49 protein-coding genes, 1 tRNA gene and 1 pseudogene are annotated in these 57,530 nt (G+C 69.8%); 10 read left to right on the plus strand and 41 right to left on the minus strand.

The window, feature by feature from the left end:
• Window positions 1–129: 129 nt before the first annotated feature.
• The 5 genes from FE633_RS28140 to FE633_RS28160 all read right to left on the minus strand — a co-directional run bounded on the left by FE633_RS28140 (window position 130) and on the right by FE633_RS28160 (window position 3,631).
• Window positions 130–1,080, minus strand: coding sequence for a PLP-dependent cysteine synthase family protein (locus FE633_RS28140; protein WP_138047991.1), 951 nt, complete (start codon window positions 1,078–1,080; stop codon window positions 130–132).
• 17 nt (window positions 1,081–1,097) lie between these two features.
• On the minus strand, window positions 1,098–1,385 hold the full coding sequence (locus FE633_RS28145) for a MoaD/ThiS family protein (protein ID WP_119102154.1): 288 nt from the start codon (window positions 1,383–1,385) through the stop codon (window positions 1,098–1,100).
• A 112-nt stretch (window positions 1,386–1,497) separates the two neighbouring features.
• The gene (locus tag FE633_RS49555) at window positions 1,498–1,599 is read right to left on the minus strand and encodes a putative leader peptide (protein WP_338120073.1); all 102 of its coding nucleotides are present in this window, start codon (window positions 1,597–1,599) and stop codon (window positions 1,498–1,500) included.
• Between the two features lie 80 nt (window positions 1,600–1,679).
• The gene (locus FE633_RS28155) at window positions 1,680–2,105 is read right to left on the minus strand and encodes a M67 family metallopeptidase (protein ID WP_138047992.1); all 426 of its coding nucleotides are present in this window, start codon (window positions 2,103–2,105) and stop codon (window positions 1,680–1,682) included.
• An 86-nt stretch (window positions 2,106–2,191) separates the two neighbouring features.
• Complete coding sequence (locus tag FE633_RS28160; protein ID WP_138047993.1) at window positions 2,192–3,631, minus strand: amino acid permease; 1,440 nt, start codon at window positions 3,629–3,631, stop codon at window positions 2,192–2,194.
• 489 nt (window positions 3,632–4,120) lie between these two features.
• Here FE633_RS28160 and FE633_RS28165 point away from each other — a divergent pair, with 489 nt between their 5' ends.
• Window positions 4,121–4,486 (plus strand): hypothetical protein, encoded by a 366-nt coding sequence (locus FE633_RS28165; RefSeq protein ID WP_138047994.1) that lies wholly within the window; start codon window positions 4,121–4,123, stop codon window positions 4,484–4,486.
• Between the two features lie 121 nt (window positions 4,487–4,607).
• Here the strand turns inward: FE633_RS28165 and FE633_RS28170 are convergent, their stop codons facing one another.
• Window positions 4,608–5,231 (minus strand): DUF2017 domain-containing protein, encoded by a 624-nt coding sequence (locus FE633_RS28170; RefSeq protein WP_138047995.1) that lies wholly within the window; start codon window positions 5,229–5,231, stop codon window positions 4,608–4,610.
• Between the two features lie 70 nt (window positions 5,232–5,301).
• Window positions 5,302–5,619, minus strand: coding sequence for an ATP-dependent Clp protease adapter ClpS (gene clpS / locus FE633_RS28175; RefSeq protein ID WP_119102148.1), 318 nt, complete (start codon window positions 5,617–5,619; stop codon window positions 5,302–5,304).
• A gap of 160 nt (window positions 5,620–5,779) precedes the next feature.
• Here clpS and FE633_RS28180 point away from each other — a divergent pair, with 160 nt between their 5' ends.
• Both FE633_RS28180 and FE633_RS28185 read left to right on the plus strand, forming a co-directional pair.
• Complete coding sequence (locus tag FE633_RS28180) at window positions 5,780–7,108, plus strand: nicotinate phosphoribosyltransferase (protein ID WP_138047996.1); 1,329 nt, start codon at window positions 5,780–5,782, stop codon at window positions 7,106–7,108.
• A 301-nt stretch (window positions 7,109–7,409) separates the two neighbouring features.
• The gene (locus FE633_RS28185; protein ID WP_138047997.1) at window positions 7,410–7,994 is read left to right on the plus strand and encodes a nicotinamidase; all 585 of its coding nucleotides are present in this window, start codon (window positions 7,410–7,412) and stop codon (window positions 7,992–7,994) included.
• Window positions 7,995–8,029: 35 nt separating this feature from the next.
• Here FE633_RS28185 and FE633_RS28190 read toward each other — a convergent pair whose 3' ends face one another.
• Together FE633_RS28190 and FE633_RS28195 are read right to left on the minus strand one after the other, a co-directional pair.
• Window positions 8,030–8,362, minus strand: a complete 333-nt coding sequence (locus FE633_RS28190; RefSeq protein ID WP_138047998.1) for a hypothetical protein — start codon at window positions 8,360–8,362, stop codon at window positions 8,030–8,032.
• Between the two features lie 121 nt (window positions 8,363–8,483).
• Complete coding sequence (locus FE633_RS28195; protein ID WP_138047999.1) at window positions 8,484–10,832, minus strand: immune inhibitor A domain-containing protein; 2,349 nt, start codon at window positions 10,830–10,832, stop codon at window positions 8,484–8,486.
• A gap of 466 nt (window positions 10,833–11,298) precedes the next feature.
• On the opposite strand from FE633_RS28195, the gene FE633_RS28200 reads away from it, so the two are divergent.
• A complete protein-coding gene (locus tag FE633_RS28200; protein ID WP_138048000.1) occupies window positions 11,299–11,616 on the plus strand; it encodes a hypothetical protein in 318 nt (105 codons plus the stop codon).
• Between the two features lie 98 nt (window positions 11,617–11,714).
• Here FE633_RS28200 and FE633_RS28205 read toward each other — a convergent pair whose 3' ends face one another.
• Together FE633_RS28205 and FE633_RS28210 are read right to left on the minus strand one after the other, a co-directional pair.
• On the minus strand, window positions 11,715–12,341 hold the full coding sequence (locus FE633_RS28205) for an RDD family protein (RefSeq protein ID WP_138048001.1): 627 nt from the start codon (window positions 12,339–12,341) through the stop codon (window positions 11,715–11,717).
• 74 nt (window positions 12,342–12,415) lie between these two features.
• Window positions 12,416–14,116, minus strand: a complete 1,701-nt coding sequence (locus FE633_RS28210; RefSeq protein WP_138048002.1) for an RDD family protein — start codon at window positions 14,114–14,116, stop codon at window positions 12,416–12,418.
• A 210-nt stretch (window positions 14,117–14,326) separates the two neighbouring features.
• Between FE633_RS28210 and FE633_RS28215 the strand changes: the two genes are divergently transcribed.
• Window positions 14,327–14,758: an SsgA family sporulation/cell division regulator gene (locus FE633_RS28215; RefSeq protein ID WP_138048003.1), complete on the plus strand. Its 432-nt coding sequence runs from the start codon at window positions 14,327–14,329 to the stop codon at window positions 14,756–14,758.
• A 25-nt stretch (window positions 14,759–14,783) separates the two neighbouring features.
• Here FE633_RS28215 and FE633_RS28220 read toward each other — a convergent pair whose 3' ends face one another.
• Window positions 14,784–16,199 carry an FAD-binding oxidoreductase gene (locus FE633_RS28220; protein WP_138048059.1) on the minus strand — a complete coding sequence of 472 codons (1,416 nt, stop codon included), beginning with the start codon at window positions 16,197–16,199 and terminating at the stop codon, window positions 14,784–14,786.
• Window positions 16,200–16,469: 270 nt separating this feature from the next.
• On the opposite strand from FE633_RS28220, the gene FE633_RS28225 reads away from it, so the two are divergent.
• Window positions 16,470–18,161, plus strand: a complete 1,692-nt coding sequence (locus FE633_RS28225) for a tetratricopeptide repeat protein (protein ID WP_246113862.1) — start codon at window positions 16,470–16,472, stop codon at window positions 18,159–18,161.
• An 83-nt stretch (window positions 18,162–18,244) separates the two neighbouring features.
• Here FE633_RS28225 and hppD read toward each other — a convergent pair whose 3' ends face one another.
• The gene (gene hppD, locus FE633_RS28230) at window positions 18,245–19,390 is read right to left on the minus strand and encodes a 4-hydroxyphenylpyruvate dioxygenase (RefSeq protein ID WP_138048005.1); all 1,146 of its coding nucleotides are present in this window, start codon (window positions 19,388–19,390) and stop codon (window positions 18,245–18,247) included.
• A gap of 122 nt (window positions 19,391–19,512) precedes the next feature.
• Here hppD and FE633_RS28235 point away from each other — a divergent pair, with 122 nt between their 5' ends.
• A complete protein-coding gene (locus tag FE633_RS28235; RefSeq protein ID WP_171060158.1) occupies window positions 19,513–19,986 on the plus strand; it encodes an Lrp/AsnC family transcriptional regulator in 474 nt (157 codons plus the stop codon).
• Window positions 19,987–20,053: 67 nt separating this feature from the next.
• On the opposite strand, the gene FE633_RS28240 is transcribed toward FE633_RS28235, so the two are convergent.
• The 6 genes from FE633_RS28240 to FE633_RS28265 form a co-directional block, all read right to left on the minus strand.
• On the minus strand, window positions 20,054–20,845 hold the full coding sequence (locus FE633_RS28240) for a S16 family serine protease (protein ID WP_138048006.1): 792 nt from the start codon (window positions 20,843–20,845) through the stop codon (window positions 20,054–20,056).
• Between the two features lie 261 nt (window positions 20,846–21,106).
• A complete protein-coding gene (locus tag FE633_RS28245; protein WP_138048007.1) occupies window positions 21,107–21,754 on the minus strand; it encodes an IclR family transcriptional regulator in 648 nt (215 codons plus the stop codon).
• A gap of 387 nt (window positions 21,755–22,141) precedes the next feature.
• Window positions 22,142–23,941: a DEAD/DEAH box helicase gene (locus FE633_RS28250; RefSeq protein WP_138048008.1), complete on the minus strand. Its 1,800-nt coding sequence runs from the start codon at window positions 23,939–23,941 to the stop codon at window positions 22,142–22,144.
• A gap of 134 nt (window positions 23,942–24,075) precedes the next feature.
• Complete coding sequence (locus FE633_RS28255; protein ID WP_138048009.1) at window positions 24,076–24,444, minus strand: type II toxin-antitoxin system death-on-curing family toxin; 369 nt, start codon at window positions 24,442–24,444, stop codon at window positions 24,076–24,078.
• Entirely contained in the window at window positions 24,444–24,641 is a 198-nt protein-coding gene (locus FE633_RS28260; RefSeq protein ID WP_138048010.1) for a hypothetical protein, read from the minus strand. Before FE633_RS28260 ends, FE633_RS28255 begins: the two co-directional genes overlap by 1 nt.
• Window positions 24,642–24,673: 32 nt before the next feature.
• Window positions 24,674–26,173 (minus strand): MFS transporter, encoded by a 1,500-nt coding sequence (locus tag FE633_RS28265; protein WP_138048011.1) that lies wholly within the window; start codon window positions 26,171–26,173, stop codon window positions 24,674–24,676.
• 225 nt (window positions 26,174–26,398) lie between these two features.
• Between FE633_RS28265 and FE633_RS28270 the strand changes: the two genes are divergently transcribed.
• Window positions 26,399–26,470, plus strand: a tRNA-Cys gene (locus tag FE633_RS28270).
• On the opposite strand, the pseudogene FE633_RS28275 reads toward FE633_RS28270, so the two are convergent.
• The 11 genes and pseudogenes from FE633_RS28275 to FE633_RS28325 all read right to left on the minus strand — a co-directional run.
• Window positions 26,463–26,924 (minus strand): annotated as a pseudogene (locus tag FE633_RS28275) (SUKH-4 family immunity protein); the annotation flags it as partial. The gene FE633_RS28270 and the pseudogene FE633_RS28275 sit on opposite strands and share 8 nt — an antisense overlap.
• A gap of 296 nt (window positions 26,925–27,220) precedes the next feature.
• Window positions 27,221–28,138, minus strand: coding sequence for a D-alanyl-D-alanine carboxypeptidase family protein (locus FE633_RS28280; protein WP_138048013.1), 918 nt, complete (start codon window positions 28,136–28,138; stop codon window positions 27,221–27,223).
• A 226-nt stretch (window positions 28,139–28,364) separates the two neighbouring features.
• Window positions 28,365–30,674: a xanthine dehydrogenase family protein molybdopterin-binding subunit gene (locus tag FE633_RS28285; protein WP_138048014.1), complete on the minus strand. Its 2,310-nt coding sequence runs from the start codon at window positions 30,672–30,674 to the stop codon at window positions 28,365–28,367.
• Window positions 30,671–32,338, minus strand: a complete 1,668-nt coding sequence (locus tag FE633_RS28290) for a 2Fe-2S iron-sulfur cluster-binding protein (RefSeq protein WP_138048015.1) — start codon at window positions 32,336–32,338, stop codon at window positions 30,671–30,673. Before FE633_RS28290 ends, FE633_RS28285 begins: the two co-directional genes overlap by 4 nt.
• Window positions 32,335–33,228, minus strand: a complete 894-nt coding sequence (locus tag FE633_RS28295) for an FAD binding domain-containing protein (RefSeq protein WP_138048016.1) — start codon at window positions 33,226–33,228, stop codon at window positions 32,335–32,337. Before FE633_RS28295 ends, FE633_RS28290 begins: the two co-directional genes overlap by 4 nt.
• A 280-nt stretch (window positions 33,229–33,508) precedes the next feature.
• The gene (locus FE633_RS28300) at window positions 33,509–35,134 is read right to left on the minus strand and encodes a beta-N-acetylhexosaminidase (RefSeq protein ID WP_138048017.1); all 1,626 of its coding nucleotides are present in this window, start codon (window positions 35,132–35,134) and stop codon (window positions 33,509–33,511) included.
• A 1-nt stretch (window position 35,135) separates the two neighbouring features.
• Window positions 35,136–36,002, minus strand: a complete 867-nt coding sequence (locus FE633_RS28305; RefSeq protein WP_171060154.1) for a carbohydrate ABC transporter permease — start codon at window positions 36,000–36,002, stop codon at window positions 35,136–35,138.
• Entirely contained in the window at window positions 35,999–36,961 is a 963-nt protein-coding gene (locus tag FE633_RS28310; protein ID WP_425473237.1) for a carbohydrate ABC transporter permease, read from the minus strand. The genes FE633_RS28305 and FE633_RS28310 overlap by 4 nt, the downstream gene beginning before the upstream one ends.
• A gap of 128 nt (window positions 36,962–37,089) precedes the next feature.
• Window positions 37,090–38,418, minus strand: a complete 1,329-nt coding sequence (locus tag FE633_RS28315; RefSeq protein ID WP_138048018.1) for an extracellular solute-binding protein — start codon at window positions 38,416–38,418, stop codon at window positions 37,090–37,092.
• A 365-nt stretch (window positions 38,419–38,783) separates the two neighbouring features.
• A complete protein-coding gene (locus FE633_RS28320) occupies window positions 38,784–39,068 on the minus strand; it encodes a DUF3039 domain-containing protein (RefSeq protein ID WP_162931190.1) in 285 nt (94 codons plus the stop codon).
• Between the two features lie 175 nt (window positions 39,069–39,243).
• Window positions 39,244–39,816: a YqgE/AlgH family protein gene (locus FE633_RS28325; protein ID WP_171060155.1), complete on the minus strand. Its 573-nt coding sequence runs from the start codon at window positions 39,814–39,816 to the stop codon at window positions 39,244–39,246.
• Between the two features lie 250 nt (window positions 39,817–40,066).
• On the opposite strand from FE633_RS28325, the gene murA reads away from it, so the two are divergent.
• Window positions 40,067–41,413: a UDP-N-acetylglucosamine 1-carboxyvinyltransferase gene (gene murA, locus FE633_RS28330; RefSeq protein WP_138048020.1), complete on the plus strand. Its 1,347-nt coding sequence runs from the start codon at window positions 40,067–40,069 to the stop codon at window positions 41,411–41,413.
• A 161-nt stretch (window positions 41,414–41,574) separates the two neighbouring features.
• On the opposite strand, the gene FE633_RS28335 is transcribed toward murA, so the two are convergent.
• The 10 genes from FE633_RS28335 to FE633_RS28380 all read right to left on the minus strand — a co-directional run bounded on the left by FE633_RS28335 (window position 41,575) and on the right by FE633_RS28380 (window position 54,360).
• On the minus strand, window positions 41,575–41,856 hold the full coding sequence (locus FE633_RS28335; protein ID WP_007382399.1) for an HU family DNA-binding protein: 282 nt from the start codon (window positions 41,854–41,856) through the stop codon (window positions 41,575–41,577).
• A 556-nt stretch (window positions 41,857–42,412) separates the two neighbouring features.
• On the minus strand, window positions 42,413–43,846 hold the full coding sequence (locus FE633_RS28340) for an NAD-dependent malic enzyme (RefSeq protein WP_138048021.1): 1,434 nt from the start codon (window positions 43,844–43,846) through the stop codon (window positions 42,413–42,415).
• A gap of 425 nt (window positions 43,847–44,271) precedes the next feature.
• Window positions 44,272–46,689: a HelD family protein gene (locus FE633_RS28345; RefSeq protein WP_138048022.1), complete on the minus strand. Its 2,418-nt coding sequence runs from the start codon at window positions 46,687–46,689 to the stop codon at window positions 44,272–44,274.
• An 83-nt stretch (window positions 46,690–46,772) separates the two neighbouring features.
• Window positions 46,773–47,546, minus strand: coding sequence for an anti-sigma factor family protein (locus FE633_RS28350; RefSeq protein ID WP_138048023.1), 774 nt, complete (start codon window positions 47,544–47,546; stop codon window positions 46,773–46,775).
• 38 nt (window positions 47,547–47,584) lie between these two features.
• Complete coding sequence (locus FE633_RS28355) at window positions 47,585–48,106, minus strand: sigma-70 family RNA polymerase sigma factor (RefSeq protein WP_010039908.1); 522 nt, start codon at window positions 48,104–48,106, stop codon at window positions 47,585–47,587.
• A 348-nt stretch (window positions 48,107–48,454) separates the two neighbouring features.
• Window positions 48,455–49,054 (minus strand): CGNR zinc finger domain-containing protein, encoded by a 600-nt coding sequence (locus FE633_RS28360; protein ID WP_138048024.1) that lies wholly within the window; start codon window positions 49,052–49,054, stop codon window positions 48,455–48,457.
• 193 nt (window positions 49,055–49,247) lie between these two features.
• Window positions 49,248–50,408, minus strand: a complete 1,161-nt coding sequence (locus tag FE633_RS28365) for a uroporphyrinogen-III synthase (RefSeq protein WP_138048025.1) — start codon at window positions 50,406–50,408, stop codon at window positions 49,248–49,250.
• Window positions 50,409–50,509: 101 nt separating this feature from the next.
• Window positions 50,510–51,892 carry a nitrate/nitrite transporter gene (locus tag FE633_RS28370; RefSeq protein ID WP_138048026.1) on the minus strand — a complete coding sequence of 461 codons (1,383 nt, stop codon included), beginning with the start codon at window positions 51,890–51,892 and terminating at the stop codon, window positions 50,510–50,512.
• Between the two features lie 333 nt (window positions 51,893–52,225).
• Window positions 52,226–53,227, minus strand: a complete 1,002-nt coding sequence (locus FE633_RS28375) for a hypothetical protein (RefSeq protein ID WP_138048027.1) — start codon at window positions 53,225–53,227, stop codon at window positions 52,226–52,228.
• 146 nt (window positions 53,228–53,373) lie between these two features.
• Window positions 53,374–54,360, minus strand: a complete 987-nt coding sequence (locus tag FE633_RS28380) for a LysR family transcriptional regulator (RefSeq protein ID WP_138048028.1) — start codon at window positions 54,358–54,360, stop codon at window positions 53,374–53,376.
• A gap of 102 nt (window positions 54,361–54,462) precedes the next feature.
• Between FE633_RS28380 and FE633_RS28385 the strand changes: the two genes are divergently transcribed.
• On the plus strand, window positions 54,463–55,506 hold the full coding sequence (locus FE633_RS28385) for an NADP-dependent oxidoreductase (protein WP_138048029.1): 1,044 nt from the start codon (window positions 54,463–54,465) through the stop codon (window positions 55,504–55,506).
• A 732-nt stretch (window positions 55,507–56,238) separates the two neighbouring features.
• Here the strand turns inward: FE633_RS28385 and FE633_RS28400 are convergent.
• The gene (locus FE633_RS28400) at window positions 56,239–57,393 is read right to left on the minus strand and encodes a hypothetical protein (protein WP_138048031.1); all 1,155 of its coding nucleotides are present in this window, start codon (window positions 57,391–57,393) and stop codon (window positions 56,239–56,241) included.
• Between the last annotated feature and the right edge of the window lie 137 nt (window positions 57,394–57,530).

Here is a 57,530-nt window from a genome sequence, read left to right on the forward strand (position 1 = left end):
GGGCCAGCCCCCGGACCCCCGCTCCTCAAACGCCGGAGGGGCTGAATTACCGCGGCTCGGGGGTCTGGGGGCGGAGCCCCCAGGAACGGGATGGGACGGGTAGGGGCGGCGGGGGCGAAGAAAGCTCTCCTACGCCCAGAGTTGGCCCTGCAGCGCCTCGATGGCCGCCTCCGTCGTCGGGGCCGTGTAGACGCCCGTCGACAGGTACTTCCAGCCGCCGTCGGCGACGACGAAGACGATGTCGGCCGGCTCGCCGGCCGTGACCGCCTTCCTGCCCACCCCGATCGCGGCGTGCAGCGCCGCCCCCGTGGAAACGCCCGCGAAGATCCCCTCCTGCTGCAGCAGCTCACGCGTGCGCGTCACCGCGTCGGCGGAGCCGACGGAGAAGCGGGTGGTCAGGACGGAGGCGTCGTACAGCTCGGGAACGAAGCCCTCGTCCAGGTTGCGCAGGCCGTACACCAGATCGTCGTACCGCGGTTCGGCCGCGACGATCTTCACGTCCGGCTTGTGCTCGCGCAGGTAACGGCCGACGCCCATCAGCGTGCCCGTCGTGCCCAGACCCGCCACGAAGTGGGTGACCGAGGGGAGGTCGGCGAGGATCTCGGGACCCGTCGTGGCGTAGTGGGCGCCCGCGTTGTCCGGGTTGCCGTACTGGTAGAGCATCACCCAGTCCGGGTGCTCGGCGGAGAGCTCCTTGGCGACCCGTACGGCCGTGTTGGAGCCGCCCGCCGCCGGGGACGAGATGATCTCGGCGCCCCACATGGCGAGCAGGTCCCGGCGCTCCTGCGAGGTGTTCTCGGGCATGACGCAGACGATGCGGTAGCCCTTGAGCTTGGCCGCCATCGCCAGGGAGATGCCCGTGTTGCCGCTCGTCGGCTCCAGGATCGTGCAGCCCGGCGTCAGACGGCCGTCCTTCTCCGCCTGCTCGATCATGTACAGCGCGGGGCGGTCCTTGACCGAGCCGGTCGGGTTGCGGTCCTCGAGCTTCGCCCAGATCCGCACGTCGGCGGACGGCGAGAGCCGCGGCAGGCGCACCAGAGGCGTGTTGCCGACCGCTGCGAGCGGGGAGTCATAGCGCATCAGAGATCAGCGGCCCATCAGGCCATGCCGCCGGCCACGGCCGGCAGGATCGTCACGTTGTCACCGTCGGTGAGCTTGGTGTTGATGCCGTCGAGGAAGCGGACGTCCTCGTCGTTGAGGTACACGTTCACGAAGCGGCGCAGCTCGCCCCCGGCGGCTTCGTCCACGATGCGGGACTGGATGCCCGTGTGGCGGGTGTCGAGGTCGGCGAAGAGCTCGGCGAGGGTCTTCCCGCCACCCTCGACGGCCTTCTGGCCGCCGGTGTAGGTGCGGAGGATGGTGGGGATGCGGACCTCGATGGCCATGGTTGCGGGCTCCTGTCGGGAGAAGTCAGTCAGTGGGCGCGCGGCAGCGCGGAATTGCGTGGTGGTGTTACGCGGGTCTGCGCCGCGGCTCACGGCCGTACGGCGGCAGGGGTCAGCACGGACAGAGGGCGCTGTTCAGCCTGCACAGGTCGACGTGCAGCCGCGCCACGAGCAGCATGCCCGGCGTCTTCTCGCTCACGTCATGGGAAACCATGGGGTCATCGTATCGATTCCCCCGGGGCCCTCCGGAGTGTGATTCCACATGGTGGACGCGTTTCGACCGACAGGTGAGATTCAGTAGGCCTCCACGACCTTGACCTCCTCCTCCGTCACCTCTCCCTCCACGATCCGGTACGAGCGGAACTGGAAGTCGCCGAGCCCGTCCGTGTCCGCCGTCGACACCAGTACGTAGTGGGCGCCCGGCTCGTTCGCGTACGAGATGTCCGTGCGGGACGGGTACGCCTCGGTGGCCGTGTGGGAGTGGTAGATGACGACCGGCTCCTCGTCGCGGTCGTCCATCTCCCGGTAGAGCTTGAGGAGATCGCCCGAGTCGAACTCGTAGAACGTGGGCGAGCGGGCGGCGTTCAGCATCGGAATGAAGCGCTCTGGACGGCCGGAGCCGGCCGGGCCCGCGATGACACCGCACGCTTCGTCGGGGTGGTCCTGGCGGGCGTGGGCAACGATCTGGTCGTGCAGGGCCCGGGTGATGGTGAGCGACATGCGGCAAGGATACGAAAGGCCATACGAAGGGCCCGCCCGGCGGTCTCCCGTTCCGGTGCGGGCCCTTCGCAGGGGCCGGTGCGGGCTTACTTGGGGTCGAGCGCCAGGTCCCTGTCCGACGAAGCCTTGCGGTGGGACAGTCGGTAGCCGATGGCGAGGACCACGAGCCAGACGGCGAACACATACAGGCCGAGCCGGGTGTCGCCGTCGGACGCCATCAGGCCGACGACGGAGGCGAGCGCGGCGAGGGCGATCCAGTTCGTGACCGGGGCGCCGGGCATCCGGAAGTCCGCGGCCGGGAGGAGTCCGGCGCGGACCTTGGTGCGGTAGCGCAGGTGGGCGGAGAGGATCATGGCCCAGGTCCACAGTCCGGCGCAGGTGGCGACCGAGGTGATGTACAGGAACGCCTTGTCCGGCGAGACGATGTTGACGATCACGCCGATGCCCATGACGAGCGCGGAGGCGACCAGCGCGGGCAGGGGAAGCCGGCGGCCGCTGAGCCTCGCGGCCGCCTTGGGGGCCTCGCCGTTGACGGCCAGGCCGCGCAGCATGCGGCCGGTGGAGTAGATGCCCGAGTTGCAGGAGGACAGCGCGGCGGTGAGGATCACGAAGTTCATGATCCCCGCGGCGCCGGGGATGCCTACCGCCGCGAAGACCTGCACGAAGGGGCTGACACCCGGGGAGTACTTCGTCCAGCTGTAGACGGACAGGATGACGATCAGCGAGCCGACGTAGAAGATGCCGATGCGGACCGGGAGCGTGTTGATCGCCTTGCGGAGGGTCTGCTTGGGGTTCTCGGCCTCCCCCGCGGTGATACCGACCAGCTCGACGCCGAGGTAGGCGAAGATGACGCCCTGCATGGCGAGCATGGCCTGCCAGGCTCCGTTGGGCGCGAAGCCGCCGTCCGCCCACAGGTGGCTGACGGAGGCGGTGTCACCGACGGAGGAGAAGCCGAAGGTGAGGATGCCGACCCCGATGACGATCATCGCGACGATCGCGGTGACCTTGATCGTCGAGAACCAGAACTCCAGCTCGCCGAAGATCTTGACCGAGACCAGGTTCGCGGCGAAGAGCACGACCAGCGCGACGGCGGCGGTCGTCCAGACGGGCACGGAGGGCCACCAGTAGTTGATGTAATGGCCGGCCGCGGTCACCTCGGACATGCACGCGGTGACCCACAGCGCCCAGTACGACCAGCCCGTGACGAAGCCCGCGAAGGGGCCGAAGAACTCACGGGCGTAGTCGGCGAAGCTGCCCGAGGTCGGACGGTAGGTGAGCAGTTCGCCCAGGGCCCGCATGATGAAGAAGATCACGACGCCGGCGATCGCGTAGCAGGCGATCAGACTGGGGCCGATGTTCGCGATGCTGGTGCTGGATCCGTAGAACAGACCGGTACCGATGGCGCCGCCGATGGCGATCATCTGGACCTGACGACCGTTGAGCCCGCGCTGGTACCCCTCTGCGGGGGCGTCGCCACCCAGGGCCTCACTGCCGTCGTGCTGCTCGTCGACCTGCGACGAGGTCATGTTGGTACGCCTTTCTCCATGCCGATCCGAGCCGTCCGTGCGACTTCGGATCGGGTCGCGATCCCCCCGGATTGATGGAGCGTGTGCCTGACCGGCGATCCGCCGGCTCCGGTGGCGCACCCGACCGGACATGGGTGGTGTCCCGTCGGGCGGTCGTGAAGATCTATCACGGCAGCATCGGCGGTCGGACACGGGACACGTGACGCACGACACGAGGAGGAGAGGACAAAGTTCCCCTCGGCCCGCAAAGCCGACCGCGGCGGTGACATGATCGTTATTCGGATTTGAGCACCTCCTGAGCGAACGCGCCCGACATGAGCGAACACATCGGATTCGTTCGCGAGCGCGAACGAAAAGCTCAGATCTTGATCAATTCGATGGCCTCCGTCCCTCCAAGATCTATAGCGTCTTGCCCCGTGAGAGCCCGCGATGCGGTGGCCGACCAACCACCGGGGTTCTCGCGCAGAGCAAGCAACTCAAGGGGATTCAATGAGGCTCAAGCTCGTTTCCGTCGCCGTTCTCGGCTCGCTCGCACTGGGCGCCACACCGGCAATCGCGCAGACGCAGGCACAGGAGACCGGTCCGGCGTCCTCGAAGGCGATAAACACTCCGAAGATCGACACCTGGCAGGACATCGCCGCCGGCAAGTGCTACTACGGCGACCAGGAATCCTGCGAACTGCTCATCAAGGGCCTCAAGATGAGCAAGAAGACCAAGAAGTGCCTCGTCAACGCTTCCGTTGCGGCCGCAATCCAGCTCGTCGTCGGCCGCTTCAACAAGGAGCTGGCGAGCAAGGTCTCCAAGCAGGCTGTCGGCGCGGGGGCGACTGGCTGCATCACCGCTCTGGTCAACTGAGCGGACCGTACGCACCGAGCGGGCCCCGTCGCACTCCGCGACGGGGCCCGCTCCGCGTGTCTCGTGATGAACGCGTCCGCCGTCGGACGCCATGACCGCGTTCGGTGGCGGACGCCGGTCCTCACTGCATGAGTGTCTCGACGAGCGTCTCCTGGAGTCCGCCCAGCCACAGGTACGCCATCACCATCGGCTTGCGCGGATCCTCGTCCGGCAGCCGGTAGAGGAGATCGGTGTCCTCCTCGTCGACGACGTCGAGCCGGGAGCCGATCGCCAGGCGCAGGTCGTTGAGGGCGCCGAGCCACTGCTTCGCGTCCTCCTCGGACAGCTTGAGGACCGCGCCGCCCCCGCCTTCGCCCCCTCCCCCGCCCTCGACGGTCAGCGCGTCCAGGGAGCGGATCACGGCGAGGGCGTTCTCGCGCTTGCCCGCGCGCAGATCGTTCTCGGTGAAGCGGCGGAACTCCGCGGAGTGGACACGCTGCTCCTCCACCTGCTCGGGCGAGGTGGCCTCGACCTCGGGGCCGCTGTAGGCGTCCGGGAAGAGACGCTGCAGTACGGGGTCGGAGGGCGGCTCGCTCGGCCCGTCCGCGAACAGTTCGGCGAGCGGGTCGTCGGTAGCGTTCTCCGCGGGCCCCGGGCCGATGAGCTCCAGGAGCTGGACGGCGAGCGAGCGGATGATCGAGATCTCGACCTCGTCGAGAGCGACGGCCGCGCCGCCGCCGGGGAGCGGTTCGAATTGTCCTGGCATGGAGTGAGTTCGCTACTTCCGGTACTGCTCGCGGTTGCCGGTTGTTTCCGGTCCTGCGGGCCCTCGCCCGCTATTTCCGGTCCTGCTGGAGGGTGGCCCACAGACCGTAGCCGTGCATGGCCTGCACGTCTCGCTCCATCTCCTCGCGGGTCCCACTGGAGACCACCGCACGGCCCTTGTGGTGGACGTCGAGCATGAGCTTGGTGGCCTTGTCCTTGGAGTAGCCGAAGTACGTCTGGAAGACGTACGTCACATAGCTCATGAGGTTGACCGGGTCGTTGTGGACGATGGTCACCCAAGGGACATCCGGCTCAGGTACGGCGGAGACCTCCTCGGCCGACTCGGTCTTTTCGATCTCTAGGGGTGCGGGAGCCGTCACAAGGCCCATGCTGCCACCTGTGAGGGGTACCCGGCCAAACGGACCCACAAATCGTCAGAGTGACGAGATGGGGGGTAGCATTCTTGCCATGCCGCCATCCGGGGGACAACCTCCCGGACCCCCGCCGACAGCGGGGGCGCCCCCACGCGTGATCGCTAGGAGACCTTGAGTGAACGCAACGGACTTGGGACTGCCCGTGGACGTCCCGTCGACAGCGCTCTTCACGGACCACTACGAGCTGACCATGCTGCAGGCCGCCCTGAAGGGCGGGACCGCCGACCGACGCTCGGTCTTCGAGGTCTTCACTCGCCGGCTGCCGGAGGGACGCCGCTACGGCGTGGTCGCGGGGACCGGACGCGTGCTGGACGCCGTCGAGAACTTCCGGTTCGACTCGGGCGTGCTCGGCTTCCTGCGTCAGCGCCACGTGGTGGACGAGCCGACCCTCGATTGGCTGGCCTCGTACCGCTTCAGCGGCGACGTCTGGGGCTACCCGGAGGGCGAGGTCTACTTCCCGGGGTCGCCGATTCTGCGGGTGGAGGGCTCGTTCGCGGAGTGCGTGCTCCTGGAGACCGTGATCCTCTCGATCCTCAACCACGACTCGGCGATCGCGGCCGCCGCCTCCCGGATGGCCTCGGCCGCCGGCACCCGGCCGCTGATCGAGATGGGCGCCCGCCGCACGCACGAGCTGGCCGCCGTGGCAGCCTCGCGCGCGGCGTACGTCGGCGGCTTCACGACCACCTCGGACCTGGCCGCGGGCTTCCGCTACGGCATCCCGACCGTCGGTACCAGCGCCCACGCCTTCACGCTGCTGCACGACAGCGAGCGGGACGCCTTCCAGGCCCAGGTGAACACGCTCGGCCGCGGCACGACGCTCCTCGTCGACACGTACGACGTCGCCGAGGCGGTCCGGAGCGCCGTCGACATCGCCGGGCCCGAACTCGGAGCGGTGCGCATCGACTCCGGCGACCTGCTGCTCGTGGCGCACCGGGTGCGGCAGCAGCTGGACGAGCTGGGCGCCACCGACACGAAGATCATCGTGACCTCGGACCTGGACGAGTACGCGATCGCCTCGCTGGCCGCGGCGCCCGTGGACGCGTACGGCGTGGGCACCCAGCTGGTGACGGGATCCGGCCATCCGACGTGCTCGATGGTCTACAAGCTCGTGGCCCGTGCCGAGTCGGCGGACCCGAAGGCTCCGCTCGTGCCGGTGGCGAAGAAGTCGACGGGCGGCAAGACGTCCATCGGCGGCCGCAAGTGGGCCGCCCGGCGGCTCGACGAGGACGGGACCGCGGAGGCCGAGGTGATCGGCACGGGAGCCGTCCCCGCGGAGCTCGCCGACCGTCAGCTGCTGGTCGAGCTCATAAAAGGCGGCCAGGTCATCGCCCGCGAACCCCTCGACGCCGTACGCGACCGGCACGCCGCGGTCCGCGCGAACCTGCCGATGTCGGCGATCCAGCTGTCCCGCGGGGAAGCGGTGATTCCGACGGAATACGTCTGAGTACGCCCCGCGTACGCCCGACGCGTACGCCCGGGTGCGCCCGCGGAATAAGCCCGAGTACGACCGTTCGGGCCCGAGGGGGCGAAGCTCCGGACATGGGGGTACCCGGGACACAGCTCCGGCCATTCTCTACTCGAACGGGAATGAACAGGAGGTGAGTGGGAATGCAACGGCAGCGTCCGCCCCTCGCCTTCGGAAGCCGAATGCACCCTCCCGCTGTGCCCGCGCACTCTCTAGGCTCGGTCCTACCGGCCGGGCCCGCACCTCTCGCCGACCGCCTGCCGAACCGAAGGACACCGACATGCGCCGCGCACTGATCGTCGTAGACGTGCAGAACGACTTCTGCGAGGGGGGCAGTCTCGCGGTGACCGGGGGTGCCGACGTGGCCGCCGCGATCACGGAGCTGGTCGGTCAGTCGACCGCCGGCTACCGCCATGTCGTGGCCACCCGCGACCACCACATCGCCCCCGGCGACCACTTCGCCGACCACCCCGACTACGTCCACTCCTGGCCCGCGCACTGCGTGGCGGGCACGGAGGGAGTGGGCTTCCACCCGAACTTCGCGCCGGCGGTCGCCTCCGGCGCGGTCGACGCCGTCTTCGACAAGGGCGCGTACACGGCGGCGTACAGCGGCTTCGAGGGCTCCGACGAGAACGGCGTGCCGCTGGCGGACTGGCTGCGCGCCCGCGGGATCACCGAGGTCGACGTGGTGGGCATCGCCACCGACTACTGCGTCCGCGCCACCGCCCTGGACGCGGCCCGTGAGGGCTTCCGTACGCACGTTCTGCTCGACCTCACGGCCGGAGTGTCCGAGGACACCACCGAGCGGACCCTGGAGGAGCTGCGCGAGGCAGGCGTGGAGCTGTCCGGGAAACCAGTGGTCTAGGGGTCCAGGACCTGTCCGGCGGATCAGGTCAGGCCCTAGAAGCCCTGAGGCGTCGCGCTGCGGCGCATCAGGGTGCGGATCGGGTGCCACAGCTCGGCGGTGACACCGCTGTCGGGCGCCGTGCGCCATACGAGACCGTCAGGGTGATGCAGGACCGCGGTGATCTCGTCCGGTGTGGGCGGCTGGCCGTTGCCCCGCAGGTACACCGCGCGCATCCCGAGGTTGCGCAGCCGCGTCAGGGCCCGGGCCCGGTTCTGGGCGTGCACGAGCACCCGCACCGCACCGGCGCCGCCGACGGTCGGGCTGGGCAGGTTCAGCGCCACCACCACCGTCCCGTTCGGCAGCTTGCAGAAACCTCCTGCGGCCATGCGGTCACACCCCCGTGAGAACTGGTGTCAATAAGAGAGCCACAGGACGCACCTAAACACGATCGGCCGCAACCCGCCAGGGGGTCACGGCCGATCATGCTCTGACCTGCGTAAACGCGCCTTACTTCGTCGCTGCGGAGACCTTCACCGTGATCGTCGAGCCCCAGCGGGACTCCTTCACGATCGCGATCTTGGTGTTGGTGTCAGTGATCTTGACACCACCGGTCGGGTTGCTCACGTCGTAGTACGTGTTCTTGCGGTCGTTGAAGATCCGGTTGCCGGGGAGCGACTTGATCTTCGTGGCGACGTCCGCCTTGTGCAGCGTGATGCCGTCCGTCCGGAACGAGCTGAACGGCGAGTCGTAGGACTGGACGCGGTTGCGCATCAGCGTGCCGTCGGACCACTTCAGCGGCGCCGGGTGGGCGTCCACCGGCAGCACCAGACCCGTGCCGGGGTGGACGCTGGTGTTGTTGTCCGCCTGGGAGGTGTCCCACTTCCAGATCAACAGGCCGTTCTGGTACGGGAAGTGCTCGACCCAGGACGGACGCGTCGTCGAGAAGCCGAAGTTGTACGGGCCGACCTCGAGGGTCTTGTCGTACGACACGTACTGGCGGTTCTCGGCGATGTAGTACTGCGCGTAGTCCTTGGTGAACGAGGCGCCGATGCGCGAGAAGCCGTTCGCCGTCCAGGCATTGTCCGCGCTCTCCGCGTCGTCGGAGAAGACCGGGGCGCCGTCCGCGGTGACCGCGATCGAGTCGGCCGCGAAGCCCTTCTGGGCCACACCGCCGTCCGTGGCGTAGCGGAAGCGGATGTCGACCTTCTTGCCCGCGTAGGCGTTCAGCGGGTACGAGAGCTTCTGGTACGCCTCCACCGTGCCGGTCAGCGCGGGCTTGTCGCCGGCGTCACGCGGGATGGCGGTGCCGTTCGCGGTGCCGTCGATCGGCGTCCAGTTGGCGCCGCCGTCGGTGGAGACCTCGGTGTAGAGGTAGTCGAAGTCCTTCTCGATGTCCCACCAGCCGTCGAGGGTGAGGGTGGCGGAGGACTTGCCGGTCAGGTCGACGGAGCGGGAGAGGGTGTTGCGCAGGTCGTCGCCCATGCCGCTCCACCACTGCGTGGCGCCCTGAGCCGGGGTGACGACCTCGGTGGTGACGGGCTTCTGGGGCAGCTCGACCACGAGGGCCTGCGCGTTCTTGGTGTTGTACTCGGCCACGCCCAGCGTGTGGGTGGACCGCGTCGCGGCCTTGGCCGTGTCGTACTTCAGCCAGCCGAGCTGCAGCTTGTCCCAGGCGGTCATGTCGCCGGGCAGGTCGCCGATGCTGTCCTCGCCGGTACCGAGCCAGGAGCCGGCGGACATCAACGTCCAGAAGGCGGTGGAGTTCTCGCCCTTGTTGGTGGTGTCGTAGTGGTCCGGCAGACCGAGATCGTGGCCGTACTCGTGGGCGAAGACGCCGAGTCCGCCGTTCTCCGGCTGGATGGTGTAGTCGCCGACCCAGATGCCGGTGTCGCCGATCTGGGCGCCGCCCAGCTTGTTGTTGCCCGGACCCGTGGAACCCGCGTCGGTGCCGAACGCGTACCAGCGGTGGGCCCAGATGGCGTCCTCGCCCTGGGCGCCGCCGCCTGCGGACTCGTCCTCACCGGCGTGCACGACCTGGAAGTGGTCGATGTAGCCGTCAGGCTCGTTGAAGTCGCCGTCGCCGTCGAAATCGTAGCGGTCCCACTTGTCGTAGCCGGCCAGCTGGGCCTTGATCTCGGCGTCCGACTTGCCCGCGGCCTTCTGCGCGTCGACCCAGGCCGAGACGCCGTCGCTGACGACGTTCCACACGCTGGAGCAGTTGGTCTGGCCGCACGCGTTGTTGCCGTAGCGGGCCTCGTTGTAGGGCACCTTGACCCAGTCGGAGACCGTGCCGTCGACCGAGTAGCGGCCCGAGGACTGCTTCTCGTAGTACTTCTTCATCGACTCGACACCCTTGCCGGTGCCGAAGTAGAGCTCCTGGAAATGCTTCTGGTTGTAGTCCGCCTGCCAGGCCGTGCTGTTGTCCTTGGTGCGGTCCGGCTCGGCGATCTGGTTGTGGGCCGGACCCGCCGTGCCCCCGTAACGGCTGTCGACCTTGTCGCCGAACTCCACCAGGATCGTGAAGATCTGGTCGGTCTTCTCCCGGCCGAGCTCCACGTACTTGTCGTTGCCGAGCTTCACGACCTGCGAACCGCTCCGGCTCTTGACCGTGGCGTCGCCGGATATGACTCGCTGCAGCGCCTCTTCGCGCTGGGCTTCCTGGCGCTCTGTCAGGGGGCCCTTGAGGTCGTGCTCGGCGTGGTCCTCGGCCTGCGCCGGGTCCTGCCGGTTCGCGGCGGCCGTCGGCCTGTCGCCGGAATCGGCCTGCGCCACCGCGAAGGTCGAGAACGTGGCCGCGGCCGCCGCGACCGCGACTCCCACCGCGGTCGCTCTGAACGTCCATGGTCTGCTGGTCACTTGAGGCAGTCCTTCCCTGCGCCTGGGCGCGCGGAAGCGAGGGGGGTCCTGGTCATGGATTCCGCGCGCGCTCTATGCGCGTCACAAGTGACGACATTTGACCGGAGTCTCGGCTGAAAAGACAGATCTTGACTTGAGCAGGTCAAGTGCGGTACGGCGATTTGACGGAACGTGACATGAGGCGCTCGCCCGCGACCGGATGGACGGTGTCCCGCTCAGCGGGCGCGCTCGACTGTCCAGGTAGTGGACGCCATGACTCCGTGCGCCCCCTGTGCACCGGCGCCGTGGGTTAGGTCACGCTTACCGCTCGTTCCGCTCGGGCAGACAGGCGAATAGGGTCGTTTGGCGGAGCGCCGAAAATCAGTGAATCGCCAAGTCGACACCGTTGTCGCACCCCTGTTTCTTATCCACAACCTCCCCCCAAGGCGAGAGGCGCGGGGGGAGACCCCCGACCCGAGGAATGGTCATGCCTCGTCCGACCGCCGCACAGATCGCCTACGGCTCCTGCACCGTGATCTTCTGCACACTCGCCATGTTGCTGCTGTCACAGACGAGTTCGGGCCCGGGGATCGTGGTGATCGTATTCGCCGCCCTCGCTCTCGGCCTCCTCGTGGCCATGACGGTCCCGGTCCAGAAGCCCACCCCGGCAGCCGCGCCCGTCGCCAAGGAGCGTGGCGCCGAAGCGCGTTTCGCCCAACGGATTCCCGCGCGCCGCGAGACCGTCGCCGCGTCGGCCGCCGCGTCCAGCGCGCCCGAGCCGGTGCGCGAAACGGCGGGTCCGTGAGGCGCGGAGCCGCTTCCCGCCACTGACGGCCTTGCTCGACTCGCCCAACCCGCTCGATTCGCCCAACCCGCTTTACTCGCCCAACCCGCTTATCCCGCTCAACTCGTACTGACCACAACCGTTTTGGCCGCCTTGTCGTGAATGCCCTGCTTATAGGGCTTGTCGAAGAAGCTCCAACCACCCGCGATCGCGGTCCAGATACAGGCGCAGCAGAAAGCGAACGGCACCCACAGGACCAGCGCGCGGACCAGCGAGGTCTGCGCGGAGGGCGTGGCACCGTTGTCGAGGTTCGCCACACGCAGGTTGAGCAGCCTCTTGCCGAGGGTCTGCCCGGTCTGGGTGGTCAGGAAGGTGTCGTACGCGACGTAGAGGACCGCGGCGATCACGGACTGGCCGAAGGACTTGCCGTACTCGATGTTCTCCCCGTCCACGTTGTACTCGTTGACGTTGAAGCCCCACGCCACCAGCCACACCACGGCACCCACGAGGACCATGTCGATGAGTCGCGCGAGGATGCGCTTGCCGCTGTCGGCGAGGGGCGGCATCCCGGCCAGCGGGTCATTGCCGTAGGGACCGCCGCCGTAGGGGTCACCGGCGTAGGGCGGAGGCGTGGTGTCGCCCGGGGGCGGGGTGTCGTACGGAGAGCCGCCCCCCTCGTCGGGTGGCGGCTGCGGCTTCTTCTTGAACGGGTCGTCTTCCGAAGGAGGCGGCGGCTCGGTCGTCATACACCGAGTCGACCGCGAAGGCTCCGTCAGCGCAATGGGCGGGCGGCCGTCCGGGGCATCGGCCGGCCAACCCCTCAGCCGGCGACGAAGGTGTGGGCCGCCTTGTCGTGCCAGCACTGGTGCCACGGGCGGTCGAACAGGCACCACAGGACGCCCAGGACGCCGATGGCGAGCACCCCGGGGACGCTGTAGACGAGCCAGCGGCGCAGGGCCGCGCCGAACGACGGGGGTTCACCGCCCTCGATGTCCCGCACCTGCAGACCGCACAGCTTCTTGCCCAGGGTGCGGCCCCATTTGGCCGTGGGCAGCGCCTCGTAGAGGACGCCGAAGACGAGCAGGACGGCGAGGACGATGCCGAGGTAGCCGGCCGTGGTGCCGTCCAGCAGCCAGACCGTGACGGTCTCGCCGGACTGCTTGGCCGCGTCGATCTTGTCGTTGATGTGGTCGATCGCCTTGGTGCCCAGCGGCACGGCGGCCGCGCCGGTGACGGCGCCCAGCACGAGCGTGTCCACCAACCGCGCGGCCAGCCGCTTTCCCAGTCCTGCGGGACGCGCGGACGCCTGCGCTCGCGCGGCGGCCTGGAAGGGGTCTTCCGACACCGGCTTCCACGGGACGACGGGCTGCTCGCTCTCGGGCCCGGCAAGGCGGTGCACCTGCTGGGCCCAGGAGGGCTGTCCGCCTCCGTCGCCCGGAGACATGGGGGTGGACTGCTGGGGGTTGGAGGAGGAGGCGGACGCGGGGGCCGGGGAGGACGGGGAGGCAGGCGAGTTCGGGGAGGACGGGAAAGCCGGTGAGTTCGTGGACTGGGCGGGTACGGAGGGGGTTTGCGGGCCGGATGCCGCCGCGGCGGCTCCCTGGGACAGGCCCGCGCGACCGACGGCTCCGCCGGCGGACGAGCCCCCCTTGGCCGAACCGCCGGTCGTCGAGTCGCCCGTGGTGGAACCGCCCGTGCCCGGTTCCCCGCGCTGCCGTCCCGGGCGCGGGACGGCCCGGAAGGCCATGGTGCCCTCGGAGGCGTGGGGGTTACGGCTGCCGGGGACACCCGGCGCTCCCCCGGACCGGGCCGAGCCGGACGTCGTACCGGAGGCGCCCGCACCGCCCGCACCGGAAGCGCCCGCGCCCCCCGTACCCGCACCGCCGGCATTCCCGGGTGCCCTCTCCTCCGACCCCGTGGTGGGCCGCACCGGCCCCGACGGCCTGCGGAAGACCACCGTGCCGCCGGAGGCCGGGGGTTGGTCGTCCCCGGTGCCCCCGGTGTTCCCGGGGTTCCCGGGGTTCCCGGCATTCCCCGTGTTCCCGGAGTTCCCCGCGTCCTCGCCGGACTTGGGGGACTTGGGGGCGCGGAACGTGACCGTGCCGTCGGTGTGGTCCGACCTGCCCTCCGGCTGGGACGGAGCGGACGGCACGCGGGGGTCGGGGGAACCCCAGGAGACCCGGCGGTCCTGGTCACCGCCGAAGCCGGACTGCCGGGAGCGGTCGGCGCCCCACGCGGTCGCGGGCTCGGGCCGGCTGCCGTGCTGTGCCTCGGCGGGCGACGGCGTACTCGCCGGCGGATCCTCGTCGAAGAAGTGCGGCCCCGTCTCCTCGGTGGCGGCGGGCGCGGGCCGCGCGCCCGAAGGTGCCGGGAGCGGTTCGCCGTCGGACGGCGCCGGGCGGCTGGTGCCCGGCACCCAGGCGGCGCCGTTCCAGTACCGGACATATCCAGGAATGGACGGGTCCGGGTAATACCCTTCGCGGGGCCTGTCGTCGCCGGGGGCCGGGGTTGGGGCGCTCATGTCCGTCGTCCCGTATCTGCTCGGGGGTCGTGTTGGGCATACACATCTATCAGACCCGCGCGCGGGTCATGACGTCTCCCGCCGTACCTACCCCCTTCGAGCAAGGTTCCGTCAGAAATTCCACGAACCCGCGTAATGCTTCGAGCCCCGCGCCCTCTCCCCTCGTACAGGACTGCCCCATAGGCCCCCGAACGAGCGGAAAGGCACACCATGCCGACCCCCACCGTGGTGGAACGCGAGATCGAGATCGGACTCGTCCTCTCGCCCGAGCGCAGCGTCCCCGTCCCGGCGCGGCTCAGCTATCGCACCGACGATCCGTACGCCGTCCACATCACCTTCCACATCGGCTCCGACCACCCCGTGCGGTGGACGTTCGCGCGCGAACTCCTCGTCGAGGGGGTGTTCCGGCCGTGCGGGCACGGTGACGTGCGGGTGTGGCCGACGAAGGCGTGCGGCCGGGCCGTCGTCCTGATGGCGCTGCGTTCACCGGACGGGGACGCCCTGGTCGCGGCACCGGCCGCGCAGGTCTCCCTCTGGCTGGAGCGCACCGTGCGGGCGGTCCCGCCGGGCTCGGAGACCGAACAGCTGTGCGTCGAGGACGGCCTCACCGCGCTGCTGCCCTCGTCGAAGGATGGTGAGTGAGCGCGGGCGTTTTTCGGGGGCCGTCTCAGAACAGCTTGCCGGGGTTGAGGATGCCCAGCGGGTCGAAGGCCGCCTTGATGGCGAGCTGCATCTCCACGCCCACCGGGCCGATCTCGCGCGCCAGCCACTCCTTCTTCAGGATGCCCACACCGTGTTCGCCGGTGATCGTCCCGCCGAGCTCCAGGCCGAGGGCCATGATCTCGTCGAAGGACTCGCGGGCCCGCCGGGACTCGTCGGCGTCGCTCGCGTCGAAGCAGACGGTCGGGTGGGTGTTGCCGTCGCCCGCGTGCGCGCAGACGCCGATGGTCAGGCCGTACTTCTGCGCGATGCGCTCGACACCTTCGAGCAGGTCGCCGAGTTTGGAGCGCGGTACGCACACGTCGTCGATCATCGTCGTGCCCTTGACCGCTTCGAGCGCGCTGAGTGACAACCGCCGTGCCTGGAGGAGGAGTTCGGACTCGGCCACGTCCTCGGCCGGGACGACCTGCGTGGCGCCCGCGGCCTCGCACAGCGCGCCGAGCGCGGCGAGGTCGGCGGCGGGGTCCGCGGTGTCGAAGGCGGCGAGCAGCAGAGCCTCCGTGGTCTCGGGCAGGCCCATGTGCGCCAGGTCGTTGACGGCCTTCACCGTCGTTCGGTCCATCAGTTCGAGGAGGGACGGCACGTGGCCGCCCTCCATGATCCGGCATACGGCGTCACAGGCGGCGGACGCGGAAGCGAACTCGGCGGCCAGCACCAGTTGCTGGGGCGGCTGGGGTTTGAGCGCCAGGACGGCCCGTACGACAATGCCCAGCGAGCCCTCGGAGCCGACGAAGAGGCGCGTCAGGTCGTACCCGGCGACTCCCTTGGCCGTGCGACGGCCGGTGTGCATGAGGCGGCCGTCGGCGAGGACGACGTCCAGGCCGAGGACATACTCGGCCGTGACCCCGTACTTCACGCAGCACAGGCCGCCGGAGGCCGTGCCGATGTTGCCGCCGATCGTGCACATCTCCCAGCTGGAGGGGTCCGGCGGGTAGGCGAGGCCGTGTTCGCCCACGGCGCGGGAGAGCGTGGCGTTGATGACGCCGGGCTCGACGACGGCGATCCGGTCGACGGGGCTGATCTCGAGGATCCGGTCCATCTTGACCAGGGACAGCACGATGCAGCCGTCGGAGGCGTTGGCGCCGCCGGACAGGCCGGTGCGGGCGCCCTGCGGGACGACGGGGACGCGCAGCTCGGTGGCGGTGCGCATGATGTGCTGGACCTCTTCGACGGTCCGCGGCAGCACGACCACGGCGGGGACACCGGCCTCGCAGAAGCTGGCCATGTCGTTGGCGTAGGAGGCCGTGATGTCCGGGTCGGTGAGGACCGCCTCGGCCGGCAGGCCCGCGCGGAGCCGGTCCAGGAGGCTGCCCGGGACTGCCGTGTCTTCATCGGGTCGGGCTTCGATACGGCTCATGATCACAGCGTCGCACCCGGGGCCATCGGTGTGAACCCCGCCCACGACTCCTTCGTGTGTCGAGGTGGTGACCCGATCAGCTTTTCATATTGACGCACAGTAAGCACCATGGAGATCGAACAGCTGCCCCTTCCCGGCGCGCCTGGCCCGCGGCCAGAGCCTCACATCGTGCCTCAGTCGGCGACTCAGCCCGCATCTCAGCCCGAGTCCGAGCAGCCCGAGTCCAAGCAGCCCGAGTCCAAGCAGCCAGAGTCCAGGCAGCCAGAGTGCAAGCACGTGCCTCAGCCGGAGTCCGAGGGCGTGCCTCAGCCCGAGTCCGAGTCCGAGCCCGAGCCCGAAGCGCGGCCGGTGTCCAAGCCCGAAGCGCGGCCCGAGCCCAAGGCCGAAGCGCAGCCCGAGCCCGAGCCCGAAGCGCAGCCCGAGCCCGAGCCCGAAGCGCAGCCCGAGCCCAAGGCCGAAGCGCAGCCCGAGCCCGAGCCCGAAGCGCAGCCCGAGCCCAAGGCCGAAGTGCAGCCCGAGCCCAAGCCCGCCTCTCAGTCCCAGCCTTGGCCTCGGCCTGCGTCGACACGCCGCGGGGGCGCCAAGCGCGCGCTGATCGCCTCCGTCGTGGTCTGTGCCGTGGTCGGTGGTGTGTGTATGGCGATCCTGCCGGAGCCGGACGAGCCGCCGACCGCGCGCGACACGAAAGCGGCGCGGGTGACGGCGGCGGTGAATGCGGCGGTGAAGGCCGCCGGGGCGCCCACCACCGTGCGTCTGCGCGATCTGGCGGCGATGATCAACGACCGCGAGGCACATCTGCGGGCTCATCCGGACGATGTGCGGGCGTGGGCGGTACTCGGGTCGGCGTACGTCGAGCGAGGTGAGCGGGCCGACGAGGCGAAGTACTACCCGATGGCCGAGAAGGCGTTGCGTACGTCGTTGAAGGCGAAGCCGAAGGGGAACGTCGAGGCGTTCCACGGGCTGGCCGCGCTCGCCGAAGCGCGGCACGACTTCCGGGCGGCGCGGAAGTGGGGCGAGGCGGCGGTGGCGGCCTCACCGAAGCGGTGGACGACGTATCCGCTGCTCATCGACGCGTACCGAGGTCTCGGTGACCACTGGGCCGCACAGCGGGCGCTGCGCAAGCTGGCCGGACTGCGGTCCGGGGCGGAGGCGTTGGCGCAGACCGGGCTGGTGTACCGGGACAGCGGCCGGCCCGAGGACGCCGCCGCCGCGCTCTCCGACGCGGTGGCCCTCGCCGCCACGCCCGCGGAGGAGGCGGCCGTTCTCCTACGGGGCGGGGAGCTCGCCTGGGAGCGCGGCGAGCCGGCGACGTCGCTCCGCTACTACGAGGCGGCACTGCGGGCCGCCCCCGGCGAGCACGCCGCACTCGCCGGGCGGGGCCGGGCGCTGGCCGCCCTGGGCCGGACCTCGGAGGCCCTGCGCGCCTACCGGACCGTGCTCACGAAACGGCCGCTTCCCCAATACGCGCTGGAACTGGGCGAGTTGTACGAGTCCCTGGGGCTGGACAGAGCCGCCCGCACCCAGTACAACGCGCTCCGTGCCCAGGTACGCGAGGCAGCCGCGGGCGGCATCAACCACGACCTGGTCCTCGGCCGCCTGGAGGCGGACCACGGCTCCCCCGCCTCCGCCGTCCGTCTCCTGCGCGCCGAGTGGGAACGCCACCCCTCCGCCCAGGTGGCCGACGCCCTGGGCTGGGCGCTGCACCGTTCCGGCAGGAACGACGAGGCGATCAGCTTCGCGTCGAGGGCGACGGACGAAAACGACGGCGGCATGCGCCTCGCCCTTCACACGTACCACCTGGGCGTCATCGAACGCGCCCTGCGCCAGGACTACGCGGCCCGCAGCCACCTCGCGGAGTCCCTCCGCATCAACCCGCACTTCTCGCCGCTTCTGGCCCCGGCGGCGAAGAAGGCTCTTCAGGCGATGGGAGAGCCGCCCGCGGAGGGTCCGGAGGACGTCTACGGGTAACCCTCGTCATCCCGCGGTCCTACGGTCCTACGGTCCTGGTCGATGCTGCGGTCGGGTGGTCCTGGGCGGTCCCGGGGTCGGTCCTACAGATTCCCCCGCTTCTCCTGCTCCCGCTCGATCGCCTCGAACAGCGCCTTGAAGTTGCCCTTGCCGAAGCCCATCGAGCCATGGCGTTCGATGATCTCGAAGAACACCGTCGGACGGTCCTGGACCGGCTTGGTGAAGATCTGCAGCAGATAGCCGTCCTCGTCGCGGTCGGCGAGGATCTTCAGCTCGCGCAGCGTCTCGAGGGGCACGCGGGTGTCGCCGACCCACTCCCCCAGCGTGTCGTAGTAAGAGTCGGGGGTGTCCAGGAACCGGACTCCGGCCGCGCGCATGGTGCGTACGGTCTCGACGATGTCGTTCGTGTTGAGGGCGATGTGCTGGACGCCGGCGCCGCCGTAGAACTCCAGGTACTCGTCGATCTGGGACTTCTTCTTGGCGATGGCGGGCTCGTTGATCGGGAACTTGACCTTCAGGGTCCCGTCCGCGACGACCTTCGACATCAGCGCGCTGTACTCCGTCGCGATGTCGTCGCCCACGAACTCCTTCATGTTCGTGAAGCCCATGACCTTGTTGTAGAAGCCGACCCACTCGTTCATCCGGCCGAGCTCGACGTTGCCGACGCAGTGGTCGATGGCCTGGAAGGTGCGGTGGGCGGGCGGCTCGACGATCGGGTCGGCGGCCACGTAGCCGGGCAGGTACGGGCCGTCGTAACCCGTCCGCTCGACGAGGGTGTGCCGGGTCTGGCCGTACGTGGCGATCGCGGCGAGGACCACCGTGCCGTGCTCGTCCTTCATCTCGTACGGCTCGGCGACCGAGCGGGCGCCGTGCTCGATCGCGTACGCGTACGCGGCGCGCGCGTCGGGGACCTCGATGGCGAGGTCGACGACGCCGTCGCCGTGCTCGGCCACATGCTCGGCGAGGAAGTGGCCCCAGGTGGTGGCGGCCTTGATGACGGAGGTGAGGACGAACCGCGCCGAGCCGTTCTCGAGGACGTACGAGGCCGTCTCGCGGCTGCCGGTCTCCGGTCCGGAGTAGGCGACGAGGCGCATGCCGAAGGCGGTGGAGTAGTAGTGCGCCGCCTGCTTGGCGTTGCCCACGGCGAAGACGACCGCGTCCATTCCCTTGACCGGGAAGGGGTCTGCCTCGCGCACGGTTTCGGGGGTGTGATGGATGGTCTCAGTCATGGCGGCAGGCTCCCTCCGTTCCGCAAGATGCGCAACAGTTCGCGTGTTCACTGAACAATGTGCTCAGCGGATTGCGCGTACGATCGGGCTTTCTGTACAGGATGACCATCTCGGAGGTCCGCATGGCGATCGATCATCTGGATGGCCGACTCATCGTGCTGCTCGCCGAGGAGCCTCGGATCGGCGTGCTGGAGGCGTCCCGGCGGCTCGGCGTCGCGCGCGGGACGGTCCAGGCCCGGCTCGACCGCCTTCAGTCGAACGGCGTCGTCCGCGGATTCGGTCCCCAGGTGGACCCCGCGGCGCTCGGGTACCCCGTCACGGCGTTCGCGACCCTCCAGATCCGGCAGGGGCAGGGCTCGGACGTCCGCACGCACCTGGCGACCGTCCCCGAGGTGCTCGAACTGCACACCACGACCGGCAGCGGCGACATGCTGTGCCGTCTCGTCGCCCGCTCCAACGCCGATCTCCAGCGGGTGATCGACCTGGTCGTCGGATTCGACGGCATTGTCCGGGCGTCCACGGCGATCGTCATGGAGAACCCCGTGCCGCTGCGGGTCATCCCGCTGGTGCGGCAGGCGGCGCAGGACGACGACTGACGGGAGTGCCCGTCGGGCCGCCGTGCGGTGGGTCAGCGGCCTGGGGTGGGTCAGCGGCTGGGGTGGCTCAGCAGCTGGGGACGGAGCCGGTGCCCTTCTCCAGCGCCCGGAGGGAGTCGACCGTCCCCTTCAACGTCGTCACCGGAATCAGCCGCAGCCCCTTCGGCAACTCCGACTTCGCGTCCGAACACTCGGCCTTCGGTACGAGGAAGACGGTGGCGCCGTCACGCTTGGCGGCCTGGGTCTTGAGGGCGACACCACCGACCGGGCCCACCGTGCCGTCGGCGTCGATGGTGCCGGTGCCCGCGATGGCGCGGCCACCGGTCAGGTCGCCGCCGCTGCCGTCACCGTTCAGTTTGTCGACGATGCCGAGCGAGAAGAGAAGTCCGGCGCTGGGGCCGCCGACATCGGCGAGCTTCAAGGTCACCTTGATGTCGCCCGAGTCCTTGCCGAGGTAGTCCAGGGCGGCCTCCGTAGCCGTGTTCTGGGACTTCCGCATCTCCTCGGCGTTGTGCTCCTCGATCTCCTTGACGTTGTCGCCGGTCGGGTAGACCGAGTCGCGCGGCATCACGGCCCGGTCGGTGTCGAACCAGCCGTCGATCACGTCGCTCAGCCTCACGTCCGCGTCCGGGCCGGTCGCCTCGATGGTGGTCATCCGCAACTGCCCCGTCGTCTCCCGGGTGGCCGCGCCGGAGATCGTGATGATCGGATCCCCCTTGTTCTCCCCCAGGACGTTCGCCGTCATCCCGGGCTGCGCCACCGAGAACGGCAACGGCGCGAACACCGCCGTGGCCAGCAGAGCCACGACAGGCAGAGCACGCACGGCAAGGGCCTGGGGACGCGAGAAACGAAAGAGCACGAAATCAATCTAACGCGACGACGACTTCCGGCCGCGCCCCCGGTCACCGGGCCCCTTCAGGGCCACGGGGACCTGCGCCCCATAAGGGCCACGGGGACCTGCGCCCCGTAAGGGGCGCGAGGAACTGCGCGACCAGCCACACACGGCCGGCAGTTTTCAGCACCACACCACCCAACCGCCCACACCAGCACCGAGCACCCGTGCAGCCAACGTCAGCGCAAGCAAAGCTCAACTGCTCAGACCAAGCGTCAGCGCAACGCGTCAGCGCAGCGCCTCCGCAACCTCCTTCGCCGCGTCCACCACCCGCGGCCCCACCCGCTCCGGGACGGAATCCGCGAGCATGACCACGCCCACGCTCCCCTCCACCCCGGTCACCCCGACGAGCGGCGCGGCCGCCCCGCTGGCGCCGGCCTCCAGCTCCCCGTGCGTGAGCGTGTATCCGGGATCCTCCACGGACCCGGTCGCGGCCCGCGCGGCAAGGATCGCCCTGCCCGCGGCACCCCGGTCCAGCGGATGCCGGAACCCGGTGCGGTACGCCACGTGGTAATCGGTCCACGTGGGCTCGACCACGGCGACGGCCAGCGCTTCCGTCCCGTCGACGAGGGTGAGATGGGCCGTCGCCCCGATGTCCTCGGCCAGCGACCGCAACGCGGGCAACGCGGCCTCACGCACCAGCGGATGCACCTGCCGGCCAAGCCGCAGCACCCCGAGCCCGACCCGGGCACGGCCGCCCACGTCACGGCGGACGAGCGCGTGCTGCTCCAACGTGGCGAGCAGGCGGTACACGACGGTCCGGTTCACCCCGAGCTTGTTGGACAGCTCGGTGACGGTCAGTCCGTGGTCGGTGTCGGCGAGCAGCTTGAGGACGCGCAGTCCCCGGTCGAGCGTCTGAGAGGTTTCCGCGGTCACGACGCCCACTCCTTAGTGGTGAGAGTCGACGGCCCCCTCTGCGGCGGATGCGTCACCTGTCCCACCGGCGACGCGCGTCAGAAGCCGCCGGTCGGCAAGCGTCCCGGGTCACTCCCGGGCGGGCACCGGCTGCGCTCCGCGGCGGCGCTGCCACGGGGCGTGTGCGTAGCGGGACAGTAGCGACCAGGTTCGCTGAGCGGAAGACTCCGTCCAGAATCCGGGCAGTGGCCGACGTGAGGTGCTTCGTTTGTCCGGATACGCCCCGCACACACCCCACACCGCACGCCGTTCACGCACTACGCGAGCGCCGGTGCCGCAACCCTCGTTGCGACACCGGCGCCCTCGATCCCGTACGAACATCACCGCACGGCCGTCACCGCACGGCCGTCACCGCATGCGGGTGGCCCACTCCTGCACCTTGGCGATCCGCTGGCGCAGTTGGCCCGCCGTCGCCTCCGCGCTCGGCGGCCCGCCGCACACGCGCCGCAGCTCGGTGTGGATCACACCGTGGGGCTTGCCGCTCTGGTGGACGTACGCGCCGACCATGGTGTTGAGCTGCTTGCGCAGTTCCAGCAGCTCCTTGTGCGTGACGACCGGACGCCGCTCGGCGGGCAGTTCGAGCAGATCCGCCTCGTCGTCGGGCTTCTTGCGGCTGTGGGATATCTGACGCGCCTGCCGCTTCTGGAGCAGGAGTTGGACCTGGTCGGGTTCGAGGAGGCCCGGGATGCCGAGGTAGTCCTGCTCCTCCTCGCTCCCCGGATGCGCCTGCATCCCGAACTCGGCGCCGTCATACAGCACCCGGTCGAAGACGGCGTCGGACTCCAGCGCCTCGAACGGCAGCGTGTCCTGCTCACCGGTGTCCTCGTCCTGCTCCCGGTTCGCCTCCTCCATCTCCTTCTCGGACTCGGCGTACGGGTCCTCCTCGCTCTCCTTCTTGGGCTTGTCGAGGGCGTGGTCGCGCTCGACCTCCATCTCGTTGGCGAAGGTGAGGAGGTCGGGGACGGTCGGGAGGAAGACGGAGGCGGTCTCACCGCGCCGCCGGGACCGTACGAAGCGTCCGACGGCCTGCGCGAAGAAGAGCGGCGTGGAGATGGTGGTCGCGTACACGCCCACGGCCAGCCGGGGCACGTCCACGCCTTCGGACACCATGCGGACGGCGACCATCCAGCGGTCGGTGTTGTGGCTGAACTCGTCGATCCTCTCGGAGGCTCCGGAGTCGTCGGAGAGGACGAGGGTCGCCTTCGAACCGGTGATCTCGCGGATCAGCTTGGCGTACGAGCGTGCCGAGTCCTGGTCGGAGGCGATGACGAGGGCACCCGCGTCCGGGATGGCCTTCCTGACCTCGGTCAGCCGCTGGTCGGCGGCGCGCAGCACGCTCGGCATCCACTCGCCGCGCGGATCGAGGGCGGTGCGCCAGGCCTGGCTGACGGCGTCCTTGGTCATCGGCTCACCGAGGCGCGCGGCGATCTCGTCGCCCGCCTTCGTACGCCACCGCATATTGCCGCTGTAGGAAAGGAAGATGACGGGGCGGACGACGCCGTCCCCGAGCGCGCTGCCGTATCCGTACGTGTAGTCGGCGGCGGACCGCCGGATCCCGTCGTTGCCTTCCTCGTACGCGACGAAGGGGATGGGGTTGGTGTCCGAGCGGAACGGCGTACCGGTGAGCGCGAGGCGGCGGGTGGCCGGCTCGAAGGCTTCGAGGCATGCCTCGCCCCAGGACTTCGAGTCGCCGGCGTGGTGGATCTCGTCGAGGATGACCAGGGTCTTGCGCTGCTCGACGCGGTTGCGGTGCAGCATGGGCCGTACGCCCACGCCCGCGTAGGTGACCGCGACCCCGTGGTACTCCTTGCCGAGCGGCCCCGCGCTGTACTCCGGGTCCAGTTTGATCCCGATCCGCGCCGCGGCCTCGGCCCACTGCTTCTTCAGATGCTCGGTCGGCGCGACCACTGTCACCTGCTGCACGACATGGTGGTGCAGCAGCCACGACGCGAGCGTCAGCGCGAAGGTGGTCTTCCCGGCGCCGGGCGTGGCGACGGCGAGAAAGTCACGCGGCTGCTCCTGGATGTACTTCTCCATCGCCCCCTGCTGCCAGGCACGCAGCTTGCCGGCCGTACCCCAGGGGGCACGGCCGGGGAAGGCGGGAGAGAGATGATGCGAGGAGTGGGTGTTGGCGGCGGTGGTAGTCACGATCTCCGGGTGGGGTTGAGCGGCTCGTCTCCGTATGACAACCGGGCCACCCTACCGGCGGCCCGATCCCCTCAACGCGCGGACTCCGCCGGGTCACCCGCGGATGGGATCGAGCTCACAGAGAGCGCCAGGGATCAGCGCGCGAATCGCGGCAGCTGGGCGGCGATCTTCGGAACGTCCAAGGCCCCCTGGCAGACGTCGAGTACGAATGCCTCGGCCTCGTCCACGTCGAAGTCCGCGTCTAGTGGGTGGCCGTTCATGTGCAGAAAGACCCAGGTGGCATACCAGGCGATGCGCTTGTTCCCGTCGACGAGAGCGTGATTGCGGGCGAGCGACTCCATCAGTGCCGCCGCCTTCTCCCAGACGTCCGGATATGCGTCCTGTCCGAACACGCTCGACTGCGGCCTGGCCTGCGCCGAGTCCATTAGCCCGTAGTCGCGCACCTCGTCCGCCCCGAGCCGCTTCGCGAGGTTCAGCAGCTCGGGCAGCGTCAGGTAGTGCATCAGGCGAGCCTCCGGTTCAGCTCGGCGCTCGCCTTCAGCACGTGCTCGGCCGCTTCATTGAACAGCCGCGAATGCTCGTTTATGGCCGAGATCACGGCGTCGTGAGCGAAGGCCTGCATGCTGCGCCCTTCGGCTGCCGCACGCTCGCGCAGCGCATCGAGCTCGTCGTCCGTAAACCGCAGGTTCAGTCCAGCCATGCTCCGACGGTACTACCTGGTACCGCCCGGTGTCACCTGCAATCGACCCGCACCCGCGTAGTCACCCAAGCCCCCACCAACGCCACCCCCGCCATCGGCAGGAACACCGCCGTGAAAGCCGCCGGATGTGAGCCGGAGGCCGCCGTGGCCGTGTGCGTGACCGTGCCGCCGCCCAGGGCCGCGAAGGCGGCCCCGCCCGCCGCCAGCAGAAGGACGTTCGACAGGCCGTCGGAGATCTGAAGCGCGGCGGAGTTGGCGCCGGCCTCCTCCGGGGCGGAGAGGTGGAGCAGGAGCACGCTGGTGGCGGAGATCACCAGCCCCATCCCGAAGCAGCCGAACCCCCACGCCACGGCCAGGGTCCACACCGGTACCGCATCGATCAGCACGCTCGGCGCGGCGGCGATCGCCAGCGCGACGAGCACCATGCCGATAAGCATCAACCACTCCCGGTACGGCTCCGCCCGCGCCCTGGACTGCACGAAGGAACCCAGTGCCCAGGTGGCCCCGCCCGCCGCGAGCGAGAACCCGGCGAGCGTCGGCGAGAGCCCCCGCTGGGTGACCAGCATCAGCGGTACGAAGGACTCGGCCGCGACGAAGGACCCGGCCGCGATCCCCCGCAGCAGCACCACGGACGGCAACCCGCGCGCCGCCCGGTACGTCCCGGGCGGCAGCAGTCCCAGCACCGCCGGCACCAGGAGGGCGGCCCCCACACCGGCCGGCAGGACGGAGAGCCACCGCACGCTGTCATCGGACACAGCCTGCGCGGCGTACTGCAGCAGCCCCGCGCCCAGCGAGATTCCCAGCGCCAGCCGGATCCGTCGCCGGTCGAAGGGCACGGCCACGGCGCCCTTCGTCGGCCCGGACGCCCGCCGCCGTATCTGTGGCAGGGCGAGCGCCAGCGGGAACACCACCAGGACCGGGATCCCGACGAACACCCACCGCCAGCCGAGGTGTTCGGTCACCGAACCGGCGGCGAGAGGCCCGACCACGGACGGGATCACCCAACTCGCCGCGAACGCCGCCAGGATCGACGCCCGCAACCGCTCCGGATAAGCCCGCCCCACGACCACGTACAGCGCGACGATCACCAGCCCGCCGCCCAGCCCCTGCACCGCTCGTCCGAGGACGAACAGCCACATCACGCCCGCCGTCCCGGACAGCATCAGCCCCGCCGCGAACGACGCGATCCCCGCGGTCAGCGACGCCAGCGGCCCCTGACGGTCGGACCACTGCCCGGCCAGCACCATCCCGAACAGACTCGTCGTGAAGTACGCCGAGAACGCGAACGCGTACAACGCGACTCCGTCGAGCTCCCGCGCCGCCACCGGCATCGCGGTCCCGACCGCCGTCGCCTCGAAGGCGATCAGCAGTACGACGGAGACGATCCCGATGCTGAGCGCCCGGTAGGGGCGGCCGAGCACGCTGTCGTCGGTGCCGGGTTCGTCGTGGGTGCCGGGTTCGGCCGGCGCGGTCGGGGTGGTCGCAGGCGGGTTGGCCGCAGAGTCGGCGTCACTCGGTTCCAGGGCGGACATGCCCGCCAGCGTAAGGGGCATGATCCCTCTTGGCCCCTGTCGCGAGACGGTGATCGTCTGCGACCTTGGTCGTACGTCCTTCCTCGTCCGCTCTTCCCGTGTGAACGCGGCATGGCAGCCTCATTGCAGCCCCGGCCGATTCCTTGAGCCCCTGCCCCACACGGCCTACGGTCGATGTCATCGAGTTCGGAACAAGCTTCGGAAGAAGCGAACTGTTCCCAACCCGGCCGTGTGCCCGAGTGGTTGAGGGGCTCGCCTGCAAAGCGAGTTACGCCGGTTCGATTCCGGTCACGGCCTCTGGCCCGTTCGCCCCGTGCAGCAGCCACAGGGTGAACGCGAGCATGGATATGTCGGCGTTGAGCGGCCGCAGCCAGGCGTCCGGGGCGGACCACTCGTGGAGCGCGCCGGTCCTTCCGTCGACGAGGAGGTCCGTGACCTCGGCGCGGCGACCGAGGCTCCCGAGGCGGATCAACCGGTCGGCTCCGTCGGGGAGTTGGCCCCGTTGCCCCTCGGTGATCAGAACCGGACCCGTCCACTCGGCCGCGTAGTGCTCGGCGAGGGTCGACAGCGGTACGTCCATCTCCAGCTGGAAGATGACGCCGTCCTCCGGAAGGCCCGTTTCCCTCAGGAAGCGGCGGGTCGGCTCGTGCGTGAGCGTGCCCGGGAAGTCGACGTCCTCGAAGCGCATGATCCCGCCCGCCCCGAACTCCTCGTCGAGCAGCCGCCCTGGCAGGTCGAGAAGCAGACCCGTGCCCGCGTGCGTGACACACGGATCCAGCTCGCCGAACCCGTAGTCGGTCGGCGTCAGCATCCCCGTACCGGCCGTACCGGCGTCAGTCGTCGTCCTCATGGCTCCCCCGCGCATGTGATCGCATCGTGCTTCCCCAGCGGGGAACAGCCCGCCGCCCAGCGGCAGCTCCCCACTGATCGAAAACCTTACGCCGCCCCACTGACAACGCCCCAAAACCCCAAGCCCAGCGCCAGCGCCGGCCTGGCGTCCACGAGAAGACCCGCACCCTGGGGTGCGGGTCTTCTGGTCTGCCGTGGTCAGTCCTGCTGGGCGCCTGCCGGCAGCGTGCGAAGCTGCATGGTCGACGCGGTGCTGGTGCCGAAGCCGTAATCCAGCATCTTCGCGGCGTCGGTGTAGCGGTAGGCGTCGTTGAGGACGACGCCGATGAGGGTCCTGTCGCCGCGGGTGGCGGAGAAGACCAGGCAGGGCCCCGCCGGGGTGCTGGTGCCGGTCTTGATGCCGGTGGCCCCGGTGTAGGAGCCGAGCAGTTTGTTGGTGTTGTACCAGGTGTAGGTACGGGTACCACCGGTGCTGGTGGTCGCGTAGCGCACGGTCTTCTGCGTCTTGACGACGGAGCCGAACGTCGAGTACTTCATCGCGCTGCGGGCGAGCTTCGCCAGGTCGCGCGGGGTGGTGTAGTTCTGGCCGGTCGTCGAGATGCCGTCGAACGAGTCGAAGTGGGTGTTGGTCAGGCCGAGGTCGACGGCCTTCCTGTTCATCTTGCCGATGAACGACTTGACCCGGGCTGCGCGGGTGTCACCGGTACCGAAGGTGTCGGCGAGGGCGTACGCGGCGTCGCAGCCCGAGGGCAGCATCATCGCGTACAGCAACTGACGGACCGTCACACGGTCGCCGGTCCTCAGGTCGGCGGTGCTGGCGCTCTTGGCGGCGACGTAGTCGCGGTAGGCCTGCCGGACGGTGACCTTGCGGTCGAGATCGAGACCGGTCTGGCTGAGGACCACGCGGGCAGTCATGATCTTCGTCGTGCTGGCCATCGGCCGCTTGGTGTCGGCGTACTTGCTGTACAGCCTGGTGCCGGTCGCGTTGTCCAGCAGGAAGGCGCCCTTGGCGCTGACTGTGGGCGCGGTGGCCGCCTGCGCGGGCGAGGCCATGGGTACGACCGCAAGTACCGTACCCACGGTCACGGCGACACCCGCGGCCTTGCGCACCGTCATCGCGCCGGATCTTCGTGTATCCACCCCTCGGCGAACACGCCTGATCTTGTAGAGAGTTGTCAATTTGAATGCTCCGAATTCGCACCAAATAGGCATGGAAGCCTCAATTGCAGGCACGGCAGTGCTTGCTAGCTCACATGACTCACGAGAGCGAGGAAGGTTGCGCAGGTCGCGGCATGATTCTTTGGCGGCCGGGCCGGCCTGGTGACCACGGGCTTCCGGCCCGTCACTGCCCGGTCGTCACCACCGCGGCCTGCGGCCGGATCGGCAGGCGGTTGACCGGGCGCCCCGTCGCCGCCCGTACCGCGGAGGCGATCGCCGCCGGGGAGGTCACCACCGGCACCGCGCTGACGGCCTTGGCGCCGAAGGGCGCGACCACGTCGCGTTCCTCGACGAGCTTGACGATGCGGATGGCGGGGGCGTCGAGGGCGGTGGGCAGCGCGTAGCCGGTGAGGTCGGGATGGCGGACCAGTCCGCGCGCGGTGCGGAGGTTCTCCGTGAGGGCGGCGCCGACGCCCTGCGTGACACCGGCCTCGATCCGGGCGGTGAGCTGCGCGGGGTTCAGTACGCGCCCCACGTCCTGGGCGAGAGCCAGCTCCACGACACGCACGGAGCCCAGCTCGATGTCGACGTCGACGACCGCGCGGATCGCGCAGAAGGCGAGCCCCACGAAGGCGTCGCCCTGTCCCTCGGCGTCCAGCGGCTCCGTGGGGTGCGGGCGGCACTGCGCGGTGGCCCACAGCTCCTTGCCGTCCATCGCCTCCGTGACAGTGGTCGACAGCACACCGTCGTACGAGGTGATCTTGCCGTCGGTGATCTGGAGCAGCTCGGTGGACATCCCGAACTTGTGCGCGAGGGGCTGCAGCAGCTGCGTACGGACCATCTTGGCCGCCCGTTCGACCGCGCCGCCGGACACCCAGGTGTGGCGGCCTCGGCAGCTCGGTCCCGCCGTGGGCTGATCGGTGTCCACGGAGGCGACGTGCACCTCTTCGATGCCGAGCGTCTCCTGGACGATCTGCCGGGCCAGCGTGGTGAAGCCCTGGCCGGTCTCCACGGCCGCGCAGAGCACCGTGGCGACGCCGTCGTGGACCTTCACGGTGGCCGTCGACACCTCGTCCGCGCCCTCGGCGCCGAGCATGTGGACCATGCCCACGCCGTAGCCGACGCCGCGGCGCACCGCACCCGGCTCGCCCGCGCCCTCGGGGCCGCCCGGGAGCAGCCACTCCTCCTCGGGGGTGTCCTTGGGGAGAGGGGGCAGCGGGAAGTCCCGTACGGCCTCCAGCAGTTCGGCCACGGGAGCCGGGCAGGTCACCGTCTGGCCGGTGGGCAGGACGTCCCCTGTGGCCATCACGTTGCGCAGGCGCAGCTCCGCCGGGTCGATGCCCAGCTTCCTCGCCAGCTTGTCCATCTGCGCCTCGTAGGCGGCGCACACCTGCAGGGCTCCCTCGCCGCGTACATGACCGGAGGGCGGGTTGTTCGTGCGGACGGCCCAGCCCTCGATGAAGGCGTTCGGGACGACGTACGGGCCGCAGGCGAACGAGACCGCGGCGGCCAGCGCGTCCGACGACGTGTCCGCGTACGCGCCGGCGTCGAGCAGGATCTGTGCCTCGACCTTCACCAGCCTGCCCTCGGCGTCCGCGTGGTGGCGGTAGCGCAAGAGGGTGGGGTGGCGGTGGACGTGCCCCAGGAAGGATTCTTCGCGGGTCGCCGTGAACTTGACCGGGCATCCGGTCTTCAGGGCGAGCAGTCCCAGGGGGAGTTGGAAGCCCTGGTCCTCGCGGTCGGCGGCGGCGCCGGGCACGCCGGTGACGACGACCTTCACGCGCTCCGGCTCCAGGCCGTAGCAGGCGGCGGCCGTGTCGCGGTCGGCGTGCGGGTCGGTGGAGGCCAGATAGAGCTCGACCCCGCCGTCGGGGCGGGGCACGGCGAGGCCCGCCTCCGCGCCGATCGGGGCGGGATCCTGGCGGCCGATGCGGTACAGACCCTCGACGACGATCTCGCCGCCCGCCTCGGAGTCGCCGTGCCGCAGCGGGATGTGGCGGATCAAGTTGCCGTCGGGGTGCAGGGGGTCGGCCTCGAAGGCCTGCTCCGGGTCGGTCACCGGGTCGAGTACTTCGTACTCGACGATGACGGCGGCTGCGGCCATCCGCGCGGTGTCCGGGTGGTCGGCGGCGACGGCCGCGATGGGCTCCCCGTGGTGGCGTACGACCTCGGAGGCGAACACCGGGCGGTCGGCCGTTCCGCGGCCGTACAGCGCGGCGCCCGGCACGTCCTCGTGTGTGACGACGGCCCGTACGCCGGCCATCTCGCGCGCGTGGGTGGTGTCGATCGACACGATGCGCGCGTGCGGGTGCGGTGAGCGGAGCACGGCGGCCCACAGCAGGCCCTCGGCCCACAGGTCCGCCGCGTACGGGAAGGTGCCCTCCGTCTTGGCGCCCGCCTCAGCGGTCGGCAGGGACGCGCCGATGCCGTGCGTCAGATGGTCCGGAGCGGGACCGGCCTCCACGGTGGTCGCGGTGGCGGTTTCCTTGCTCACGCCTGGCCTCCGTCCTGGCCGTAGGGCTGCTCACGCGGCTCTGAGGACTCGTACGCGCTGGGGTTGACGCTTCCCGCGCCGGGGCCCGCCTGGCGCGGGATACGGGCCTCCTCGGCGTCCGGGGCGGACTCGGCGGCGGCGTGCGCCGCACGCTCGGCGACGACTTCGCGCACGGCGTCCAGGACGCCCCGGTAGCCGGAGCAGCGGCACAGGTTGCCGCACAGCGCCTGGCGGGTCTCCAGCTCGGTCGGGGCCGGATTGCCCTCGAGGAGGTCGTGCATGGTCATCGCCATGCCCGGCACGCAGAACCCGCACTGCACGGCGCCGCACTTGGCGAGCGCCCGCTGCACGTCCGAGGGCTGCCCGTCGGCGGCGAGCCCCTCGACCGTGCGCACCTCGCTGCCGGCGGTGGTCACGGCGGGCACCAGGCAGGAGGCCACGAGCCGCCCGTCCACCTGCACGTTGCAGGCCCCGCACTCGCCCTGCGAGCAGCCGTCCTTGGCGCCGGCGAGTCCGAGGCGCTCACGCAGTACGTAGAGCAGCGATTCGCCGATCCAGGCCGCCGTCACGGGCCTGTCGGCGCCGTTCACCCGCAGCACGAACGAGGCCAGGGGGTGATCGTCGTGCGGGGCGGTGCGCTGGGAGTCGTCCGCCGCGGACTCCTCGGCGGCGCCTTCCGGGGCTTCCCGCGACTCCCTCGGGGAGGCGGCTTCGGGCTGATCGGCGGCCCGTTCGTCCGCGGGCGCCGGAGCGCCGTGACCCGCGTGTGCCTCCACCGGCTCTTCGCGCTCTGCCGAGTCGGGCTCCGCGGAGTGGCGCTCCACAGGGTGGTGATCCGCGGAGTGACGCTCTACGGAGTGGTGCTCTACGGAGACGGCGATTTCGTCGGCGTGCTCTCCGGAGACGGCGATGATCTCGGCGGCCTCGTGCCCGTTGCGGCCGGCCGCCGGGTTCTCGGCGTGGTGAGCGGCCTCGTCCGAGGGTGCCCGCTGTTCGGGAGCGGAGTGATCCGGAACCGAGTGTTCTGGAGTCGCGTGTTCGGGAGCCGAGTGTTCCGGAGTCGGCTGTTCCACGGCGGGCTGCGCCCAGGAGTCCTGGGCCCATGGCGCGGGCGCCCCGCCCGGCAGCGTGGCCGGAGGGGTACCGCCCCACTGCTCTACCAGGGACGACGTCGTGAACTCGCCGGACTCGTCGGGCAGGTCACCGTCGGCGACGGGAATGGACCACTCCCCGGTGACGTCGTGGCCCGGCGCGCCTCCATCCTCGTGGGTGGGTTCCTCGAAGGTCCACTGACCGGTGGTCACCGGGTTGTACGCGAAACCGTCGTAGGCGGACTGGCGGTGCTCTTCGGGCAGCGCGTTCGGGTCCGGCCACCGCACCTCCTGAGGCTGCCCGTCGGCCGCCCCGGAATGCGCGGGCCACGACCCGGCGGCCGCCGGGTCGGTCCCCGCGTCCGGAGCGGGCGTGATGTGCGGTGGCACGTAGCCGTGGCCGGGAGCGGCGAGCGGGGACTGGGCCAGCAGCGCGTCCACGCCCCCTTCCGGGAGCTGGACGAACGCGGTGGCACCGTCGTCGTAGTCGCCCTGGGGCAGCGGGTCCCAGCGGCTGCCCGCCTGAGGAGTGCCCTCCTGAGGCATGTCCTCTCCGTGCTGGTCGTCGGTCACGACAGTGCCCTCCCCAGTGCTCGTCGGGCCAGTGCGGCGACGGTGCGCCGCAGATGCAGTACAGCGGGCGGCAGCGGCTGCACGGAGCCGTCCTCGGCGGGGACCGGGTCGGGGATGCAGGCCGCGGAGACGTACTCCCCGAAGGCGGCCAGCGCCTCGGGCGCGAGCGCGCGGTTGTTGTCCCAGTCGATCAGCGAGGCGACCCACTGCTCGGCCTCCAGGGGCCGCAGCGGCATCGGCGCTATGGCGCCCACGGCGCACCGCACTCCGCGCCGGGCGGGGTCGAGGACGAGCGCCACGGACGCGATGGCGCGCCCCGGGCCGGTCCGTCCGGTCGCCTTGAGGAAGACCTGCGGCGCATGCAGCAGGGGCACGCGCACGTACCCGATGAGTTCGCCGCCGCGCAGCATGTCCACGCCGGCGAGCAGATGCGAGACGGGGACCTCACGGCGGGCGCCGCCCGGGCCCGCGATGATGAGCGTCGCCTCCAGGGCTGCGAGCACCGGAAGCGCGTCCCCCATGGGGGCGGCCGACGCGATGTTGCCGCCCAGGGTGCCCGCGTTGCGGATCTGTGGGGGCCCCGCGGCTCTCGCGGCGGCCGCGAGAGCCGGAATGAGGGCCGCGAAGTCCGGGCGCCCCATACGGGCGTGGGTGAGGCCCGCGCCGAGCAGCGCGTGGCCGTCCAGGTACTGCCAGCCACGGATCTCGCTGATCCGGCCGAGGCCGACGAGCGCGGCGGGCCGCAGCTGCCCGGAGTTGACAGCGGTCATGAGGTCGGTGCCGCCGGCCACGGGAACGGCGGCCGGCATGGCGGCGAGTGCCGCCACGGCCTCGTCCAGCGAGGCGGGCAGCGTCACGGCCTGCGCCGCCTGCGGTGCGTGCGTGGTCAAACCGGCTGCCCCTTCCCGCTGCCCCACCTGGTCCCACCTGTGTTGCCGTACGGTACGTGCTGACAGGGCGGACGTGGCAACTCTGGCACATCTTCCCCGCTTCACGACGAGGGGGTCCGCTAGGAGGCATTCGTACCTCTCATCAGCGAGATGGCCCGTTTTCGCACGACATCGCCGATCAGCGCGCATGGGTACTCTTCGGTGGCTCTTGGGTGCCTTTCGCCTTACGGGGTCACCGTCGCAGGGTCGCCGGTTCGCGGAACACCCCTCGGGGGCCGCCTCACACGTTTGGGGGCGCCCCGTCGATCGGGCGTCCGAGCACTCCGGGTCTCTGCTGCCAGGGCAGGGGGCCCGCGGGCGGGCGATAGGCCACCCCCAGCGCGTCAAGGCGCTTGTAGTGGGCGCTCATCCGCCGCTCGAAGCCGGCGAAGTCGCGTTCCGCGGGGGCCGGCAGCGCGCTCCAGGCGACCTCGGCGAAAGCCGCGAGCCGCGGGAACGTCTGGTAGTCGACGCGCGCACGATCCTCCATCACCTCGGTCCACACGTTGGCCTGAGTGCCGAGCACGTGCCGCGCCTGATCGGCGGTCAACTCCGGCGGCACGGGTTCGAACCGGTAGACGTCCTCCAGCGTCCGTACGTACCCGATGGGCACGGGCTCGTCCGCGCCACCGTCCTGACGGTGGTCCAAGTACACCTGCTGCTCGGGACACATGACGACGTCGTGGCCCGCGCGGGCGGCCGTGATGCCGCCCCCGTAGCCACGCCACGACGACACGGCCGCCCCAGGTGCCAGGCCGCCCTCCAGGATCTCGTCCCAGCCGATCAGCCGACGGCCGCGCGCGGTCAGCCAGTTGTCGAAGTGCCGGATGAACCACGACTGCAACTCGTCCTCGTCGGCGAGCCCGAGCTCCTTGATGCGTGCCTGCACGGTGGGCGACTGCCTCCACTGCTCCTTGGCGCACTCGTCGCCGCCGACGTGGATGAACTCCGAGGGGAACAGCTCCAGGACCTCCTCGAACACCCCCTCGTAGAAGCGCAGGGTGTTGTCAGTGGGGGCCAGTACGTTGTGGGAGACGCCCCAGTTGTCCCAGACGGAGAGGGAAGTCGTGTCGATGACGTCGGTGTTGCCGAGTTCCGGATACGCGGCGATGGCGGCCTGCGAGTGGCCCGGGATGTCGATCTCGGGGACGACGGCGATATGCCGCTCGGCCGCGTACGCGACGATCTCGCGGATGTCGTCCTGGGTGTAGTAGCCGCCGTGCGGCTTCTCCTCCCACAGAGGCGACGCGCGATGGCCGAATTTCGTGCGTGCCCGCCACGATCCGGTCTCCGTGAGCTTGGGGTGCCGCTTGATCTCGATGCGCCAGCCCTGGTCGTCGGTGAGGTGGAAGTGGAAGACGTTCAGCTTGTGAGCGGCCATCAGGTCCAGATAGCGCAGCACGCCGTCCTTGGGCATGAAGTGGCGTGAGACGTCGAGCATGAGACCGCGCCAGCCGAAGCGGGGGGCGTCCTCGATCGTGACGTGCGGCACGGCCCAGGTGCGGTCGCGACTGAGCGGGGCCCTGCGGTACGCATCGGGGCCGAGGAGCTGCCGCAGTGTCTGGGCGCCCCAGAAAACACCGGCCGCGCTGCCGCCCTCGACAAGGACGCCCGACCAGTCGCTGACGAGGCGGTACTCCTCAGGGCCGAGCTCGGGGGCCAGCTGGAGCCCGATGCCATCGCCGTCGGTGTCGTCGAGCTCCAGGCCCTCGCGCAGCGGCAGGCCGGTGGCCTCCCGGAGGACGGTGCGCAGCCAGTGACCTACGCCCTCCGTTGTGGTGCCGGCGTAGAGCTGGGAGTGCGCCGTCAGCCGCACCTCGCCCGAACCGGCGACGACGCTGCGGGGCGCGGGAATCAGTTCATTCACGTCAGTCCTTTACCGCGCCGCCCAGTCCGGAGACCAGCCGTCGCTGTACGAGTACGAAGAAGATCAGTACGGGAATCGTCATCACCGTGGATGCCGCCATCACCCCGCCCCAGTCCGGTTCGTCGGCCTTGTAGAAGACGAGGAGGGCCATCGGCAGCGTCGACTGCGAGGTGTCGCTGATGATGAAGGACTTGGCGAACAGGAAGTCGTTCCAGGTGGAGATGAACGAGAACACGCTCGTGGCGACGAGCCCGGGAAAGACCAGAGGGAAAAGGATCTGCCACAGGAATCGTGTCCGGCTCGCCCCGTCGAGGTACGCGGCCTCCTCCAGCGCCTCCGGGACCGCCTTCACAAAGCCTCGCAGCATCCAGATCGCGAACGGCAGGGAGAACGCGATGTGCGGCAGGATCAGCGAGCCCAGTGTGTTCAGCTGACCGAAGTCCCGCATCTGGAAGAAGAGGGGAATCGTCAGGGCCTCGATGGGCACCATCTGCGCGATGAGGAACATGATCAGCAGGGTGGTACGGAACCGGAAGCGGAATCGTGTCACGGCGGTCGCCGCGAGAAACGCGATGAGCGCCGAGACGACGACCACGGTGACCGCCACCACAAGGCTGTTGAGGAAGTAACGGCCGAATTCCTGCTGTCCGAAGACGCGTCGGAAGGAGTCCAGGGACGGGGTGAGCGTCCAGGGGCGGGGCTCGGTCGACTCGATCTCACCGGCCGGTTTGAAGGCGCTCAGCACCATCCAGTAGAGGGGGAACGCGACCACGGCGGCGATCAGCAGGGCCGACGCCTCGGCGGCCAGCCGCCAGGGCCGGCGCACCCGGAAACGACCCGCGGAACGCACAGCACTCGAAGAACTCACAACTCCTCCCCCTGCCTGCGCAGCAGCCGCAGATAGACGAGCGTGACCGCCAGGAGAATCAGCAGCATCACCACTCCGATCGCCGAGCCGAGGCTGTACTGCGAGGAGGCGAACGCCTTCTGATACGCGTACACGTTCAGCACGAGGTTCTGTCCGGCGATACCGCCGCCGTTCGTCATCACGTAGATCTGCGTGAAGACCTTGAAATCCCAGATGACCGACTGGATGGTGACGACCACGAGGATCGGCCGGAGCATCGGCGCCAGCACGGAGCGCCAGATGCGCCACTGCGAGGCGCCGTCCAGGGCTGCCGCCTCCAGCACCTCGTCCGGGACGGCGCGGATGCCCGCGTACACCGTGACCATCACGAACGGGAAGGAGCACCAGACGACTTCGAGCAGTACGAGGGCGAAGGCGCTGTAGCGGCCGTACGTCCACGAGTAGTCGCCGAGGCCCAGGATGCGGTTGACGGGCCCGAAGTCGGGGTCGAACAGGAGCAGCCACACCGTCGAGCCGGTGATCGCGGGCGTGGCCCAGGCGCCCAGCGCGGCCAGCATCAGCGCGAGCCGCGGCACGGCCCGTACGCGCGTCAGCAGCACGGCGAGCGCGCAGCCGACCGCGAGCGTCGACACGACACAGGCCGCCGCGAACACCACGGTCGCCAGCAGTACTTGCCAGAACTGGTCGTCCGCGAAGAGCGTCGCGTAGTTGCCGAACCCCTGAAAGGTCGTCGGTTGCCCCCCGCTGACCTGGGCCTGTGTGTACTCCAGAAACGAAATCAGGCCAAGCTGGTAGACGGGGTAGACAAGCAGCCCGCCGAGGACGACGAGGGCGGGCGCGAGATAGAGCCAGGGCGTCCACCCGCCACTCGTACGCCGGAACGTCCGTGCCGCGCCCGCGCCCCCGCGCACCGGACCCCCCGCGGCCCGCCCGGACGAGGCCGAAGCCTCGCCGGACACCTCCGCGGCGGGATCACCGCGCAGCGCGGCCTTTCGGGCCGCCACCAGGCCCCCGCGCCGCCGAACCGCGGCGCGGCTCCCGTCGAGCGGCGGTGCGGGTGCCGGGGACGCGCCGTTCGTCACCCGTTTCATCCTGCGGAGCTGAACGCGTCGTCCATCTTCTTCGCCGCGTCCTTCGAAGCCGTCGCCACGTCCTTCTTGCCGCTGGCGATCTCCTGGAACATCGTCGGCAGCACGAGCGACGCGTCGATCTGCGCCCAGGCCGGCGAGGCGGGCACGAACTTGGTGCCCGAGGCGAGCGTCTTCACGAAGGGCTCGACGAACGGTTCCTTCTTCGCGACGTCCTGGCGCACGTCCGAGAACGTCGGCAGGAAGCCCATCGCGTCGAAGAGTTCACCCTGCGTCTTCTTCGACGCGAGTTCCTCCATCAGATCGACGGCGAGCGTGCGGTGCGAAGTGCTGTTCAGGACGCCGAGGTTGTTGCCGCCCGCGAAGGCAGGCGCTATCGAGCCCTCCTTCAGACCCGGCAGCGGTACGACCGCGTACTTGCCCTTCACCTTCCCGGCCTCGACCGCCGCGTGGTTGAAGTCACCGCCGATCGCCATGCCCGCCTTGCCGGAGGCGAAGGCCGTGATCGTGTCGTTGCCGCCCATGCTCGCGCACTTGGCGGCCGGGCAGTTGTCGTCACCGAAGAGCGAGGTGTACGCCTTGATGCCCTTCTGCGCCTGCGGGCTGTCGATCGTCGCGGAGTACGAACCGTCCTTGCCCTCGGCGATTTCACCGCCGTTGGACCAGACGAACGGCATCGCGCCGTAGGTGAACGCGCCGCCGACCGCGAGCCCGTACAGGTCCGGCTTCGCCTGCCGGATCTGCTCGGCGGTCTCGATCAACTCGCTCTGCGTCTTGGGAACTTCGAGACCGAGTTTCTTGAAGATGTCGGTGCGGTAGTACAGGGCGCGCACACCGACGAAGAACGGGGCGCCGTAGATCTTCCCGTCGACCGTCACGGACTGCTTGGCGGTCGGGTCGGTGTCCTTCGCCTCGCTCCAGTCCGTGAAGTCCTTGGTGACGTCGGCGAGTCCGCCGTCCTTGACGTAACCGGCGGTGTCGGTGTTGCCGTACTCCATGAGGTCCGGCGCGCTCTTCGGGTCGTTGAAGGCGGCCTTGACCTTCTCGGCACGGGTCTCGATGGGGATGTACTCGACGTTGACCTTCGTGCCCTCGTGGGCCTTCTCGAAGGCGGCCACGGTGGCGTCGACGACCTTCTTCTTCGGCCCGTTGTTGACCTCCTGGAAGAGCCACACGCGCAGCGTCCCGCTCTTCTCGTCCTTGCCGCCGGAGTTGTCAGAGGACTCAGGGGCACAGGCGGTCGCGGTGAGAGCGGCGACCACAAGTGCGGCTACTGGGGCGGCTGTTCGGGCAGAGAACCGGACTGAGAGTCTGGCGGGGAACTTCATCGGGCATCCTCCGAGGGAGCGCGCGTTGCAACATGCGCAATGGGTGTTTCGCTCTGCACAACACCACGGAGGCTAAGAGCTCATGAACATGCAAAACAAGGCCCTCCCAGAGGTCTCTACCACTCTGTGACCGAGACGGCTGAAAGTGCCCTGTTCAGCGGCGAGCCCTCTCGCCGCACCTCACTCCGCACACGACAAAGCCGCGGCACCCCCGACGGAGGGTGCCGCGGCCATGGCCGGCGTGCCGGTCCCCATGACGCACTTCGGCGTCATGACCTAATACCGAGCCGTGCGACGGAGTGGTCGACCCACCGCGCCGCGCACTACGTCGAACCACTGTGCGGAAGCCGAAGAACAACAGGGCGTTACTTGTCGCCGCCGCCCTTGCCCTGGTCGCCGCCTGAGCCCATGGACTCGTAGATCTCCTTGCACATGGGGCATACGGGGTACTTCTTCGGGTCGCGACCCGGGACCCACACCTTGCCGCAGAGCGCGACAACAGGCGTGCCGTCCAGCGCGCTCGCCATGATCTTGTCCTTCTGGACGTAGTGGGCGAAGCGCTCGTGGTCACCGTCACCGTGCGAGGTCTGCGGCGTCGGCTCGACCAGGGTCCCCGTACCAGTCCCGCGCTCGGGCTCAAGAGTGCTCATAACAGCCAAGGGTACTGAAGCCCGCCGCCATCGGTGCAGGACCCTGTCACCCTTCGCTTCCACGAAATCGAGGGACCGGTTCCGCGACGGATCACGGATGGGTTCCAGCCACGGATCACAGTTCAGCTCAGCGACGGATCACGGATCACGGATCAGTCCAGCAGCGGACCACAGATCAGTTCAGCGACGGATCGTCCGGATAGGTGGCCACCATCGCCAGCTCGTTGCGCTGACGGCGGAGCACCTCGCGCCACAGCCTTTCCGGGGACGGGGAGGAGACGTCGCCCGGCTCCGACTCGACGACGTACCAGGCGCCCTCGACGAGTTCGTCCTCCAGTTGCCCCGGCCCCCAGCCCGCGTAGCCCGCGAAGATCCGCAGCGAGCCGAGGGCGGAGGCCAGCAGTTCCGGCGGGGCCTCCAGGTCCACGAGGCCGATCGCGCCGTGCACGCGGCGCCAGCCCAGCGGGCTCCGCTCACCGGACGAGCCACCGGGGATGACCGCGACACCGAGCGCCGAGTCGAGCGAGACCGGACCACCCTGGAAGACGACGCCGGGCTCACCGGTGAGTTCCGCCCAGCCCTCGAGGATGTCGCCGACGTCCACGGGCGTGGGGCGGTTGAGGACGACACCCAGGGAGCCCTCCTCGTCGTGGTCGAGAAGCAGCACCACAGCGCGGTCGAAGTTCGGGTCCGCCAGAGCGGGAGTGGCCACGAGCAGCCGCCCTGTGAGCGAGGACACCTCGGTCATGCCTGACATGATCCCGCATCTTCCCCGCGTGCGGGGAGGCAATGCGTGTACGGATGTGAATGCAGCTCACGGCGCAAGGATGCAGGTGGAGCGCACACCCCTGCCCGTAACCCCGCGTGCCCGGCCGGAAACGTCTCGTGTTGTGGCGAAGCTATGACGGAGCCGGGCCGTACTTGGGCTTCCAGAAGGGGGGTAGGCGGCCATTACCCTTGCCTCTTCGGCCCTGTCCAACTATCGGAACGCGAGATTCATGACCGTCAACGGCTCAGATGACGTCCTGCTTGTCCACGGCGGAACCCCGCTGGAGGGTGAGATCCGTGTCCGCGGTGCGAAGAACCTCGTACCGAAGGCCATGGTCGCCGCCCTGCTCGGCAGCGCTCCGAGTCGGCTGCGCAACGTCCCCGACATCCGTGACGTACGCGTCGTGCGGGGGCTGCTGCAGCTGCACGGAGTGACGGTTCGTCCGGGTGAGGATCCTGGCGAGCTGGTCCTCGACCCGTCGCACGTGGAGAGCGCGAACGTCGCGGACATCGACGCGCACGCGGGTTCCTCGCGCATTCCGATCCTGTTCTGCGGCCCCTTGCTGCACCGGCTCGGCCACGCGTTCATCCCCGGCCTGGGCGGCTGCGACATCGGCGGCCGGCCGATCGACTTCCACTTCGAGGTGCTGCGGCAGTTCGGCGCGAAGATCGAGAAGCGGGCGGACGGCCAGTACCTGGAGGCCCCGCAGCGGCTGCGCGGCACCAAGATCCGGCTGCCGTACCCGTCCGTGGGCGCGACCGAGCAGGTGCTGCTGACGGCCGTCCTGGCGGAAGGCGTGACCGAGCTGGCGAACGCCGCCGTCGAGCCGGAGATCGAGGACCTGATCTGCGTTCTGCAGAAAATGGGCGCGATCATCGCGATGGACACCGACCGCACGATCCGCGTCACGGGCGTGGACAAGCTCGGCGGCTACACCCACGCGGCGCTCCCGGACCGCCTGGAGGCCGCCTCCTGGGCTTCCGCGGCGCTGGCGACCGAAGGCAACATCTACGTCCGCGGCGCCCAGCAGCGCTCGATGATGACGTTCCTCAACACCTACCGGAAGGTCGGCGGCGCCTTCGAGATCGACGACGAGGGCATCCGCTTCTGGCACCCCGGCGGCCAGCTCAAGTCGATCGCCCTGGAGACGGACGTCCACCCCGGCTTCCAGACGGACTGGCAGCAGCCGCTGGTGGTGGCCCTGACCCAGGCCACGGGCCTGTCGATCATCCACGAGACGGTGTACGAGTCCCGCCTCGGCTTCACATCGGCCCTGAACCAGATGGGCGCCCACATCCAGCTCTACCGCGAGTGCCTCGGCGGCTCGAACTGCCGCTTCGGCCAGCGCAACTTCCTCCACTCCGCGGTCGTGTCGGGGCCGACGAAGCTCCAGGGCGCCGACCTCGTGATCCCGGACCTCCGCGGCGGCTTCTCGTACCTCATCGCGGCGCTGGCGGCCCAGGGCACGTCCCGGGTGCACGGCATCGACCTGATCAACCGCGGCTACGAGAACTTCATGGAGAAGCTCATGCAGTTCGGGGCGAAGGTGGAGCTGCCGGGCAAGGCGCTCGGCTAGTCGCTCGGCCGGTACGGGAGTACGTCCCGTACTCCCGTACGCACGAGCCCTCAGCACGAGCCCGCACGCACGCGATGGGGCGGTCACCCGGATTCGGGTGACCGCCCCATCGGCGTATCGGCGTTGTCCGTGCCGTGCGCCGGGCGAGGCGCACAACAGGCTTACTTGCCCTTGGCGGCTTCCTTGAGCTTCGAGCCCGCCGAGACCTTGACGCTGTAGCCGGCCGGGATCTGGATCGGGTCGCCGGTCTGCGGGTTGCGCGCGGTGCGAGCGGCACGGTGGGTGCGCTCGAAGGTCAGGAAGCCGGGGATGGTGACCTTCTCGTCGCCCTTGGCGACGATCTCGCCGACGGTCTCGGCGAACGCGGCCAGAACGGCGTCGGCGTCCTTGCGGGTCACCTCGGCGCGGTCGGCCAGCGCGGCCACCAGCTCACTGCGGTTCATGTTGTTACTCCCGTGTTCTTCTTGCCGTTGTGGCGTGCCACGCGGCGGAGCCGCATGTTGGGCACAGCGAAGCCGATGCTGCCAGGGTCCTCGGTCGGTCCCCGGACCCGGGTCCGTAGCCAGACCCTCGCGCCCAGAGACGCATCCTGCCCCCACCTGCTGCGGGAAAGCCAATCCGGCACCCCTGGGAGTCACACGAAAAGCGCCACAGCCTCGAAACGGTGACGCTCCGTCCGCTCCCGGCAGCGGACCGCAGGGCCTGAGATGCCTGGTGGCCCTCAGGGGCTGAGCCTTGGCCGCCACCCTAGAGGCGGCCCCAGGCCCCGTGTCCGGCGACGCGCCGGTACGGGGGCGGCGTGGCAACCGTCACAGCGGACGCTGCGCGGCTTTTTTCGCCCCCGCCGCCCCTACCCGTCCCATCCTTCTGGGTCTCCGCCCCAGACCCCGCTCCTCAATCGCCTGAGGGGCTGAATTCAGCCCGTCCGGCGTTTGAGGACGAGGCCGTTCAGGCCGATACGGGGGTCTGGGGGCGCAGCCCCCAGGGGCCGGCGCGGGCTCAGGCCGTCGTGTTGCCTGCGGCCGCCACGCCGGCCGCCTTCGCGGCGTTGCGCACCGCGCCCGCGACCGCGCCCGCGACCTTGTCGTTGAAGACGCTGGGGATGATGTAGTTCGGGTTGAGCTCGTCCTCGGTCACCACGTCCGCGAGGGCGGTCGCGGCGGCCAGCATCATCTCCGTGTTGACCGTGCGCGACTGGGCGTCGAGGAGGCCGCGGAAGACGCCCGGGAAGACCAGGACGTTGTTGATCTGGTTGGGGAAGTCGGAGCGGCCCGTGGCCACGACCGCCGCAGTCTCGCGGGCGATCGCCGGGTCGACCTCGGGGTCGGGGTTCGCGAGTGCGAACACGATGGCGCCGTCGGCCATCGCGGCCACGTCGACGCCGTCCAGCACATTGGGAGCCGACACGCCGATGAACACGTCGGAGCCGCGCACGGCCTCCTTCAACGTGCCCGTGATGCCCTCGGGGTTGGTGTTGTCGGCGATCCAGCGCAGCGGCGAGTCGGGGGCGGCCTGCACCAGGTCCTCGCGGCCCGCGTGCACGACACCGTGGATGTCGGCGACGACCGCGTGCTTGACGCCGGCGGCGATCAGCAGCTTGAGGATGGCCGTACCGGCCGCGCCGGCGCCCGACATGACGACGCGGATGTCACCGATCGCCTTGCCGGTGACGCGCAGCGCGTTGGTCAGGGCGGCGAGTACGACGATGGCGGTGCCGTGCTGGTCGTCGTGGAAGACGGGGATGTCGAGGGCCTCGCGCAGCCGGGCCTCGATCTCGAAGCAGCGCGGCGCGGAGATGTCCTCCAGGTTGATGCCCGCGAAGCCGGGGGCGATGGCCTTGACGATCTCGACGATCGCGTCGCTGTCCTGGGTGTCCAGGCAGATCGGCCAGGCGTCGATGCCGGCGAAGCGCTTGAAGAGGGCCGCCTTGCCCTCCATGACCGGGAGGGCCGCCTTGGGCCCGATGTTCCCGAGGCCGAGCACCGCCGACCCGTCCGTCACGACCGCAACCGAGTTGCGTTTGATGGTCAGGCGCCGGGCGTCCTCGGGGTTCTCGGCGATCGCCATGCAGACGCGGGCCACACCCGGCGTGTAGATCATGGAGAGGTCGTCACGGTTGCGGATGGGGTGCTTGGACGCCATCTCGATCTTGCCACCGAGGTGCATCAGGAACGTACGGTCGGAGACCTTGCCGAGCGTGACGCCCTCGATGCCCCGCAGCTCCTCGACGATCTCGTCGGCGTGCGTCGTCGACGTCGCCGCGATGGTGACGTCGATGCGGAGCTTCTCGTGACCGGACGCGGTCACGTCGAGGCCGGTCACCGAGCCTCCGGAGGACTCGACAGCCGTGGTGAGCTGCGAGACGGCGGTTCCGCTCGCGGGTACCTCCAGCCGGACCGTCATCGAGTAGGAGACGCTGGGCGCCGTTGCCATGGCCGACTTCCTCTGCTTTCACCGTGTGTCGCTAGTGCCGCTTGTATGCCGTCCGATCGTCGCACCTACCGCCGAGTACGCGGTAGCCGCCTCGGATTGCGAACCTTTTGTTCGCGCAGGTGGCACCGGGTGCCACGGAGATTCCGGCCTACTTGGGACATGAGAAAGGGGTTCACGTCACCAGGTGACGTGAACCCCTCTTACCTCTTGTGCGCTTAAGTGGCACCGACCCGCCATGCTCGCCTCGCGGCAAGTGGTCGCTCGAAGCGACGAAGGTTGGGCCCGGGGGCTTGGATCGGGCCGGTGCCTCATCCACGGTAACAAACGATCCCCGTAAGGCAATTCCCGTCCCAGAGTTCATTTCGGGGGCCGACGAAGGGGCCGTCGAAGGGACCGCCACAGGGGTCGTCGAAGGGACCGTCGAATCAGTCTCGGAGGAGGTCGGGGACCCCGTTCACGTCGGGCTCGTCGCGGTCCGACGAGACCACGGTGAGCTGCTGGGTGGCCCGGGTGAGGGCCACGTACAGAACGCGCAGCCCGGCCGGTGACTCGTCGGCGATCTCCGCGGGTGAAACGACGATCGTGGCGTCGTACTCCAGTCCCTTGGCCTCCAGGCTGCCGAGGGCCACGACGCGGTCGCCGAGCCCGGCGAGCCAGCGGGCGGCCTCGGCCCGGCGGTTCATCGCCACGACGACCCCGACTGTGCCGTCGACCCGGTCGAGCAGCCGCGCGGCCTCCGCCCGGACGGTCTTGGCGAGTCCGTCCCGTACGACGGTGCTGTGTCCATTGTTCGTTGTCACAAAACGCGGCTCCACGCCCGTCGAGCGGACCGCCGACGGGGACGTCGAGCCGGGCATGGCCAGGGCCAGGACCTTGGCGGCCAGCTCGGCGATCTCAGCCGGGTTGCGGTAGTTCACGGTGAGCGTGAAGCGGCGGCGCGGGCGGGTGCCGAGGGCCTCGTCGCGGGCCTCGGCGGCCTCGTCCGGGTCCGACCACGACGACTGGGCGGGGTCGCCGACGACCGTCCATGTGGCGTGCTGGCCACGGCGGCCGATCATGCGCCACTGCATGGGCGTGAGGTCCTGTGCCTCGTCGACGATGACGTGCGCGTACTCGGTACGTTCCTGGGCCAGCCGCTCGGCGCGCTCGCGTTGCGACTCCTCGCGGACCGGCATCAGCTCCTCCAGGCCCGTGAGCTGGTCCAGCGGGTCCAGGTCGCGCTTCTTGCGGGGGCGGGCCGGGACCCCGAGGAGCGCCTGCAGCTCGTCGAGCATCGCCACATCGTGCACGGAGAGCCCGTCACGCCCCAGCGAGCGGGCGACGCGGCGCACCTCGCCGGGGTTGAGGATCCGCCTGGCCCAGCGCCCGAGCCGCTTCTCGTCGGCCATCGCGTCCAGCACGGCGCGCGGCGTCAGCTCGGGCCACCAGGCGTCCAGAAACGCGATGAAGCTGTCCTCGGAGGTGATGTCCTCGTCGAACGACGAGCGCAGCTCGGCGGCCAGCTCCGGGTCGGTGTGCCGGGATCCCGCACCGGACTGTGCCCACAGGGCGTCGAGCAGCAGCTTGCGGGCACGCGGGCGCAGCAGATTCACAGGGGCGGTGCCGGAGAGGGCATTGCGCCGGACGCGGTCCAGCTCGGCGGCCTCCAGCTCCAGGCGGCGCCCGAAGGCGACCACGCGGAGGCGGGTGGGGGTGAAGGCGGGCGCGGCAGGGGTCTGCGCGCCGTCGTCGTCGCCGAAGGCGAGCTGCCCCGTGGAAGCCTGAGCAGAAGCCGGGGCAGAGGCCGGAGCGCCCGGCGTCTCCAGTGCCCCGCGTGCCGCCTTCCGCAGTACCTTGAGCATCCGGTACGAGCCCTTGGCGCGGGCCACCGCGGGTGAGTCGTAGAGCGTGGCCTCGGCGCCGTCGACGAGGGAGCCGACCGCGCGGATGGCGACCTGCCCCTCCTCCCCGAGGGACGGCAGGACGCCCTCGGTGTACGCCACCAGCAGCGGCGTGGGCGAGACGATCAGGATGCCGCCCGCGTACCGGCGGCGGTCCTGGTAGAGGAGGTAGGCGGCCCGGTGCAGGGCCACCGCGGTCTTGCCGGTGCCGGGCCCGCCCTCCACATACGTCACCGACGCGGCGGGCGCCCGGATGACCAGGTCCTGCTCGGCCTGGATGGAGGCGACGATGTCCCGCATGGTGTGGCTGCGGGCCTGGCCCAGCGCGGCCATCAGCGCGCCGTCACCGATCACCGGCAGCTCACGCCCGTCGATGTGGGCCGTCAGCTCCGGGCGCATCAGGTCGTCCTCGACGCCGAGGACCTTGCGGCCCTTGGAGCGGATGACCCGGCGGCGCACGACCCGGCCGGGATCGACCGGCGTCGAGCGGTAGAACGGTGCCGCGGCCGGCGCCCGCCAGTCGATGACCAGCGGGGAGTAGTCCGCGTCGAGAACGCCGATCCGGCCGATGTGCAGCGTCTCCGCGATGTCGGCCGTGTTGTCGGGGCGTACCGCGCCCTCGGCGGGCTCGACCGCGGTGTACGCGCCGTCCGGGCCCTTCTTGCCGTCCTTGCCGAGCAGCAGGTCGATCCGTCCGAAGAGGAAGTCCTCGAACTCGTTGTTCAGACGATTGAGGTGGACCCCCGCGCGGAACACCTGCGCGTCACGCTCGGCCAGCGCGCCCGGCGTGCCGACCTGTCCGCGCTTGGCCGCGTCGTTCATGAGGAACTCCGCCTCGTGGATCTTCTCCTCGAGGCGCCGGTACACCCGGTCCAGGTGTTCCTGTTCGACGCTGATCTCTCGGTCTCGTACGGAGTCGTGGACCGAGCCGAGCGCGGTTTGCTGCTGAACCTGAGCGGCCACCGGGCCCCCTTCTGACGTGCATGGCAGCCGTCAACCGTACGCGAAGGGGGCCCCGGGAGGCTACGTCTGAGACCTGTGTTCGGTCACGCGTTCACCTCGACCAGGCGCGTGCCGTCGAACGTCACGACCTCGAAGTGGTCGATCTCGTTCGGGGTCATGGCTGCGCCACCGTGCACGTACAGCGGCTTCTTCGCCTTGTCGTTGGTGCTGCTCTTGATGCCGTAGCCCCATTTCGGGACGGACCAGGAGCTCACCGTCTCGCGGTCGCCGTTCTTGCCGACGGCGACCAGGGAGCACTTCTCCGGACCCTTGAGGTTCTTGAGCTCAAGGACGGCGTGGGTGCCCCAGGCCTTGCCCTCCATGCCGACCGTGGCGCTGACCTTCGTGGCCGGGTCGGTGGCGGAGACCTTCTCCTTCATGTGGTTGAAGAAGGCGTCCTCGGCGGGGCTGCTGGCGAGCGGCTCCGCCACGTTGTTCGAGTCGTCGCCGCCGGTGACCGCGATCGCGGTGACCGGGCCGCCGACGATCAGCGCTGCCGCGGCCGCGACCAGATACATGCCGCGCCGACGCTTCTGGGCGCGACGCTGTGCGACCTCGTCGACCAGCCGGTTCGCGAGCCGTGGGCTCGGGCGGGCGGACAGCGACTCCCCTATGGCCGGGGTGCCATGGCTGTCCGGCAGATCCGCGAGGGCGGCCAGCATCGGCTCCATGCCCGCGAGCTCGTCCAGTTGCTGGGCACACCAGTCACACGTCGCGAGGTGCGCCTCGAAGGCGCTCGCCTCCGCGTCATCGAGGATGCCGAGGGCGTACGCGCCGACCGTCTCGTGCACATCACCCTGGCCCTGCGAACCATGCATAGGTCCAGGGGTACCCGTTCCGTATCCCCCGTATGTGTTCATGCCGTCACCCCGCGCTCTTCCAGTGCCAGCTTCATCGAACGGAGGGCATAGAACACCCGTGAGCGAACGGTGCCGCTGGGTATGCCCAGCGTCTCAGCCGCCTCGTTGACGGTACGTCCCTTGAAGTACGTCTCGACCAGGACCTCACGGTGAGCCGGGGTCAGGTCGTCCAGCGCGTCCGACAGTGTCATCAGCCACAACGCCTTGTCGATCTCGTCCTCCGCGGGGATGACCTCCAGCGGCGACGGGTCCACCTCCTGAGGCCGGGCCTGCCGGCTGCGGTGCCCGTCGATGACGATGCGCCGGGCGACCGTCACCAGCCAGGGTCGTACCGAACCGGTAGCTCGGTTGAGCTGACCGGCGTTCTTCCAGGCACGGATGAGCGTCTCCTGCACGACGTCTTCGGCACGCTGGCGGTCTCCCGCGACCAGCCGCAGCACATAGGCGAGCAGGGGCCCCGCGTGTTCCCTGTACAGCGCACGCATCAGCTCCTCGTCGGGTTCCGAGGGCTGGGACATGCGATGTCGGGCCCTCGGAGGTCGTTCATCGGCCACGGCGGAATCCTTGCGCACGCCTACCTCCGGTGTCCGGGGGTTCCCCCGAGTCGGTCGCTCTCCACCAGGTACGGACGCGTGCGGAGTTGTGTTCAAGCTGAGGCCACTGTTTCTTCGGGCGGGCTGGAGCAGCCGGACAAGGCCGCACATTCCTGCCACAAGGGCTTCACATTCACGCCACGCTGGCAAAAACGAATCGCTGCCCGCGCGACGGCCGTAGGAAACTAGATGTAACCAACATCACTTGGGAACGGAAGCGCACAAAGGGGATGTTCAAGGCATTCCGGCACACTCGTGGGGCCGGAACCTGACCTAGGCGCGGGCGAGCGCCGCACGGCGGCGGTGCCGGGCCACCCTTTCCCGGTTTCCGCAGACCTCACTCGAGCACCACCTGCGCCTGCGGCCGCGGGACGTATCGAGGTAGACGATGGGGCAGTTGTCGCCCTCGCACTGACGCATGCTCGCGCGGGCGACGGGATCGGTGAGGAGCTCCACGGCATCGCGGGCGACGACGGCGAGGAGGGCCGCGCACGCGGGCGGGCCCTCGAGGGCACGCACGAGGGAGCCGTCGTCGCCCCAGACAGCGCGCGGGGCGGGCGGTGCGGCGCGGGCCAGTTCGTTGACTCGGGCCAGCGCGACACCGAAGTGCCGGGAGTCCCGCGAGGGCTGCCCGCGCACCAACTGCCCGATGTGACCGCGCAGTTCGCGAAAGCCCACGAGCCAGGAGGCGTCGGCCGCCGTGGGCGGCGTATCCGGTGGAACCAGCCCGGCTCCGATGATCCAGGCCCGCAGGGGCTCGACCGCGTCGAGCCGTTCCTCGGGATGTGTCGTCGCCAGCAGGTCCAGGCAGATCCGCCCGGAGTCGAACCGCAGCTCGTACGAGGCCGTGGCCGTGGCTGCGCCCAGTGCCATGTGCCTGTCACCGCCTTGGGGTTACCGCCATGAGGGGTCGGCGAAGGGTCCGTACCCCCTACAGTGCCTCCCCGCGGGCGCGGCCGGAACCCCCAGTACCGCCTGCTCGTGCCGCCCGCCCCTGCGTAGGTCCGTGCCGTACGTCCATGTCGTACGTCCGTCAGACGGCAGCCGGGGACGGTCACGTCAACCGTCAGGAATCCGCGTACTTCGAGTGGGCGGCCGGGTCGAGTGCGAGACGGTAGCCACGCTTGACGACCGTCTGGATCAGCTTGGGCGCCCCAAGTGCCGTGCGCAGGCGGGCCATCGCCGTCTCCACCGCGTGTTCGTCCCGGCCGGCGCCGGGCAGGGCGCGCAGCAGGTCGGCGCGGGACACGACCCAGCCCGGGCGCCGGGACAGCGCCCGCAGCAGGGACATCCCGGCGGGTGGCACGGGCCGCAGCGCGTTGTCCACCATCACCGCGTGGCCGCGGATCTCCACCCGGTGCCCCGCGATCGGCAATGTCCGCGCCCTGGACGGAAGCTCCTGACACAGCAGCTGTACGAGGGGGCCGAGCCGGAAGCGTTCCGGCTGGACCGTGTCGACGCCCCGGGCCTGCAGGGGCAGCGCGGTGACCGGTCCGACGCAGGCGGCCAGCACGTCGTGGTTGAGGGCGTCGAGCAACTCGGGCAGCAGCCCGCGGTCCTCGGCGCGGCCCAGCAGCGAGGCGGCGGCCGGTGCGCTGGTGAAGGTCAGCGCGTCCAGGCCGCGGCTGACGGTGGCATCGAGCAGCCGGTCGACGGGCCCGATGTCCTCCGGCGGCATCCACCGGTAGACGGGAACGCCGACGACCTCGGCTCCCCCGGCCCGCAGCGCCTCGACGAAGCCGGGCAGCGGCTCGCCGTGCAGCTGCACCGCGACCCGGCGCCCGTCGACGCCCTCCTCCAGCAGCCGGTCGAGTACCTCGGCCATGGACTCGGACGACGGGGACCAGTCCTCGGTGAGTCCCGCGGCCCGGACCGCCCCTTTGACCTTGGGTCCGCGGGCGAGCAGTTCGACACCGCGCAGCCGGTCGAGCAGGGCCTCACCGAAACCCCACCCGTCGGCCGCCTCGATCCATCCCCGGAACCCGATGGCGGTGGTGGCGACCACGACGTCCGGGGCCACGTCGAGCAGTTCCTTGGTCGCCGCGAGCAGTTCACTGTCGTCGGAGAGAGACACGATGCGCAGGGCAGGTGCGTGGATGACCGCGGCTCCGCGCCGCTGAAGCAGCGCACCGAGTTCTTCGGCACGGCGGGCCGCCGTCACACCTACGGTGAATCCCGCGAGCGGGCCGTGGTCGTGTCGGTCTGTGGGCTGCAGTTCGTCGTACATCAGCTCTCGTCCCGCGTTCGATTCGTCCTACACCAGCGGTCGACCGAGCCTGTCAACAGCTCATGACGGGCTCGGTTCCGCTTGATGTCGACGGTGTTACGTCACACCTCCGCGTAGCTGAGCTGCGGCTTCGTCTCGGCGGCCGCTGTGGACTGGCTCTGGGCGGGCGCCTGGCGGCGAAGGTATACGGCCCAGGTGACCGCGAAGCAGAGCCCGTAGAAGGCGAGGAAGGCGACGAAGGCACCGGTTCCCGAGCCTACGCTCAGGAACGACTGCCGGAAGGCGAGGTTGATGCCGAGCCCGCCGAGCGCGCCCACGGCCCCGATGATTCCCATGGAGGCACCGGACAGCCGGCGCCCGTACGCGGCGGCCTCCTCGCCCTCGAGCCCCTTGGCGAGGGCCTTGGCCTGGAAGATGCCCGGGATCATCTTGAAGGTGGAGCCGTTGCCGAGTCCGCTGAGGACGAACAGGGCGATGAACGCGGTGGTGAACAGCGGCAGGGACTTCTGCATGGACGCGATGACGATGACGCCGGTGGCGGCGGCCATGGCGACGTAGTTCCACAGCGTGATCTTCGCGCCACCGAAGCGGTCGGCGAGCGCGCCGCCCACGGGCCGGATCAGCGAACCGAGCAGCGGGCCGATGAAGGTGACGTACGCGGCCTGCAGCGGGGTCCGCCCGAACTGGGTCTGGAGCACCAGGCCGAAGGCGAAGCTGTAGCCGATGAAGGAGCCGAAGGTGCCGATGTAGAGGAAGGACATGATCCAGGTGTGCGCGTCCTTGACGCACTCCTTGGCGGCACCGCTGTCGTTCTTCAGGTGCGCGATGTTGTCCATCTTGACCGCGGCGAGGACGGCGGCGATGACGATGAGCGGGATGTAGATCCCGAGCAGTACGCGCGGGCCGCCGCTGGCGCCGATGACCGCGAGGCCGACGAGCTGCACGACGGGCACGCCGATGTTGCCGCCGCCCGCGTTGAGGCCGAGCGCCCAGCCCTTCTTCCGCAGCGGGAAGAACGCGTTGATGTTGGTCATGCTGGAGGCGAAGTTGCCGCCGCCGATGCCGGCGAGCATGGCGCACACCAGGAACGTGGTGAAGGACGTCCCGGGCTCCATCACGATGAACGCGGCGACCGTCGGAATGAGCAGCAGGCTGGCCGAGACGATCGTCCAGTTCCGACCGCCGAAGAGGGCGACGGCGAAGGTGTACGGGACACGCACGATGGCGCCGACCAGCGTCGCCATCGAGACGAGGAAGAACTTGTCGGCCGGGGTGAGCCCGTATTCGGGGCCCATGAAGAGCACCATCACCGACCATACGGTCCAGATGGAGAACCCGATGTGCTCGGACAGCACGGAGAAGAAGAGGTTCCTCCGGGCGACCTTCTCCCCCGTCTCATTCCAGAAGGTCTCGTCCTCGGGATCCCAGTGCTCGATCCAGCGACCTCCCCTGCTCGTGGCGGGGGCTGTGCTAGGGGCTGTCATGACGCCTCCACGGTTCTCCGGTGCTCAGCTGTCGTACGGCGGCTCTGTCGTACATGGGTGATGAGTCCCGAAGGTAGGGATGGCGCGTTTCGGGTCTGTGGCTGCGAGTGACCGTCCGGGAACGTTGCTCTCACGATCGGGCGGGGGCGCCGGTGAGGTCTGACGGTCGCACTTCTCGCCGTGAGGAGCGAGCGTACGTGATGGTGCGAGGGCTGGGCTCAGCTCGCGGGACAGAGGGAGGGGTAAAAGGGAGGGGTAAAGAAGAAGCCTCCCGTCTTTTGTGGGGGCGGGGCGCTTGAGCCGGAGCCAGTGGCCGCGATCAGAGCTCTCGGTTCAGTGCTGAGGCGGTTGTGGCCGACCGTAGGGACTGTTCGGCTGGGGCTGGGACGGCGGCTGGGGCTGGGGCTGGGCATACGGACCGGGGCCGGGCTGTCCGCCGTAGGGCCCGGCGGAGGGCGCCTGCGGAGGTGCGTACGGGCCGGGGGCTTGCTGCTGAGGCTGCGGCTGCTGAGGCGCGTACGGCCCGGGGACGGGCGCACCGCCCTGCGGGCCGCCGTACGGACCACTGCCGTACGGACCACTGCCGTACGGACCACTGCCGTACTGCTGCCCCGGCTGACCGTACTGCTGTGCCGGCTGACCGCCATGCTGCCCCGCGAACGGATTCCCCTGCCCCGGATGCTGCGCACCCGAAGGCTGCGCACCCAGAGGCTGCGCACCCGGCAACTGGCCGCCGGGCATCTGCCAGCCCGGAGGCAGATACCGCACCCTCCCCGTTTCATCCGTAACAGCCGTGAACCCGGCGCCCTGCAGTCGTGCGGCGAACTTGGCGTTCCGCTTCCGGGTGACGGCGACCCCGATGCCGAGGATTCCCACGAGGAGTACCCAGAAGATCCCCGAAACGGCGAAGGCGATGCCGTCCCCGCCGGTTCGCAACGCCAGGACCACACACCCGACGGTGACGCCGAGGCCCGCGTACAGCATCCGCTTCTCGGCGTTCTTCCCGGTCAGGTCGAAGTTGATCCGGGCCTTGAGCAGCTCCAGTGCGTCGGGCACGAAGGGAGGCAACGGCCCGCCGCCGGCGGCCTGCGGGTACTGGGCCCAGTTCTGCGCGGCCCGGGTCTGAGCCTGCGGGCCGGGATCCGGCAGGATGAGCATCTTCAGCGCGTTGTTCTGCCCGCCCGACTGCCGCACATCCGCGTACTGATACCCGAACTGCTCCGCGATGAAGGCAAGCCGGGCGAGCTTCTTCACGGACGCCATGGCACTGGTGAGCTCAACGGCCTCCCCACTCGCCATGAGCCGGAACATCTTCTGCACCTGGCGCTTGCTCATGCCTGCCCGCCACTCCCCGTATTCACGTCAGCAACTTCCTCACCTTTTCACGCACGCGGACCACGGGGGAACCGAGGGCCCCACCCTTTGACCCAGCCTTGGCCGACTGGCCCGGCCTTGGCCGAGCAGCCGCGCATGCACCGCCATCAGGCGCCCAGTTGGGGAACCGTGGCAGCGCGCAGTTGGGGAACCGTGGCAGCGCGCAGTTGGGGCACCGTGGCAGCGCGCAGTTGGGGCACCGTGGCCCGCAACTCCCTCACCAAGGCGCGTACGACGGCGGATCCGGCCAGTTCGGAGGTGGTGACATAGCCGACCTGGCGTGTCGGGCGCCGGGGTCCGAGATCGGCGACCTCGACCGAGTCCGGTGCTCCGACCAGGGAGAGCGCGGGCATGATCGCCATTCCGTGCCCTCCGCTCACCAGTGACAGGACCGCTCCGTCGTCCTCGGCCTCGACGGTCGCCTTCGGGATCCAGTCCTGTGCGGCCCACCAGTCGCGGGTGTACGAGCCGCAGTTCTCGGCCCAGTCGACGAGCGGGAGCGAGCGCGGGGCGGCGTGGCCGGCCGCATGCACCAGGGAGTACGGCTCTTCGAGAAGTCCTCGCGCGACCAGACCCGGTGGAAGCGGCACGGAGCCGCCGAGTGTGGCGATGCCCAGGTCGGCCTTCCCGTCGGCCACTTCGCCGGCGGTACCGCGTCCCACCTCGCGTACGATCCGCACCTGCGGCTCGATCCCCGGGTGCCGGTCGCGCAGCCGCCGCAGGACGGGCGGCAGCAGGTGGAGGGCCGCGCTACGGAAGGCCACGATCCGCAGCGGCCCCTCCACAGCATCGGGCCGGCCCGCGTGGGGCCGTGCCGCACCGCGCGCCTCGGCGGCGAGCAGGTCCAGCATGCGCAGGACGCGGCGGGCGTACGCGACGGCTTTCTCACCGGCAGGGGTGGCGCGGGCGCCGGTACGGCCGCGCTCGAAGAGCACGGCACCGATCTTGCGTTCACTGCCACGCACCGAGTGGGAGACCGCGGACTGGGTCAAGCCGAGCGTGCCGGCCGCGGCCGAGAAGCCGCCGGTGTCCGCGACCGCCACCAGGACGCGCAGTTCGTGCGGGGCGAGATCGGAGTCGGTCGTACGGGTCATGGGGCGCCCACCTCGGCGTATGAGGACTGCTCATGGATCGGTGTGTCGCATGAGCCCAACCGGCTGCCCAGGAGGGGCATTCCCGCCCTACGGTCACCGTCCATGAACGAGACCGCGCTCACCGTGCACCAGACCGCCCGCCCCCACGGCTTCCCCACGGCCGAGCACTTCGCCTTCGTCGAGTCCACGCTTCCCGACCCCGCCCCCGGCAGAGCGCTCGTGGAGAACCTCCTCTGGTCAGTCGACCCCTACCACCGCGAGATGATGGACGACGTGCCCGGCGGCTTCGCGCTCGGCGCACCGCTGGAAGGCCGCACCATCGGGCGGGTCATCGCCTCACGCACGCCTCAACTGGCCGAGGGCGAGATCGTCTTCCACCGGCAGGGCTGGCGCACCCACGCGGTGGTCACACCGGAGGAGATCCGGCGGCTTCCTCGCTTCGACGGGGTGCCCCTGACCGCGTACTTGGGCATCCTCGGCGGCACCGGCCTGACCGCCTATGTGGGCCTGACCCGGATCGCCCGTCTCCAGGCGGGCGAGGACCTGTTCGTGTCGGCCGCCGCGGGCGGGGTCGGAACGGCGACCGCGCGGTTCGCCAGACTCCTGGGCGCCGGGCGGCTCGTGGGCAGCGCGGGCTCGGCCGCGAAGGCCGACCACCTCACGCGGAAAGTGGGCTATGACGCCGCGTTCGACTACCACGACGGCCCCACCGCCGACCTGCTCGCCAAGGCCGCACCGGACGGCATCGACGTGTTCGTCGACAACGTCGGCGGCGAACAGCTGGCCGCGGCGGTCGGAGCGCTGCGCGAGTTCGGCCGCATCATCCGCATCGGCACGATCAGCCAGTACAACACCGCCGACGCCCCGCCCCCACGCTTCAACTACGCGGACATCGTGGAGAAGAGCATCCGCATGGAGGGCTTCCTGGTCAGCAACTACCGTGATCTACAGGACGAGTTGTACGAGTTCGCGATACCGCATCTGCAGAACGGCCGCCTCACGCCGGACGAGACGGTGGTGGACGGCTTCGAGCACATCGTGCACGCGTTCCTGGGCATGCTGCGCGGCGAGAACACCGGCAAAGTCATCGTGCGAGCCACCGCGCAAGTCGCGTCGGACAACACGGGGATTTCGTCTGGCCAGTGAGTGCGCGCGAGGGCAGCGGCCAGCCATCAAGCTGCCACCCGCCGCATCGCCCCACCTCCTCCCACCTCGAACCACAGCAGCTTCCCTGCACCCCGCCCGAGACGGTCATCCCCAAGCGGCCGGCCGCCCCACGAACTCGCGTACTCCTGCACGAGGAGCAGGCCGCGCCCTCCTTCCGCGTCGACCGGGACGGGTGGTACGCAATCGCGGGGCGGCTTGTCGAAGGGCGCGGGGACGTGAGGGCTGCTGTCCCAGACGCTCACGCGCAACCGCCCGACTCCCAGCGCGGTCAGCCGCAGAGAGGCAGGCCCAGCGCAGCGCCGCCTCGTACGGCGGACCTGTCATCGCCCGCGCCCAGCTGGCGCAGCTGCTCGAGCTGAGCGGAGGTACCGAAGTGCACGCACTCAACTGGCAGAAGTCCACCTACAGCCCAGACGGATCGAACTGCGTCCACGTGGCGGCCACCCCTACCGGAGCCATCCACCTCCGAGAGAGCGACGAACCGGACGTCATCCTCGTGACGACCCGCCCTGGCCTACGCGAGCTGATACGAAGCCTGAAGGCACACCCTTCTCCGCGCACCACCTGACCAATCGGCAAATCCGCGCCGCCCAGTCGTGCCGTAGGCACGTTGCAACGGGGAACACCGCGCTTTCGGTGGCCCAAATTTGCCACACGCTGACGAGCACAGCGGGCGGCGTCGCCCTGGGTGACGCATCACAGCTCCAGCGTCTATGCAGAGACCGTTCGCACTCCGGCGCTGGAAAGCGCATCAGCGAGGACACGTGCGTCGGAGGTACGCACCTCGATGGCCTCCCCTGAGTGGAGCAGCAGATCGACGGTCGGATCGAGCCAGGCGACGGTGTTGGCGATGAAGGCCGCCCCGAGAAGCTGTGCGAGGGGCAGATCGAGGGCGGTCCCGTCCGTCCCGCGCAGTCGCAACGTGTCCCCCTCCTGGACCAGCGCACCCATCCGCACCGGTCCGCGATCCCAGGCGGCAGGACCTGCGACTGAGACCTGGTCGGTCACCTCGTTGAGTCCGTAGCGGATGGGATACACCGACGTACCCGAACCGAACGCGGCAGCGAGCGGTAGCGCGGCCTCGGCAAGCGTCGCCCGATCCCGTCGCCGCCGAAGCAGAAACCTCGGAAGACCGAAAGCCAGGAAGACCTGGGCAGTGGGTGTCGCATTCACCTGTTCGCGATGCTTCTGCCTCCTCCTCTCCCTGCCCCGAATCACCTGCTCCCTCGATGACCAGCTGAACCGGTCGGCGTACTTCTTGATCGGGGCCCAGGCGAGAAAGCCGGCAGCAGCCAGGCCCGGAAGCATCGCGAGCACACTCGGATCCGATGTGTCCGCCAACACGGCGATCACCAGGATGAGAACCAGGGTGAGGACAAGGCACGCGTTGAAGAACCGGGCGTGCGGATAACCCTGCGAACCGTAGACGGACGGGAACTCGGAGTCGTACCCGCGGTCCACGGCGGCCCACTGCTCCATGAGCCGTCGCCGCTGAACACCACGCACCCTCAGCCTGCGCAGAACCAGAAGCGCGGGAAGCGCGAGGAGGGCGAGCAGGAGACAGGCCAGCACGCCCGCCACGGCTACGTCGGTGGCGTCATTCCCGTCTTTGGAGGTCGCGACATCGATCATCACAACGGGAACCAGCGCGCACACCGCCGTCAGGACGACCGCACACAGCAGGAACACTGCCGAGCGACCACGTGAAAGATCCTCACGGACCAGGGCGTTGAGGGCGTCAGCCTGAGCCCGCAGCAAGGTCACGCGATCCGCCGAGGATGTGGGCGCACCAGGCGCTTCCGGGAGCGGCGCGGCACGGAACAGCGAGCCTTGGGGTGAGGGACGTTCGTTGGAGGTGTTCGTCATGTCCGTTCCTATGGGGGCCTGCCAGCCTATGAGGGCCTGCCAGTCACTCAGTCTCTGGAAACGTCGAGGCACCCCAACACCCTCATGCCGATGTCCTGGCGGACGTCGGCCCTTTGTACCGAACGAGCCGGAACGGG

Origin of the sequence: Streptomyces montanus (assembly GCF_005786655.1) — a bacterium.
Lineage (GTDB): Bacteria > Actinomycetota > Actinomycetes > Streptomycetales > Streptomycetaceae > Streptomyces > Streptomyces sporangiiformans.

Coding starts and splice junctions, on each gene's coding strand:
- FE633_RS28140 (WP_138047991.1), bottom strand. CDS start 1,080: ATGCGCTATGACTCCCCGCTCGCAGCGGTCGGCAACACGCCTCTGGTG.
- FE633_RS28145 (WP_119102154.1), bottom strand. CDS start 1,385: ATGGCCATCGAGGTCCGCATCCCCACCATCCTCCGCACCTACACCGGC.
- FE633_RS49555 (WP_338120073.1), bottom strand. CDS start 1,599: ATGGTTTCCCATGACGTGAGCGAGAAGACGCCGGGCATGCTGCTCGTG.
- FE633_RS28155 (WP_138047992.1), bottom strand. CDS start 2,105: ATGTCGCTCACCATCACCCGGGCCCTGCACGACCAGATCGTTGCCCAC.
- FE633_RS28160 (WP_138047993.1), bottom strand. CDS start 3,631: ATGACCTCGTCGCAGGTCGACGAGCAGCACGACGGCAGTGAGGCCCTG.
- FE633_RS28165 (WP_138047994.1), top strand. CDS start 4,121: ATGAGGCTCAAGCTCGTTTCCGTCGCCGTTCTCGGCTCGCTCGCACTG.
- FE633_RS28170 (WP_138047995.1), bottom strand. CDS start 5,231: ATGCCAGGACAATTCGAACCGCTCCCCGGCGGCGGCGCGGCCGTCGCT.
- clpS (WP_119102148.1), bottom strand. CDS start 5,619: ATGGGCCTTGTGACGGCTCCCGCACCCCTAGAGATCGAAAAGACCGAG.
- FE633_RS28185 (WP_138047997.1), top strand. CDS start 7,410: ATGCGCCGCGCACTGATCGTCGTAGACGTGCAGAACGACTTCTGCGAG.
- FE633_RS28190 (WP_138047998.1), bottom strand. CDS start 8,362: ATGGCCGCAGGAGGTTTCTGCAAGCTGCCGAACGGGACGGTGGTGGTG.
- FE633_RS28200 (WP_138048000.1), top strand. CDS start 11,299: ATGCCTCGTCCGACCGCCGCACAGATCGCCTACGGCTCCTGCACCGTG.
- FE633_RS28205 (WP_138048001.1), bottom strand. CDS start 12,341: ATGACGACCGAGCCGCCGCCTCCTTCGGAAGACGACCCGTTCAAGAAG.
- FE633_RS28210 (WP_138048002.1), bottom strand. CDS start 14,116: ATGAGCGCCCCAACCCCGGCCCCCGGCGACGACAGGCCCCGCGAAGGG.
- FE633_RS28215 (WP_138048003.1), top strand. CDS start 14,327: ATGCCGACCCCCACCGTGGTGGAACGCGAGATCGAGATCGGACTCGTC.
- hppD (WP_138048005.1), bottom strand. CDS start 19,390: ATGACTGAGACCATCCATCACACCCCCGAAACCGTGCGCGAGGCAGAC.
- FE633_RS28235 (WP_171060158.1), top strand. CDS start 19,513: ATGGCGATCGATCATCTGGATGGCCGACTCATCGTGCTGCTCGCCGAG.
- FE633_RS28255 (WP_138048009.1), bottom strand. CDS start 24,444: ATGCACTACCTGACGCTGCCCGAGCTGCTGAACCTCGCGAAGCGGCTC.
- FE633_RS28260 (WP_138048010.1), bottom strand. CDS start 24,641: ATGGCTGGACTGAACCTGCGGTTTACGGACGACGAGCTCGATGCGCTG.
- FE633_RS28265 (WP_138048011.1), bottom strand. CDS start 26,173: ATGTCCGCCCTGGAACCGAGTGACGCCGACTCTGCGGCCAACCCGCCT.
- FE633_RS28280 (WP_138048013.1), bottom strand. CDS start 28,138: ATGACGGTGCGCAAGGCCGCGGGTGTCGCCGTGACCGTGGGTACGGTA.
- FE633_RS28315 (WP_138048018.1), bottom strand. CDS start 38,418: ATGAAGTTCCCCGCCAGACTCTCAGTCCGGTTCTCTGCCCGAACAGCC.
- FE633_RS28320 (WP_162931190.1), bottom strand. CDS start 39,068: ATGAGCACTCTTGAGCCCGAGCGCGGGACTGGTACGGGGACCCTGGTC.
- FE633_RS28325 (WP_171060155.1), bottom strand. CDS start 39,816: ATGACCGAGGTGTCCTCGCTCACAGGGCGGCTGCTCGTGGCCACTCCC.
- murA (WP_138048020.1), top strand. CDS start 40,067: ATGACCGTCAACGGCTCAGATGACGTCCTGCTTGTCCACGGCGGAACC.
- FE633_RS28335 (WP_007382399.1), bottom strand. CDS start 41,856: ATGAACCGCAGTGAGCTGGTGGCCGCGCTGGCCGACCGCGCCGAGGTG.
- FE633_RS28340 (WP_138048021.1), bottom strand. CDS start 43,846: ATGGCAACGGCGCCCAGCGTCTCCTACTCGATGACGGTCCGGCTGGAG.
- FE633_RS28350 (WP_138048023.1), bottom strand. CDS start 47,546: ATGCATGGTTCGCAGGGCCAGGGTGATGTGCACGAGACGGTCGGCGCG.
- FE633_RS28355 (WP_010039908.1), bottom strand. CDS start 48,106: ATGTCCCAGCCCTCGGAACCCGACGAGGAGCTGATGCGTGCGCTGTAC.
- FE633_RS28360 (WP_138048024.1), bottom strand. CDS start 49,054: ATGGCACTGGGCGCAGCCACGGCCACGGCCTCGTACGAGCTGCGGTTC.
- FE633_RS28365 (WP_138048025.1), bottom strand. CDS start 50,408: ATGTACGACGAACTGCAGCCCACAGACCGACACGACCACGGCCCGCTC.
- FE633_RS28370 (WP_138048026.1), bottom strand. CDS start 51,892: ATGACAGCCCCTAGCACAGCCCCCGCCACGAGCAGGGGAGGTCGCTGG.
- FE633_RS28375 (WP_138048027.1), bottom strand. CDS start 53,227: ATGAGCAAGCGCCAGGTGCAGAAGATGTTCCGGCTCATGGCGAGTGGG.
- FE633_RS28380 (WP_138048028.1), bottom strand. CDS start 54,360: ATGACCCGTACGACCGACTCCGATCTCGCCCCGCACGAACTGCGCGTC.
- FE633_RS28385 (WP_138048029.1), top strand. CDS start 54,463: ATGAACGAGACCGCGCTCACCGTGCACCAGACCGCCCGCCCCCACGGC.
- FE633_RS28400 (WP_138048031.1), bottom strand. CDS start 57,393: ATGACGAACACCTCCAACGAACGTCCCTCACCCCAAGGCTCGCTGTTC.